General features: G+C 72.8%; 51 protein-coding genes, 1 tRNA gene and 1 riboswitch (1 of these 53 running past the window's edge). Of the genes, 18 read left to right on the top strand and 34 right to left on the bottom strand.

The genetic code is table 11. The annotated features are described in order from the left end of the window. The 4 genes from AB0D45_RS17500 to rimP form a co-directional block, all read right to left on the bottom strand. The coding region (locus AB0D45_RS17500; RefSeq protein WP_362459735.1) for a translation initiation factor IF-2 N-terminal domain-containing protein at positions 1-729 on the bottom strand (729 nt) is incomplete at its 3' end. A 149-nt stretch (positions 730-878) separates the two neighbouring features. Further along, entirely contained in the window at positions 879-1,166 is a 288-nt protein-coding gene (locus AB0D45_RS17505; protein WP_361597846.1) for a YlxR family protein, read from the bottom strand. A 168-nt stretch (positions 1,167-1,334) separates the two neighbouring features. Next, positions 1,335-2,336: a transcription termination factor NusA gene (nusA, locus tag AB0D45_RS17510; RefSeq protein WP_362459738.1), complete on the bottom strand. Its 1,002-nt coding sequence runs from the start codon at positions 2,334-2,336 to the stop codon at positions 1,335-1,337. Between the two features lie 2 nt (positions 2,337-2,338). Then, positions 2,339-2,851, bottom strand: a complete 513-nt coding sequence (rimP, locus tag AB0D45_RS17515; RefSeq protein ID WP_362459741.1) for a ribosome maturation factor RimP — start codon at positions 2,849-2,851, stop codon at positions 2,339-2,341. 114 nt (positions 2,852-2,965) lie between these two features. Between rimP and AB0D45_RS17520 the strand changes: the two genes are divergently transcribed. Genes AB0D45_RS17520 through AB0D45_RS17535 form a run of 4 tightly spaced genes read left to right on the top strand, consistent with a single transcriptional unit; the run spans position 2,966 to position 5,938 of the window. After that, the gene (locus AB0D45_RS17520; protein ID WP_362459744.1) at positions 2,966-3,586 is read left to right on the top strand and encodes a hypothetical protein; all 621 of its coding nucleotides are present in this window, start codon (positions 2,966-2,968) and stop codon (positions 3,584-3,586) included. After that, entirely contained in the window at positions 3,583-4,041 is a 459-nt protein-coding gene (locus AB0D45_RS17525) for a DUF4439 domain-containing protein (protein ID WP_362459747.1), read from the top strand. The genes AB0D45_RS17520 and AB0D45_RS17525 overlap by 4 nt, the downstream gene beginning before the upstream one ends. A gap of 16 nt (positions 4,042-4,057) precedes the next feature. After that, positions 4,058-4,960, top strand: coding sequence for an aminoglycoside phosphotransferase family protein (locus AB0D45_RS17530; protein WP_362459750.1), 903 nt, complete (start codon positions 4,058-4,060; stop codon positions 4,958-4,960). Between the two features lie 54 nt (positions 4,961-5,014). After that, positions 5,015-5,938 (top strand): SPFH domain-containing protein, encoded by a 924-nt coding sequence (locus AB0D45_RS17535; RefSeq protein ID WP_362459753.1) that lies wholly within the window; start codon positions 5,015-5,017, stop codon positions 5,936-5,938. A 179-nt stretch (positions 5,939-6,117) separates the two neighbouring features. Here the strand turns inward: AB0D45_RS17535 and AB0D45_RS17540 are convergent, their stop codons facing one another. From AB0D45_RS17540 to AB0D45_RS17615, 16 genes are all read right to left on the bottom strand, one after another. Continuing rightward, positions 6,118-7,815 carry a proline--tRNA ligase gene (locus AB0D45_RS17540; protein ID WP_362459756.1) on the bottom strand — a complete coding sequence of 566 codons (1,698 nt, stop codon included), beginning with the start codon at positions 7,813-7,815 and terminating at the stop codon, positions 6,118-6,120. Between the two features lie 42 nt (positions 7,816-7,857). Further along, entirely contained in the window at positions 7,858-8,442 is a 585-nt protein-coding gene (locus AB0D45_RS17545) for a GNAT family N-acetyltransferase (RefSeq protein ID WP_361597871.1), read from the bottom strand. A gap of 97 nt (positions 8,443-8,539) precedes the next feature. Beyond that, positions 8,540-9,385, bottom strand: a complete 846-nt coding sequence (locus AB0D45_RS17550) for a GNAT family N-acetyltransferase (RefSeq protein WP_362459760.1) — start codon at positions 9,383-9,385, stop codon at positions 8,540-8,542. Positions 9,386-9,538: 153 nt separating this feature from the next. Next, complete coding sequence (ispG, locus tag AB0D45_RS17555; RefSeq protein WP_361597877.1) at positions 9,539-10,696, bottom strand: flavodoxin-dependent (E)-4-hydroxy-3-methylbut-2-enyl-diphosphate synthase; 1,158 nt, start codon at positions 10,694-10,696, stop codon at positions 9,539-9,541. Positions 10,697-10,870: 174 nt separating this feature from the next. Continuing rightward, a complete protein-coding gene (locus tag AB0D45_RS17560) occupies positions 10,871-12,172 on the bottom strand; it encodes a site-2 protease family protein (RefSeq protein WP_361597880.1) in 1,302 nt (433 codons plus the stop codon). Beyond that, on the bottom strand, positions 12,169-13,422 hold the full coding sequence (gene dxr, locus AB0D45_RS17565; protein ID WP_362459764.1) for a 1-deoxy-D-xylulose-5-phosphate reductoisomerase: 1,254 nt from the start codon (positions 13,420-13,422) through the stop codon (positions 12,169-12,171). Before dxr ends, AB0D45_RS17560 begins: the two co-directional genes overlap by 4 nt. 20 nt (positions 13,423-13,442) lie before the next feature. Beyond that, the gene (locus AB0D45_RS17570) at positions 13,443-14,762 is read right to left on the bottom strand and encodes a hypothetical protein (protein ID WP_362459767.1); all 1,320 of its coding nucleotides are present in this window, start codon (positions 14,760-14,762) and stop codon (positions 13,443-13,445) included. 137 nt (positions 14,763-14,899) lie between these two features. Further along, positions 14,900-16,849: an acyl-CoA dehydrogenase family protein gene (locus tag AB0D45_RS17575; protein ID WP_362459770.1), complete on the bottom strand. Its 1,950-nt coding sequence runs from the start codon at positions 16,847-16,849 to the stop codon at positions 14,900-14,902. 652 nt (positions 16,850-17,501) lie between these two features. Continuing rightward, positions 17,502-17,819 (bottom strand): MazG-like family protein, encoded by a 318-nt coding sequence (locus tag AB0D45_RS17580; protein ID WP_362459773.1) that lies wholly within the window; start codon positions 17,817-17,819, stop codon positions 17,502-17,504. 180 nt (positions 17,820-17,999) lie between these two features. Beyond that, positions 18,000-18,983, bottom strand: coding sequence for a thiopeptide-type bacteriocin biosynthesis protein (locus AB0D45_RS17585; protein WP_362459776.1), 984 nt, complete (start codon positions 18,981-18,983; stop codon positions 18,000-18,002). Positions 18,984-19,068: 85 nt separating this feature from the next. Then, positions 19,069-20,262 (bottom strand): lanthionine synthetase C family protein, encoded by a 1,194-nt coding sequence (locus AB0D45_RS17590; RefSeq protein ID WP_362459779.1) that lies wholly within the window; start codon positions 20,260-20,262, stop codon positions 19,069-19,071. Next, complete coding sequence (locus AB0D45_RS17595) at positions 20,259-23,216, bottom strand: lantibiotic dehydratase (RefSeq protein ID WP_362459782.1); 2,958 nt, start codon at positions 23,214-23,216, stop codon at positions 20,259-20,261. Before AB0D45_RS17595 ends, AB0D45_RS17590 begins: the two co-directional genes overlap by 4 nt. Positions 23,217-23,291: 75 nt before the next feature. Further along, positions 23,292-24,791 carry a glycoside hydrolase family 3 protein gene (locus tag AB0D45_RS17600; RefSeq protein ID WP_361603492.1) on the bottom strand — a complete coding sequence of 500 codons (1,500 nt, stop codon included), beginning with the start codon at positions 24,789-24,791 and terminating at the stop codon, positions 23,292-23,294. A gap of 6 nt (positions 24,792-24,797) precedes the next feature. Then, entirely contained in the window at positions 24,798-25,634 is an 837-nt protein-coding gene (locus AB0D45_RS17605; RefSeq protein ID WP_361603549.1) for a carbohydrate ABC transporter permease, read from the bottom strand. Between the two features lie 35 nt (positions 25,635-25,669). After that, on the bottom strand, positions 25,670-26,689 hold the full coding sequence (locus tag AB0D45_RS17610) for a sugar ABC transporter permease (RefSeq protein ID WP_362459785.1): 1,020 nt from the start codon (positions 26,687-26,689) through the stop codon (positions 25,670-25,672). A gap of 129 nt (positions 26,690-26,818) precedes the next feature. Next, entirely contained in the window at positions 26,819-28,105 is a 1,287-nt protein-coding gene (locus AB0D45_RS17615) for an extracellular solute-binding protein (protein ID WP_361603498.1), read from the bottom strand. 292 nt (positions 28,106-28,397) lie between these two features. On the opposite strand from AB0D45_RS17615, the gene AB0D45_RS17620 reads away from it, so the two are divergent. The 6 genes from AB0D45_RS17620 to AB0D45_RS17645 all read left to right on the top strand — a co-directional run bounded on the left by AB0D45_RS17620 (position 28,398) and on the right by AB0D45_RS17645 (position 36,026). After that, the gene (locus tag AB0D45_RS17620; RefSeq protein WP_007266450.1) at positions 28,398-29,162 is read left to right on the top strand and encodes a GntR family transcriptional regulator; all 765 of its coding nucleotides are present in this window, start codon (positions 28,398-28,400) and stop codon (positions 29,160-29,162) included. 129 nt (positions 29,163-29,291) lie between these two features. Then, positions 29,292-31,523: a carbon starvation CstA family protein gene (locus tag AB0D45_RS17625; protein WP_362459787.1), complete on the top strand. Its 2,232-nt coding sequence runs from the start codon at positions 29,292-29,294 to the stop codon at positions 31,521-31,523. Continuing rightward, positions 31,520-31,717: a YbdD/YjiX family protein gene (locus tag AB0D45_RS17630; RefSeq protein ID WP_362459789.1), complete on the top strand. Its 198-nt coding sequence runs from the start codon at positions 31,520-31,522 to the stop codon at positions 31,715-31,717. Before AB0D45_RS17625 ends, AB0D45_RS17630 begins: the two co-directional genes overlap by 4 nt. A 94-nt stretch (positions 31,718-31,811) precedes the next feature. Continuing rightward, positions 31,812-32,306 (top strand): GNAT family N-acetyltransferase, encoded by a 495-nt coding sequence (locus AB0D45_RS17635; protein WP_361603507.1) that lies wholly within the window; start codon positions 31,812-31,814, stop codon positions 32,304-32,306. A gap of 44 nt (positions 32,307-32,350) precedes the next feature. Continuing rightward, positions 32,351-32,460: riboswitch (cobalamin riboswitch) on the top strand. A 147-nt stretch (positions 32,461-32,607) separates the two neighbouring features. Continuing rightward, positions 32,608-35,010 carry a ribonucleoside-diphosphate reductase subunit alpha gene (locus AB0D45_RS17640; protein WP_362459857.1) on the top strand — a complete coding sequence of 801 codons (2,403 nt, stop codon included), beginning with the start codon at positions 32,608-32,610 and terminating at the stop codon, positions 35,008-35,010. Next, positions 35,010-36,026 carry a ribonucleotide-diphosphate reductase subunit beta gene (locus AB0D45_RS17645; RefSeq protein ID WP_361603510.1) on the top strand — a complete coding sequence of 339 codons (1,017 nt, stop codon included), beginning with the start codon at positions 35,010-35,012 and terminating at the stop codon, positions 36,024-36,026. Before AB0D45_RS17640 ends, AB0D45_RS17645 begins: the two co-directional genes overlap by 1 nt. Positions 36,027-36,098: 72 nt before the next feature. Here AB0D45_RS17645 and AB0D45_RS17650 read toward each other — a convergent pair whose 3' ends face one another. Next, positions 36,099-37,058, bottom strand: a complete 960-nt coding sequence (locus AB0D45_RS17650; protein ID WP_362459792.1) for a hypothetical protein — start codon at positions 37,056-37,058, stop codon at positions 36,099-36,101. A 208-nt stretch (positions 37,059-37,266) separates the two neighbouring features. After that, the gene (locus AB0D45_RS17655; protein WP_361603516.1) at positions 37,267-37,479 is read right to left on the bottom strand and encodes a hypothetical protein; all 213 of its coding nucleotides are present in this window, start codon (positions 37,477-37,479) and stop codon (positions 37,267-37,269) included. 81 nt (positions 37,480-37,560) lie between these two features. On the opposite strand from AB0D45_RS17655, the gene AB0D45_RS17660 reads away from it, so the two are divergent. Then, complete coding sequence (locus AB0D45_RS17660) at positions 37,561-38,532, top strand: helix-turn-helix domain-containing protein (RefSeq protein ID WP_362459795.1); 972 nt, start codon at positions 37,561-37,563, stop codon at positions 38,530-38,532. Between the two features lie 200 nt (positions 38,533-38,732). Here the strand turns inward: AB0D45_RS17660 and def are convergent, their stop codons facing one another. The 8 genes from def to AB0D45_RS17700 all read right to left on the bottom strand — a co-directional run bounded on the left by def (position 38,733) and on the right by AB0D45_RS17700 (position 46,236). Further along, on the bottom strand, positions 38,733-39,368 hold the full coding sequence (def, locus tag AB0D45_RS17665; RefSeq protein ID WP_361603522.1) for a peptide deformylase: 636 nt from the start codon (positions 39,366-39,368) through the stop codon (positions 38,733-38,735). 58 nt (positions 39,369-39,426) lie between these two features. Next, positions 39,427-40,422, bottom strand: coding sequence for a hypothetical protein (locus tag AB0D45_RS17670; RefSeq protein WP_361603525.1), 996 nt, complete (start codon positions 40,420-40,422; stop codon positions 39,427-39,429). Positions 40,423-40,526: 104 nt separating this feature from the next. Next, positions 40,527-41,819 (bottom strand): HD domain-containing protein, encoded by a 1,293-nt coding sequence (locus AB0D45_RS17675; RefSeq protein WP_362459799.1) that lies wholly within the window; start codon positions 41,817-41,819, stop codon positions 40,527-40,529. Then, positions 41,816-43,228, bottom strand: a complete 1,413-nt coding sequence (locus AB0D45_RS17680; RefSeq protein ID WP_362459802.1) for an HD-GYP domain-containing protein — start codon at positions 43,226-43,228, stop codon at positions 41,816-41,818. The genes AB0D45_RS17675 and AB0D45_RS17680 overlap by 4 nt, the downstream gene beginning before the upstream one ends. Before the next feature lie 197 nt (positions 43,229-43,425). Beyond that, positions 43,426-43,728 (bottom strand): mycothiol system anti-sigma-R factor, encoded by a 303-nt coding sequence (rsrA, locus tag AB0D45_RS17685; RefSeq protein WP_361603531.1) that lies wholly within the window; start codon positions 43,726-43,728, stop codon positions 43,426-43,428. Beyond that, positions 43,725-44,369: a sigma-70 family RNA polymerase sigma factor gene (locus tag AB0D45_RS17690; RefSeq protein WP_007266438.1), complete on the bottom strand. Its 645-nt coding sequence runs from the start codon at positions 44,367-44,369 to the stop codon at positions 43,725-43,727. The genes rsrA and AB0D45_RS17690 overlap by 4 nt, the downstream gene beginning before the upstream one ends. A 357-nt stretch (positions 44,370-44,726) precedes the next feature. Beyond that, a complete protein-coding gene (locus AB0D45_RS17695; RefSeq protein WP_362459805.1) occupies positions 44,727-45,365 on the bottom strand; it encodes an alpha/beta family hydrolase in 639 nt (212 codons plus the stop codon). Between the two features lie 55 nt (positions 45,366-45,420). Beyond that, positions 45,421-46,236, bottom strand: a complete 816-nt coding sequence (locus AB0D45_RS17700; RefSeq protein ID WP_362459808.1) for an SOS response-associated peptidase — start codon at positions 46,234-46,236, stop codon at positions 45,421-45,423. 53 nt (positions 46,237-46,289) lie between these two features. Here AB0D45_RS17700 and AB0D45_RS17705 point away from each other — a divergent pair, with 53 nt between their 5' ends. The 4 genes from AB0D45_RS17705 (at position 46,290) to AB0D45_RS17720 (ending at position 49,874) form a co-directional block, all read left to right on the top strand. Continuing rightward, positions 46,290-47,003 carry a M50 family metallopeptidase gene (locus AB0D45_RS17705; protein WP_361603540.1) on the top strand — a complete coding sequence of 238 codons (714 nt, stop codon included), beginning with the start codon at positions 46,290-46,292 and terminating at the stop codon, positions 47,001-47,003. Between the two features lie 53 nt (positions 47,004-47,056). Continuing rightward, entirely contained in the window at positions 47,057-48,415 is a 1,359-nt protein-coding gene (gene aroA / locus AB0D45_RS17710) for a 3-phosphoshikimate 1-carboxyvinyltransferase (protein WP_362459811.1), read from the top strand. A gap of 9 nt (positions 48,416-48,424) precedes the next feature. Further along, the gene (rsgA, locus tag AB0D45_RS17715; RefSeq protein WP_361603546.1) at positions 48,425-49,435 is read left to right on the top strand and encodes a ribosome small subunit-dependent GTPase A; all 1,011 of its coding nucleotides are present in this window, start codon (positions 48,425-48,427) and stop codon (positions 49,433-49,435) included. A gap of 115 nt (positions 49,436-49,550) precedes the next feature. Beyond that, complete coding sequence (locus AB0D45_RS17720; protein ID WP_351879369.1) at positions 49,551-49,874, top strand: multidrug efflux SMR transporter; 324 nt, start codon at positions 49,551-49,553, stop codon at positions 49,872-49,874. Here the strand turns inward: AB0D45_RS17720 and AB0D45_RS17725 are convergent. Then, positions 49,840-50,409 (bottom strand): TetR/AcrR family transcriptional regulator, encoded by a 570-nt coding sequence (locus AB0D45_RS17725; RefSeq protein WP_362459816.1) that lies wholly within the window; start codon positions 50,407-50,409, stop codon positions 49,840-49,842. The genes AB0D45_RS17720 and AB0D45_RS17725 overlap by 35 nt on opposite strands. Positions 50,410-50,545: 136 nt before the next feature. Between AB0D45_RS17725 and hisN the strand changes: the two genes are divergently transcribed. Then, positions 50,546-51,352 carry a histidinol-phosphatase gene (hisN, locus tag AB0D45_RS17730; RefSeq protein WP_362459819.1) on the top strand — a complete coding sequence of 269 codons (807 nt, stop codon included), beginning with the start codon at positions 50,546-50,548 and terminating at the stop codon, positions 51,350-51,352. Between the two features lie 190 nt (positions 51,353-51,542). Continuing rightward, positions 51,543-51,935 carry a CBS domain-containing protein gene (locus AB0D45_RS17735; RefSeq protein WP_361610817.1) on the top strand — a complete coding sequence of 131 codons (393 nt, stop codon included), beginning with the start codon at positions 51,543-51,545 and terminating at the stop codon, positions 51,933-51,935. A gap of 55 nt (positions 51,936-51,990) precedes the next feature. Here AB0D45_RS17735 and AB0D45_RS17740 read toward each other — a convergent pair whose 3' ends face one another. Next, positions 51,991-53,460 (bottom strand): catalase, encoded by a 1,470-nt coding sequence (locus AB0D45_RS17740; protein WP_361610819.1) that lies wholly within the window; start codon positions 53,458-53,460, stop codon positions 51,991-51,993. A 128-nt stretch (positions 53,461-53,588) separates the two neighbouring features. Here AB0D45_RS17740 and AB0D45_RS17745 point away from each other — a divergent pair, with 128 nt between their 5' ends. After that, a complete protein-coding gene (locus AB0D45_RS17745) occupies positions 53,589-54,005 on the top strand; it encodes a Fur family transcriptional regulator (protein WP_361610820.1) in 417 nt (138 codons plus the stop codon). 127 nt (positions 54,006-54,132) lie between these two features. Here AB0D45_RS17745 and AB0D45_RS17750 read toward each other — a convergent pair. Together AB0D45_RS17750 and AB0D45_RS17755 are read right to left on the bottom strand one after the other, a co-directional pair. Beyond that, positions 54,133-54,206: transfer RNA gene (locus tag AB0D45_RS17750), tRNA-Met, on the bottom strand. 72 nt (positions 54,207-54,278) lie between these two features. Beyond that, positions 54,279-56,000: the 3' portion of a tetratricopeptide repeat protein gene (locus AB0D45_RS17755; protein WP_362459824.1), read on the bottom strand. It continues 135 nt past the right edge of the window; the window shows 1,722 of its 1,857 coding nt (coding positions 136-1,857); its start codon lies beyond the right edge, outside the window; its stop codon occupies positions 54,279-54,281.

Here is a 56,000-nt window from a genome sequence, read left to right on the forward strand (position 1 = left end):
CTGGCCGCCGGCGCCGGGGGCACCGGGACGCGGAGCGCCGGCCGGACGGGGCGCCTGCGGGCGCGCCATGCCGGTCGAGCCGCCGGAGGTGAAGGGGTTGTTGCCCGGACGGGGACCGGCCGGACGGGAGCCCTGGGGACGCGGGGCCTGCGAGCCGCCGGGCCGCGGGGCCTGGGCGCCGGGGGTGGCGCCGGCCGGACGCGGGGCGCCGGGACGGGCACCCTGACCCGGGCCGGCCGGGCGCTGCTGCGCCGGACGGGGGCCGGGGGCGGCGGCGGGACGCGCCGGGGCGGCCGGGGCCGCCGGAGGCGCGGAGAACTCGGTCGCCACGGGAGCCGCCGGAGCGGGCTTCGGGGCGGGAGCCTTGGGACCGGGACGCGGGCCGGGAGCGGCCGGAGTCACCGGGGCGGGTGCCGCGGGAGCCTCGGCAGCGGCCGGCTTGGGGGCCGGTGCGCCGGGCTTGGGGGCGGCAGGACGTGCCGCGGCGGCCGGGGAGGGCGCCGCGGGCTTGGCGGGCGCGGCCTTGCGGGGCGCGCCGGGCTTCGCAGCGGACTTGCCGGCGTTGCCGCCGGGCCCCTGCAGTGCGTCAGTCAACTTGCGTACAACCGGCGCCTCGATCGTCGAGGACGCCGAACGGACGAATTCACCGAGTTCTTGGAGCTTGGCCATGACGACCTTGCTCTCTACCCCGAACTCCTTGGCGAGTTCGTATACCCGGACCTTAGCCACATCGCTCCTTTTAGGTCCGGGTTACGCCGGACCGTCGCTACTTCATGGGCGTACTCATCGCGTACTCATCGAGTGCTCATCGCAATCTCGACCTACTTCCAACTCGCGAGGTACCTGACCGCACGGGGTGTCCGTGCCGTACTTCTTTCTTACGGGGTCGCCTCGGCCGGTACGGCCAGGGCAGTGCGCAGTCCCTCCGTGTCGAGCGCTCCGGCGGACCTGAGGGCCCGGGGGAACGCCCGGCGGCGGACCGCCTGGTCGAGGCAGACCACGGCGGGGTGCACGTAGGCACCCCGGCCGGGCAGCGTACCGCGATGATCCGGGACGCATGCGTCCCCGACCGCCACGATGCGCAGCAGATCGCTCTTGGCCGCTCGCTCCCGGCACCCCACACAGGTGCGTTCGGGGCATGCGCGGGCTTGCGTCCGGCCAGACACGCCTAAGTCTACCTCCCCGTACCGACCTCACCCCTTCAGGGGAAAAATCGAACGGATGTCGTTGTGGTCTCGTACGGTGCTCCGGCGTGCCGGAGTACCTGTCTACCGCCCGGAAACCCCCGGCCGGTACCGGTTTATTCCCGGTCGGGCGCCCGGCACACCGGTCCGTCAGGCGCGGGCGTCCGCGTCGTCGGGTGCCTCGGTGTCCGGCCGGATGTCGATGCGCCAGCCGGTGAGCCGGGCGGCGAGGCGGGCGTTCTGGCCCTCCTTGCCGATCGCCAGTGACAGCTGGTAGTCGGGCACGGTCACCCGCGCGGAGCGGGTGTCCCAGTCGACGACCTCGACCTTGCTCACCCGCGCGGGGGACAGGGCGTTCGCCACCATCTCCGCCGGGTCGTCCGACCAGTCGACGATGTCGATCTTCTCTCCGTGCAGCTCGGCCATCACGTTGCGCACGCGGGCGCCCATCGGGCCGATGCAGGCGCCCTTCGGGTTGAGGCCGGAGCGGGTGGACCGGACGGCGATCTTGGTGCGGTGGCCGGCCTCACGGGCGATCGCGGAGATCTCGACGCTGCCGTCGGCGATCTCCGGGACCTCCAGGGCGAACAGCTTCTTCACCAGGTTGGGGTGGGTCCGCGACAGCGTCACGGACGGACCGCGGACACCCTTCGCCACCCGGACGACGTACGTCTTCAGGCGGAGCCCGTGCGTGTACTCCTCGCCGGGGACCTGCTCCTGCACCGGCAGGATGGCCTCCAGCTTGCCGATGTCGACGAGGACGTTCTTGGGGTCCTTGCCCTGCTGGACGACGCCGGTGATGACGTCGCCCTCGCGGCCGGCGAACTCGCCGAAGGTCAGGTCGTCCTCGGCGTCGCGCAGACGCTGGAGGATCACCTGCTTGGCGGTCGTCGCGGCGATCCGTCCGAAGTCCGACGGCGTGTCGTCGAACTCCTTGGGCTCCTGCCCCTCCTCGAGGTCCCTCGGGTCCTCCGTCGCCCACACGACCACGTGACCGTTGGTACGGTCGAGCTCGACGCGGGCGCGCCGGAAGCTGCCCTCCGTGCGGTGGTACGCGATGAGGAGGGCCGACTCGATCGCCTCGACGAGCAGGTCGAAGGAGATCTCCTTCTCCCGGACCAGACCCCGCAGGGCACTCATGTCGATGTCCACGGCTACGCCTCCTCTTCCTTCTTGTCCTTGCGGCTGAACTCGATCTCGACTCGCGCCTTGGCGATGTCGGTGAAAGCAATACGGCGGGCGGTCGCCTTGCGGCCCTTCACACCCGGAACTTCGACGTCCATGCCCTCGTCGTCGACGCCGAGGATGCGGGCGACCAGTTCGCCGGCATCCTTTCCACCTTCGGCGGACAGCTGGAACTTCACGAGGCGGCCGATCGCCCGAACGTAGTGACGGTGCTCGCTGAGCGGGCGGTCCGCGCCGGGGGAGCTGACTTCGAGGTTGTACTCGTCCTCGCCCATCGCGTCGGACTCGTCGAGCCGGTCGGAGATCTCACGGCTCAGCTCGGCGCACTCGTCCAGGTCGACACCCTCATCGGAATCCACGATGATGCGCAGCATCCGCCGCTTGCCCGCCTTGGAAAGCTCGATGTCCTCGAGGTCCAGGCCCTTGGCGGCGACGAGCGGCTCCAGCAGTCCGCGCAGCCTGTCGCTCTGGGTCGTGCTCATCCGGGTGACTCCTCGGCCGCGTGTGCTGTTGTGGTTTTCCGTCGTGTCAGGTCAAAGGGTATCCGGTCGCGGAGGGTGTTGCCGTCCGCGCTCCGGACGGGACCCCCGGGTACCGTGATCACACCCTGCCCCGTCATCACCCCCGAGGACGCCGCCGTGCCCTGGACCACGCCCTTGAGGCCCTCGCCCTCACGAAGGAGCCTGCTCGTCGGAACCGCCGGTGCGGCCGGGGCCGTGCTGCTCACCGGGTGCACCGGTGGCGGCGACGCCCCCGGCGCCGGCAGCGGGATTCCCCTCGAACGGCGGATGCGGGAAGGCGCCGTTCGTGACAGCGAGCGACTGCTGGAACGTTACGACACCACCGCGGCCGCCCATCCGGCCCTCGCCGGGCGCCTCGCGCCGCTGCGCGCCGCCGTCGCCGAGCACACCGCGGCACTGGCCTTCGCGGACCCCGCCGCCCGCGAGCCGTCCTCGAGGACGGCGCCGCCCTCCCCGGCCGCCCCGGGGGCCGCGGCGCCCGCGCCCGGCCCGCCGGCCGCGAGCCGCGAGGCGGTACCGGCGCAGCCCGCCGAGGCACTGAGCGCGCTCGCGGACGCGGAGCGGAGCCTGTCGGAGGCCCGGACCATCGCCCTGGCCGCCGCCCCGGGGGAACTCGCCCGGCTGCTGGCCTCGGTGGCGGCCTGCGGGGCCGTCCACGCCTACCTGCTGACCTCGACCCCGGGAGCCGCCTCGTGAAGCCCTCGCCCTCCCCCGCCGGCGGCGCCCTGCGGGCCGCCCAGGCCGCGCTGGCCGCCGAGCACGCGGCGGCGTACGGGTACGGGGTGATCGGCGCGCGCGTCGCCCCCGCCCGGGCGGCGGAGGCGCGCGAGGCGTACGGCGGCCACCTGGCCCGCCGCGACCGGCTGACCCGGACCGTGCGGGAGCTGGGCGGCGCGCCGCAGGCCGCGGAGGCGGCGTACGCGCTGCCCTTCGAGCTGCGCACCCCCGACGACACCGAGCGGCTGGCCGCCGAGATCGAGGACCGGGTGGCGGGCGCGTACTCCGACCTGGTGCGGTCGGCGGACGGCCAGTTGCGCCGCGAGGCGGCTGACGCGCTGAGCGCCGCGGCCGTGCGCGCGGCACGCTGGCGCGGTACCGGCGTAGCCTTCCCTGGGCTCACGGAACGCTCGGAGCGGGCCCGTACCAGCTGAAAGGGACCACGCACGCATGGCTTTCGAACCGCCGCAGCGGCTCGTACGGGCACTCGGCGAACTGCCGCCGGCCGAGCGGGACACGGAGTGGCTGGGGCGTCTGCCCGAGCTGGCCGAGGAGGCGCTGAAGCGGCGGGACGTCGCGGCCCAGCGGGTCCAGGCCCCGGGCGGGCGCAGCAGTCTGCTGCTGCTCGTCCGCTACCCCGACGGCACCCCGGCCGCCCTGAAGCTGGCGCCGCCGACGGCCCGGCCCGACCGGGAGCTGGCCGCGCTCGCCCACTGGGGCGGTTTCGGAGCCGTACGGGTCCTGGACACGCGCCACCACGAGGAGGACGGCGCGCTGCTGCTGGAACGGCTGCACCCGGACGTGTCGCTGCGTTCGCTGCCGGAGGCCAAGGCCCTGCTGGAGGCCTGCGGCACGCTGCGCCGGCTGTGGGTGCGGCCGGCCGAGGGGCACCCGTTCGAGACGGTGGCCGAGCGCACGGCGGCCCAGTGCGAGGCGCTGCGGTCGGCGCCGCCGGAGGTGCGGGCGCTCGCGGACACGGCGGTGGCGCTGCGGGAGGAGCTGACCGGCCCGCCCGGCGAGGAGCTGCTGCTGCACGGGAACTTCCGGCAGGGCAAGGTGCTGGCGGGCGAGCGGGCGCCGTGGCTGACCGTGGGGCCCGACCCGCTGGTGGGCGAGCGGGCCTACGACCTGGCCCGGCTGGTGCGGGACCGGCTCGAGGACCAGGTGGCCGCCTCGGCGGGGGCGTCCGGGGCGCGGCGGCGGGTGAACAAGCTCGCCGACTCCCTGGAGGTGGACCGGGACCGGCTGCGGGGCTGGACGGTCTTCCGGGCGGTGGAGTCGGGCTGCCGGGCGCTGGCGGCGGGACGCCGGCGGGACGCGGAGCTGCTGCTGGAGTTCGCGGCCTGGTTGTAGGGCGGGCCGGCGGGCATACCGTGAATAGGTAGGTATGTCCGGCAGGGGGCCGTCATGGTCGAGGAACTGCTGACAGCGGGAATCGCCGCCGCCACGGGCGTCGCGGTGTATCTGGGCGCGGCCGCCCGGGTGGTGAAGCAGTACGAGCGGGGCGTGGTCTTCCGCTTCGGTCGGCTGCGGGAAGGCGTGCGGCCGCCCGGGTTCACCGTGATCGTTCCGGTCGTGGACCGGTTGCGGAAGGTGAACCTTCAGATCGTGACGCTGCCGGTGCCGGCGCAGGAGGGCATCACGCGGGACAACGTCACGGTGCGGGTGGACGCGGTGGTCTACTTCAAGGTGGTCGACCCGGCGAGCGCGATCGTCGCGGTCGAGGACTACCGGTTCGCGGTCTCCCAGATGGCGCAGACCTCGCTGCGGTCGATCATCGGCAAGAGCGACCTGGACGACCTGCTGTCGAACCGCGAGAAGCTCAACCAGGGGCTGGAGCTGATGATCGACAGCCCGGCGATGGGCTGGGGCGTGCAGATCGACCGGGTGGAGATCAAGGACGTGTCGCTGCCCGAGACGATGAAGCGCTCGATGGCACGGCAGGCGGAGGCGGACCGGGAGCGGCGCGCGCGGGTGATCAACGCGGACGCGGAGCTCCAGGCCTCGCACAAGCTGGCGGAGGCCGCGGCGGTGATGTCGGACCAGCCGGCGGCGCTCCAGCTGCGGCTGCTGCAGACGGTGATCGCGGTGGCGGCGGAGAAGAACTCGACGCTGGTGCTGCCGTTCCCGGTGGAACTGCTGCGCTTCCTGGAGCGCGCGGCCCCCGTCCCTCCGGCGGCCCAGGACCCGGCCGAAGCCGCCCCGGCCACTCCCCCGGCCCAGAGCCCCGCCGAGGCCACCCCTGTCGCTCCCCCGGCCCAGAGCCCCGCGGAGGCCGCCATCGCCCCGCCCGGGGCCACGTCCCCCGAACCGCCGGCGACGCCTTCCTGAAGCGCAGCGTCGGCCGACGGGGGCTGCCGCTGCGCGGGGCCGCCCCCGCACGGGAACGCTGCGCGCCCGTCGCCTCACGCGTCGGGTGAACCGGAGAACGGGGTCCGGGGGCGGAGCCCCCGGGGAACGGGCGAAGCGCGGGGAGGGGCCCGCCCGCGCAGCGGCAGCCGCCACCACGGCTACGCCAGGCGGGCGAGGGCCTCCTGGAGGGGGAGTTCCTCGCGGGTGCCCGCGGCGCGGTCCTGGAGCTCGACCACGCCCTCGGCGGAGCGCCTCCCCGCCACCAGGATCCACGGCACGCCGATCAGCTCCGCGTCGGTGAGCTTGACCCCCGGCGACAGCCCGGCGCGGTCGTCCAGCAGCACCCGCCGCCCGGCCGCGGCCAGGGCGGCCGCCGCCTCCTCCGCCAGCGCGAGCGGCCCGGCCTTGCCCGCCGCCACCACGTGGACGTCGGCCGGCGCCACCGACGCGGGCCAGCGCAGGCCCCGCTCGTCGGCCGTCTGCTCGGCCAGCGCCGCCACCGCCCGGGAGACGCCGATGCCGTACGAGCCCATGGTGACCCGGACCGGCTTGCCCTCCTTGCCGAGCACGTCGAGCCCGAACGCGTCGGCGTACTTGCGGCCCAGCTGGAAGATGTGCCCGATCTCGATGGCCCGGTCCAGCTTCAGCCCCGCCCCGCAGGACGGGCAGGGGTCGCCCGGCTCGACGACGACCACGTCCAGGTAGCGGTCCACCTCGAAGTCCCGGCCGCACACCACGTTGCGGGCGTGGGTGTCGGGCTTGTTGGCCCCCGTCACCCAGGCGGTTCCGGGTGCGACGCGGGGGTCGGCGAGGTAGCGGACCTTGTCCAGGCCCTGCGGGCCCACGTAGCCGCGTACGAGGTCCGGCCGGTCCGCGAAGTCCTCGGCCGTCACCAGCTCCACCACGGCCGGGGCCAGGTGCTCGCCGAGCTTGCCGAGGTCCACCTCCCGGTCCCCGGGCACGCCGACGGCGGTGATCTCGCCGTCCACCTTGACCAGGAGGTTCTTCAGGGTCGCGGACGCCGGCACGCCGAGGTGCGCGGCCAGGGTCTCGATCGTGGGGGTGTCCGGGGTGGGGATCTCCTCCAGCGGTCCGTGGCCGGCCGCCTCCACCGGGGCCGGCGCGAAGGTCACCGCCTCGGTGTTCGCCGCGTAGTCGCAGGAGGGGCAGTCCACGAAGGTGTCCTCACCGGCCGCGGCCGGGGCGAGGAACTCCTCCGACGCCGAGCCGCCCATGGCGCCGGACACGGCGGACACGATGCGGTGGTCCAGGCCGAGCCGCTGGAAGATCCGTACGTAGGCCTCGCGGTGGAGCCGGTAGGACTCCTCCAGCCCCTCCTGCGACACGTCGAAGGAGTAGGAGTCCTTCATCTGGAACTCGCGGCCGCGCAGCACCCCGGACCGGGGCCGGGCCTCGTCGCGGTACTTCGTCTGGATCTGGTACAGCATGACCGGCAGGTCCTTGTAGGACGTGCACTGGTCCTTCACCACCAGGGTGAAGATCTCCTCGTGGGTGGGGCCGAGCAGGTAGTCGGCGCCCTTGCGGTCCTTCAGCCGGAACAGCAGGTCGCCGTACTCCGACCAGCGGCCGCTGACCTCGTACGGCTCCTTCGGCAGCAGCGCCGGCAGCAGCACCTCCTGGGCGCCGATCGCGTCCATCTCCTCGCGGACGATGCGCGAGACGTTGTCCAGGACCTTCTTGCCGAGCGGCAGCCAGGTCCACACCCCGGCGGAGCTGCGCCGGACGTAGCCGGCCCGGACGAGGAGGCGGTGGCTCAGGGTCTCCGCGTCGGCCGGGTCCTCGCGGAGGGTCTTGGCCATGAGGCGGGACATGCGCTGCACGTGTTGCGTAGACATGACGGGAGGCTACCGGGGGGCGTACGGGCAGCGGAAACCGTTTCAGGGCGTGTGCGGGGGCCTGAGCAGCGGCAGCGGGGCCCCCATGACCGCGTACGGCAGGCTCGCGCTCGGGAAGTGCACCTTGCGGGCCAGGTCCCGGTAGCCGAGGGCGGCGTAGAGCCCGCGGGCCGGGCTGTCGGTGTCGATGGCGGAGAGGATCGAGCGGGGCTCGGCGGCGCCGTCGGTGATCCGGGTGATGAGGGCGCGGCCGACGCCGCGGCCCTGGAAGCCGGGGTGGACGTGCAGCTCGGTGATGACGAAGGAGCCGTCGAGCCAGTGCTCGGTGCCGCCGGCCCGCAGGTAGGGCTCGACGATGGTGGACCACCAGTGGCCGCGGTCGTTGGGCATGCCGTACACGAAGCCGGCCAGGGCCCCGTCGGCGGTGAACGCGCCGAGCGCGCGGGCGCCCGGGCAGGTCATGTGGCGCTGGACGATGTAGCGCCGGATGCCGACCTCCTCCTCGCTGAGGCCGAAGGCGACGGCCTGGACGCGCAGGGCTTCGTCCACCCGGCCGGCGAGGTCGAGGTGCCCGATGCGGAGGCCGGCGGGCCGTGCGGGGTCGTCGCCCGGGGAAGGAGGCAGCATGCGGCGACCTTACTTCGGGGTAGGGGCGCTCCGGTACGGCTTCCGGTACGAAACCGGCCGCCCCCGGCCGTACGCCGCGGCAGGGCCCGTACGCACGTCAGAACAGGACGCTCATGAACGCGCCGACCTCGCGGAAGCCGACCCTGCGGTAGGCGGCGCGGGCGGCGGTGTTGAAGTCGTTGACGTAGAGGCTGACCACGGGGGCCACGTCGCGCAGGGCGTGCTCCACGACGGCGGCCATACCGGTCTCGGAGTGCCCGCGGCCGCGGAACTCCGGCGCCACCCACACGCCCTGGATCTGGCAGGCGGCGGCGGTGGCGGCTCCGATCTCGGCCTTGAAGACGACCTTGCCGTTCTCGACGCGGGCGAAGGAGCGGCCGCTGCCGACGAGCTCGGCGACCCGGGCCTGGTAGAGCAGGCCGCCGTCCCCGGCCATGGGCGAGATGCCGACCTCCTCGGTGAACATGGCCACGCAGGCGGGCATGATCAGGTCCATCTCGTCCTTGCGGATCCGGCGGACCAGCGGGTCGGGGGCGATCTCGGCGGAGGGCTGCTCGGTGACCATGAGCGGCTGGCGGGCGCGGACGTCGCGGGCCGGTCCCCAGCTGGGCTCCAGGAGCTGCCACAGCAGCCGGGTGGCCTCGGCGGGGCCGACGATGGAGGAGCAGCGGCGGCCGGTGCGCCGGGCGCGGTCGGCGAAGGCGCGTACGGCGTCGGGGCCGGCGCAGACGGGGACCAGGTTGGCTCCCGCGTAGCACAGGGAGCGGAGCTCGCCGCCGGCGTACCAGCCCCACATCTCTCCGCCCAGGCGCCAGGGATCGAGTCCGGCGACCTGGACCCGGGAGGTGACGAAGGCGTTCTCGACCGGCTCACGTCCGAGGATGTCGAGCGCGGCGTCGAGATCACTGGGTTCAAGGACCCTGGTCGTGGTCTGCGTCAACACCGGTGCCTCACCATGCAAGTCTGCTGATCTCCGCACTGTACCCGCCGCGACCTGCGCACGCCCGGTCCCCCAGGTCACGAAAGAGGACCGGCCCCGCCCGCGAGCTGCGGGAACGGGGCCGGGAAGGCGTCGGCTGGGGCCGGGAGGCCGGGGTCAGACTCCGATGGCGACGCTGGGCTCGCCTGAGGCGACGCCGTCCTTCTCCATCTGCTCGGCGATCTTCAGCGCCTCGTCGATGAGGGTCTCCACGATCTTGGACTCGGGGACGGTCTTGATGACCTCGCCCTTGACGAAGATCTGGCCCTTGCCGTTGCCGGAGGCGACGCCGAGGTCGGCCTCGCGGGCCTCGCCGGGGCCGTTGACGACGCAGCCCATGACGGCGACGCGCAGCGGGACGGTCATGCCCTCCAGGCCGGCCGTAACCTCCTCGGCCAGCTTGTAGACGTCGACCTGGGCGCGGCCGCAGGAGGGGCAGGAGACGATCTCGAGGCGGCGCGGCTTGAGGTTCAGCGACTCCAGGATCTGGTTGCCGACCTTGACCTCCTCGACCGGCGGCGCGGAGAGGGAGACGCGGATGGTGTCGCCGATGCCCTCGGAGAGCAGCGCGCCGAAGGCGACGGCGGACTTGATGGTGCCCTGGAAGGCGGGGCCGGCCTCGGTCACGCCGAGGTGCAGCGGGTAGTCGCACTGGGCGGCGAGCTGGCGGTAGGCGTTGACCATGACGACCGGGTCGTTGTGCTTGACCGAGATCTTGATGTCGCCGAAGCCGTGCTCCTCGAAGAGGGAGGCCTCCCACAGCGCGGACTCGACGAGCGCCTCGGGGGTGGCCTTGCCGTACTTCTTCAGCAGCCGCGCGTCGAGGGAGCCCGCGTTGACGCCGATGCGGATCGGGGTGCCCGCGTCCTTGGCGGCGTGGGCGATCTCCTTGACCTTGTCGTCGAACTGCTTGATGTTGCCCGGGTTGACGCGGACGGCGGCGCAGCCGGCGTCGATCGCGGCGAAGACGTACTTGGGCTGGAAGTGGATGTCGGCGATGACCGGGATCTGCGACTTCTTCGCGATGACGGCGAGCGCGTCGGCGTCGTCCTGCGTCGGGCAGGCGACGCGGACGATCTGGCAGCCGGAGGCGGTCAGCTCGGCGATCTGCTGGAGGGTGGCGCCGATGTCGGAGGTGCGGGTCGTCGTCATCGACTGCACCGAGATCGGCGCGTCGCCGCCGACGGCCACGGAACCGACCTGGATCTTGCGGCTGACCCTGCGGTCGGCAAGCTTCGTCGGCACGGACGGCATTCCGAGAGAGATGGCAGTCATCTGCTGTGCTACCCCAAGGTGTGGATCGAGGTCCCGAGATCGGCGGGCTCCAGCCTTCGAGATTACGCCAAGCAGCGCGCGCCCCTTGCATCCGAGGGGTCACGCCACCCGAACGCGGAGAGCCGGGCACGTCACCGTGCCCGGCTCCCGCGGCGCTGGGTGTCGCCCGTACGGCTAGGTGATCTTGATCGGGTTGACCACGTCGGCCACGAGCACCAGCAGGGTGAAGCAGACGAAGACGCCGGCGACCACGTACGCGGCGGGCATCAGCTTCGCCACGTCGAAGGGGCCGGGGTCGGCCCGCCGGAAGACCTTCGCCACGGTGCGGCGCAGGGACTCCCACAGGGCGCCGGCGATGTGGCCGCCGTCCAGGGGCAGCAGGGGCAGCATGTTGAACAGGAACAGCGAGAGGTTGAACATGCCCAGCACGTTGAGCAGGATCGACATCTTCTGCTCGCTCGGCAGGTCCAGGGCGGCGATGTCCCCGCTGATCCGGGCCGCTCCGACGATGCCCATCGGGGAGTCGGGCTCGCGCTCGGCGCCGCCGAAGGCCGCGTTCCACAGGGCGGGGATCTTGGCGGGGAGCTTGAGCAGCCCCTCGACGCTGCTGTCGACGATCTCGCCCACGTGGTCGACGGACTCGCCGAAGGACAGGGCGGCGATCTCGTTCTTCGGGCTGAAGCCGAGCCAGCCTGCGGTCACGTACCGGCCCTTGACGTAGCCGCCGTGGCCGTCGGTCTTGGCGACCTGGTTCGCGATCAGGGTGACCGGCACGTCCAGCTGCCGCCCGTCGCGCACGACGGTGACGGTGGCGGGGCCGACGGTGTCGCGGATGCGCTTCTGCAGGGTGGCCCAGTCGGCGACCTTCCTGCCGTTGAAGGCGACGATCCGGTCGTCCGCCCGCAGGCCGGCCTGCTTCGCCGGGGCGACCGGGTCGCCGTCCTTGCAGATCTCGCGCTTCTCGCTCTGCTGGATGACGCAGGGCGAGACGGTCGCGATCTGGGTGGTGGTCCGGTTGACGCCGAAGGTCATCCAGACCCCGAAGAAGATCGCGAGGGCGAGCACCAGGTTCATGAAGGGGCCCGCGAACATCACGATCACGCGCTTCCAGGGCTTGCGCGTGTAGAACAGGCGCGTCTCGTCGCCGGGCTGGAGCTCCTCGTAGGCCGCCGACCGGGCGTCCTCGATCATCGACCGGAAGGGCGAGGTGGAGCGGGCGGTGACCTTGCCGTCCTCGCCGGGCGGGAACATCCCGATCATGCGGATGTAGCCGCCCATCGGGATGGCCTTGATCCCGTACTCGGTCTCGCCCCTCTTGCGGGACCAGACGGTCCTGCCGAAGCCGACCATGTACTGGGGCACGCGGATGCCGAAGAGCTTGGCCGTGGAGAGGTGGCCGAGCTCGTGCCAGGCGATGGAGAAGAGCAGTCCGACGACGAAGACGAGTACGCCGATCAGGGTCAGCAGCAGGGTCATGCGCGCGCCTCCACGGCGGCCCGCGCCGCCATCTCCCGTGCCCGGGCCCTGGCCCAGGTCTCCGCTTCCAGGACGTCCGCCACCGTCAGGGAGGTTCCCGACGCGGGGGTTCCGTGCTCGTCGACCACTGCGGAGACGGTATCCATGATTGCCGTGAACGGCATCCGGCCGGCCAGGAAGGCCTCCACGCACTCCTCGTTGGCCGCATTGAACACGGCGGGGGCGGTTCCGCCCAGGGTGCCGACGTGCCGGGCGAGGCCGACCGCGGGGAAGGCCTCGGTGTCCAGCGGGAAGAACTCCCAGGTGGAGGCCTTGGTCCAGTCGAAGGCGCGGGAGGCGTCCGGGACCCGCTGGGGCCAGCCGAGACCGATCGCGATGGGGCCGCGCATGTCCGGCGGGGTGGCCTGGGCGAGGGTGGAACCGTCCGTGAACTCGACCATCGAGTGCACGTAGGACTGGGGGTGGACCACGACCTCGATGCGGTCGAAGGGGATGTCGTAGAGCAGGTGCGCCTCGATGACCTCCAGTCCCTTGTTGACCAGGGTCGCCGAGTTGACGGTGATGACCGGGCCCATGGCCCAGGTGGGGTGCGCCAGGGCGTCCTCGACGGTGACGGAGGCCAGCTCGGCGCGGGTGCGGCCGCGGAAGGGGCCGCCGGACGCGGTGACCACGAGCTTGCGCACGTCGGCGCGGGTGCCGGCGGCGAGGGCCTGGAAGAGGGCCGCGTGCTCGGAGTCCACGGGGATGATCTGGCCGGGCTTCGCGAGGGCCTTGACCAGGGGGCCGCCGACGATCAGCGACTCCTTGTTGGCCAGGGCCAGGGTGCGGCCGGCCCGCAGCGCCGCGAGGGTGGGGGCGAGGCCGATGGAGCCGGTGATGCCGTTCAGGACGGTGTGGCAGTCCGAGGCGGCGAGTTCGGCCGCCGCGTCGGGCCCGGCCAGGATCTCGGGCAGCGGCTCGCCGGCGCCGTACTGCTCGCCCAGCGCCTCCTTCAGGGCCGGTACGGCGTCCTCGCGGGCGACGGCCACGGCCCTGACCCCGAGCCGCCGGGCCTGTTCGGCCAGCAGGGCGACCCGGCCGCCCGCGGCGGACAGCGCGGTGACCCGGAACCGGTCCGGGTTGCGCAGGGCGAGGTCGATGGCCTGGGTGCCGATGGACCCGGTCGACCCGAGGATGACGATGTCCCGGCGGCCGGCCGCGGCGTCGAAGAGGAGGTGCGGGTCGGCGAGGGGGGCTGGACTGTCGCTCATGCCCCCATTGTTGCCGCAACTCAGGGACGCTTGGACACGGAGTCCCCGTCCGTGACGCGGGCCAGCAGTTCGGGCAGGGTTCCGGCGAAGTCGGGGAGCGCCCGGGCGGCGCGCCACCAGGCCCCGGGGTCGTCCCCGAGGGCCGCGTCGAAGAGCCGGTCGGCCTCGGCGCGGGCGGCGAGTACGGCGGCGGGGCGGTCGTGGCGGTCGGGGTGGCCTATGTCCCCGAGCCACTGGTCCTCGTCGAGCGCCCAGCAGGCGGGGACCTTGTGCCGGACCACGTCGGCGCCGGTCAGCAGGGACCGGTCCAGGCAGTCGCGGACCCAGCGGACGTCCTCGGCGGCCGTCTCCATGGGTACGGCGAGGCTCACCAGCGCCAGCTCGCGCTCCCAGGCGCCGGCCGGCTCGCCCGGGGACGGGTCCGGGGCGAGGTGGCGTACGGCGCGGGCCAGCGCCGGGTCGTGGCGCACGTCGCCGGGCGCGGGCGGGGTGCCCGCGGCCAGGGCCGCCGCCAGGTCGGGCAGGGTGCCGCGGAAGGCGGGGGCGCGCCGCCCCAGTTCGGCCCACAGCCGGGGGTCGTCGCCGAGCGCGGGACGCAGGGCGCGGTGCACGGCCGACTGCATCTCGGCCTGTTCGGGCAGGGTCCAGCGCAGGCCGTGCGTGACGGGCAGGTGCCCGAGCAGCAGGGTCCGGGCCGCGGGGGCCACGTAGGTGACGAGCTCGTCGCAGGTGAGCAGGCCCATCCGGACGGCGCGCACGGCGGGGCGGTACCAGTGGCGCCCGTACGTGTCCCCCGTGCGCGCGTCGAGCAGCGCGCGGCACGCCTGCCGGGGCAGCCCGCCGGCCAGCAGCAGCGCCTCGACCGCGCCGGCCGGCAGCGGGGCGCGGGCGTGGGCGCGCAGCAGCGGCTCGGGGTCCCGGAGGTCGAGCAGGTGCGGCATGCGGAGCAGGGTGAGCGGGACCCGGGGGCGGCGGCCGTGCCGGCGCAGCAGCCGGACCAGCTCCTCGGGGGTCAGGGGGCCGGGGCCGGTCTCGGCGAGCAGCGCGGGCGAGGGCCCCGGCCGGGCGGCGTACCGCGCGGGGCCGGGCAGGCCGGGCAGCGGACGGCCGACGACGTGCGGGTTGCGGGCGATGTAGTGCCGGTCGGTGTCGGTGCCGTGGCGCAGCAGCAGGGTGACGGCCGCGGCGGGCAGCCACTGGTCCCGGCAGAGGTACATGCGGGTGGGCCCGTCGAGCCGGTCGATCAGGTCGGCCACCACGTGGTGCGGTGCGTGGCGCAGCAGGTGCGCCACGCACCAGGCCAGCCGTCGGCAGGCCCGGTCCTCCTCGGCCGTCGCCATCGTCCTCGTCCGCCTCGCGTTTCGTGCCGGTCCCGGTGCTCGCTCGTACGCCGCACGCCCGCACGCCGTACGGACGTACGGACGTACGCGTACTCCATCCTCGTACATCCGTCCGATCCGCTGCCGATGATGGCAGGTCAGCGCAGGGGGCGGTGCACGTTTTCCCGGGTGGAGGGGCCGGGGGCGGTGTCCGCGATCCACGGGCCGTCGCCCGAGGGGTCGAGCACGCCCTCCTCCAGCCAGGTGTAGGTGCCGCCGAGGACCCCTTCGACGACCTTGCGGTCGAGGTCGTCGGTGTTGGACCACAGGCGTCCGAAGAGCTCCTCGACGCGCAGCCGGGACTGCCGGCAGAAGGCGTCGGCGAGCTGGTAGGCCTCGCGGCCGTGGTCGCCGCTCTCGCGCAGGTGCTCGGCGCGCACGCAGGCCGCGCTCATCGCGAAGAGCTCGGCGCCGATGTCCACGATCCGCCCGAGGAAGCCCTGCTTGGTCTCCATCCGGCCCTGCCAGCGGGACATCGCGTAGAAGGTCGAGCGGGCGAGCTTGCGGGCGCCGCGCTCGACGTAGCGCAGGTGGGTGGCGAGGTCGGGGTGGCCGGCCGGGTGGAACTCCCGGTAGGCGCCGGGCACCTGGCCGGGACCGGCGGCGAGCCTGGGCAGCCAGCGGGCGTAGAAGCCGGCCGCGCGGGCGCCCGCCTTCGCCTTGTCGCCGAGGTCCTTCTCGGGGTCGATGAGGTCGCCGGCGACCGAGAGGTGGGCGTCGACGGCCTCGCGTGCGATCAGCAGGTGCATGATCTCGGTCGAACCCTCGAAGATCCGGTTGATGCGCAGGTCGCGCAGCAGCTGCTCGGCGGGCACGGCCCGTTCGCCGCGCGCGGCCAGGGACTCGGCGGTCTCGAAGCCGCGGCCGCCGCGGATCTGGACCAGCTCGTCGGCCATCAGCCAGGCCATCTCGGAGCCGTAGAGCTTGGCGAGGGCGGCTTCGATGCGGATGTCGTTGCGGTCCTCGTCGGCCATCTGGGAGGCGAGGTCCACCACCGCCTCCAGGGCGAACGTGGTGGCCGCGATGAAGGAGATCTTGGCCCCGACGGCCTCGTGCCGGGCGACGGGACGGCCCCACTGCTCGCGTGCGCCGGACCATTCCCGGGCGATCTTCAGGCACCACTTGCCGGCGCCGACGCACATGGCGGGCAGGGACAGCCTGCCGGTGTTGAGGGTGGTCAGCGCGATCTTCAGCCCGGCCCCCTCGGCGCCGATCCGCTGGGCCGCGGGCACCCGGACCCGGTGGAAGCGGGTGACGCCGTTCTCCAGGCCGCGCAGGCCCATGAAGGCGTTGCGGTGCTCGACGGTGATCCCCGGCGAGTCCGCCTCGACGACGAAGGCGGTGATCCCGCCGCGGTGGTTCTCGCTCCGGGGGACCCTGGCCATGACCACGAGCAGGTCGGCCACCACCCCGTTGGTGGTCCACAGCTTCACCCCGTCGAGGACGTACGTGTCCTCGTCCTCCGGGTCGGGCACGGCGGTGGTCGCCAGGCGCGCCGGGTCGGAGCCCACGTCGGGCTCGGTGAGCAGGAAGGCGCTGATCGCGGTGGTGGCGCAGCGGGGCAGGTAGGTGTCCTTCTGCTCCTTCGTGCCGAACATCTTCAGCGGCTGCGGCACACCGATCGACTGGTGGGCGGAGAGCAGCGCCCCGATGGCGGGGCTGACGGAACCGACGAGGGCGAGCGCCTTGTTGTAGTACACCTGGGTGAGGCCGAGGCCCCCGTACTCGGTGCCGATCTTCATGCCGAGGGCGCCGAGCTGCTTGAGCCCGCGCACCGTCTCGTCGGGGATCCGCGCCTCGCGCTCGATGCGCGGACCGTCGATCTCGTTCTCGCAGAACTCCCGCAGCCGGGCCAGGAAGGCCTCGCCCCGCCGGACGTCCTCGGCGGCGGGGGCGGGATGGGGATGGATCAGGTCGAGCCGGAAGCGTCCGAGGAAGAGCTCCTTGGCGAAGCTGGGCTTGCGCCAGTCCTGCTCGCGGGCCGCTTCCGCGACCTGGCGCGCCTCGCGCTCGGTCACCTTGGGCTGTACGGGCCGTGTTGCCGACATCCGGGTACTCACCTCGCCGCATCGGGGGGACCTACCGATCGGTGCTACCTGTCAGTCGTACCCCTTCCCGGCGCCCGGGAAAATACGGGCGCCTGCAAAAGGGGGACGGCACAAAAGGGGGACGGCCGGAGCCCCCGCACAGTGCGTTCCTCAGACCACCTCTGACCTGCGACGTTGCTCTGACCTGCGCGGATGATTCGCGCATCCGGCCGAATCTTCCGTCACCCGGCCGCATCTTCCGGCTTCCTCGGACGCCCGTGTTCCCGTGGGAACACGGCCGGGAACACGGCCGGGAACAGCTCAGGAGACCCGACACAGTGGTAGGCCCGACGGGTGAACCGCCGGGCCTACCTCGCACCCCGTCAGCTTGCGGAGCATGGAACGGGGGCGACCCGCCGCACCCCCTGCGGGCTGCGGCGAGTTCTGCAACAACGCTTCGGATCTTGTCTGAAACGATGCGCGTAGCACAAGGTCCACATTCCTTTGATTTGATCACTTGATTTGCTCGTGATCTTTGTGGGCATGAACGAACGCGCCCCGCAGCTTCGTCGGAATCTACGAAGCCGCGTCGCCCAGCGCCCTTTGGACCACGTGCCCCACGTGGTGTTCCAGCACCTTCGAGGCACGGACGGGTGAGGTTTGCGGGCCCGGGTCAGCTCAGGTTCAGCCGTTCCAGGAGCCCCTGGACCCGCGCGTCGAGGACCTTCTCGGCCTCCGGGGTGATCGTGGCCAGGGCCACCATGGCGGTCACGATGACGTCACTCAGCTCCTTCTCGACGTCCTGCCAGGTGTTGCTGTGGCCCTTGCGAGGGTTGGCACCAAGGGCGCCGGTGATGGCCTGGGCGGCCTCCCCGAACTCCTCGCCGATCTTGAGGACCCGCAGCAGCTTCACGTCGCCGGCCGCGGCCTGGTCCTCGCTGTCCAGCCACTCCCGCAGCTTGTGGACGCCGTCCCAGGTCATCTTCTCCATGCCTCTCCTTCGTCTTCGTCGTTCTTCGGTGGTGCCGGCGGGCAGGGCAGAACAGCGCCGACGTCAGTTCAGGGGCCTCGGCGGTGCTGGTGACGAGCGGCTCGCTCGCGGTGACGGCCAGGCAGACCGTCAGCGCGGAGTGGCCCGTCAGCCAGTCCTAACGTCAACTGCCGCGTTCTGTTACACCTGCTGCGGGCGGTGGCGGGTTTCCATCACGGTGTGCGTCGCGGCGTGGGCAATGACTGCCTGGGTGCGGGCGGTGAGTCCCAACCGGTTCCAGTGGAAGATCACGTGGTGCCCGAGAACCTGCCGCAGGCCACGTTCGAGGATCCCGGCGGCTGCCGCCTCGCCGAGGGCGCGTCCTGTGGTCTCAAAGGCGTCCAGCCACGGGGCGACGTCTTCCAGTGTGCCGCCGGAGGCCAGGAGGGGGGAGGGATCGGAGTTCATCAGCGTGCGGAGACCGTCGCCGAGTCCGGCAAGCTGCGTGGTCGTCACGTCTGCTGGAAGCGGCCGCAGGCGAGAAACCTTGGCCCAGACGTCGCCCTGCTCGAACCACTCCAGTCCCGCACTGCGGAACAGGGCGCAGAGCAGGAGGACGGACAGTTCGCGGCGGCCCATGGGCGGCTTGGCGTTCTGGATGTGGTCGAGGACGTGTGCGCTGTCGGCGTGGAACAGGGCGTGCGCGATGTCCATGGCGGCCGGGCCGCCGAAGGCCGGAACCTCGGGCTCGTAGATGGTGGGCCACCACCGGCTGATCGTCCGATGTTCCACGAGGACGTCGAGGGCACTGGCGAGAACGTGGCGCAGCCGGTCGGGCCCGTGGGCTCCGGGCAGGGCGCGCAGCCGCCATTGGGGGGCCTTGCGGATGAACCACCAGGGGCCGACGAGCGCGGCCTCTTCGGCGTCTGCAAGCCTTCGGGCAAGGGGCCCGGCCGCATCCTCGCAGCGGCTCCAGTCGGGGAACTCGATACGGACCTGGTACCAGTCGAGCCGGGCGGCCTGCTCGGCGAGGGCATCGCGTCCGGCGGCCCGGTAGAGGGCTACGGCCTCGGCCAGTTCCTCGGGGGCGGTGCCCGTGCGGGCGGCGATGTCCGGGAGCGGCTGTCCGGCAAGGACAGCGAGGACCGCGTCCTCGGTCTGCTGGGAGATGTACGGGGCGTTCATCGGGGGCTGGCGTCCTCTCCGTGGAAGGCGACGGGAAGCATGGGGCTGGCGGATGTGGGCTGGAGCGCCTGCGCCGGCTGGCAGGTCAGTCGATGAGGAGGCACGCGTCCCAAGGGGAGGCGGGTCCCCGGCCGTGGAGTGCGGTGGCCTGGGCGAGGGCTTGGCCGGCGGCGCCTTCGAGAAACGCGGTGTCCTCGAAGGCGTGCTCGCCGGTGAATGCCTCGGCGAGGCGGGCGGCTGCGGTGCCCAGGACGGGCGTCCGAGCGTCTTGGGCGGCCCTCCACACGGTCTGGAACAGACCGGCCGTGCCGTGGCACAGGCCCGCGTCGGTGAGCTGGGCGAGCTGGCGTTCGTCGGCGAGACAGGCGGCCAGGGCGTCTTCGGCGGCCTGCTGGCGGCCGGTGTCGACGGTGGCGATGGCGGCGAGCTGGAGGGCTCGGGTGATCCCCGGGGTGCCGTAGCACCACGATGGCCGCCCGGGGCCGGTCACGTGCGGCCGACCGTCGGCGGCCTCCTCGCGGGTGATCGCTTCCGGCCACCACGGGCCACGATCACCGTGCTGTTGCCACTGATCGAGCCAGGCAGTAACGGTGTCGACGGCTTCGCGCTGCCCGTCTACGACGGCGCCCCGGCGCAGGGCATGGGCGAGGAGGGCGAGGGGGCCGGTGATGCCGTGGGCCATGCCGAAGTTCGCGTGCCCGCCGGGGGTGTAGAGGCGGCGGGGATCGTGGGCACACCACCAGCCCGGCAGTCTCTCGCCGTTCAAGTCCAGCGGGTGGGTCAGGGCGACGAGGTAGGAGAGGACTGCCGCGAGGGCGTCATCGCCGGGGGTGTGGAGGAGCAAGTGCACGCCGATGCCGGTGAGTCCGTGCAGGAGGTCGTACTCGGCGAACGCCGCCGGTTCGCCGCGCCGGATGCGGGCGTGGGCTGCTGCCACGCGCCGGTGTGCGAGGGCGGCGGTGGCCGCGTCGAGCTGGTCGCGGGCCGCTCGGTAGCGGTCCTGTCCGTCGGCCCCCGCCGCGTGCAGGACGAACGCCAAAGCAGGGGCCCCGTAGGTGAGGCAGGCGGAGTCGGCGGCGGTCACCCCTGCACGGGTCGCGGCCGATAGCCACGCCTGGACCGGCTCCCAGCTGCCGGAGCCGGTGAGCGCCCGCTCGATGTGCCACAGGGCCACCCCGGCCGGCCCCTTGGCCAGCGACTGCGCGAGCCCTGGGCCCTGTCCTTCGTCGGGTGCGTGCAGGTGGCGGTATCGGACCTGGAGAACGGTTGCCGCGTTCATGGGCGGGCCTTCCGACGGTGGGTGTGCCCGAGGGCGACGGCGCGGGCAAGGCGGTGGGTGGTCCGCTCGGTTTCGGGGTCGGCGCCGACGGCGCGGAGATTGTGGAGCTGGAGCAGCGCCCGCAGCACGGTCATCGGGGCGCGCTCGGCGGCCAGGGCCTGCCGGTAGGCGGTGAGCGCTTCGGCGCGGGCCGTCCACGCGGCCGTGACAGCGTGCCCGTCCGGCTGGCGGCGCCAGGCGGCATCGGACGCTGTGAGGTCCAGGGTCTGCCGGGACAGCCCGGCGTCGACCGGCCCGCTCTCGCGCGGCAGGTGCGCGGCCATCCAGGACCATCCGTCACTGGGGGTGGGCGCGAAGGCGGTGGCCAGGTCGGTGAGGGAGGCGGCGGTGAGCGCTTCGGCCGGGGTTCCCGTGCACACCGCGTACGTGATCTGGGCGAGCGCGGCGGCGGTGTCGGCCGCGAAGACCCGCTCGGCGCTGTCACGGGCCGGGCCGTGGCCGAAGCGGGCGGTCTGCGGCTGGTGGGTGGTCAGGTCCAGGTGCGTGGCGAGCTGGCGGTGGCGCAGCTCGTCGGCCCAGTCGCCGAGTCGTTCGGCGGCCTGTCCGTATTCGGCCCGGTCGGCGAGCCGCAGGACGAGCGTCAGGTGTGGGTCGTGGGCGTGGTGGCGGGTGAACCACCACAGCGGGGCCGGTTCCCACCCGGCCAGCAGGCGGGGCAGGTGCTCGGTGAGGATCTCTCCCTGCCGGCCGGGGTGCCCGTACAGGCGGGCGCACACCGTGCGGGAGGCGCCGGGTAACTCCGCCACCGGCGCCGGGACGGCGGGCAGGACCGGACCGGCAGTAGTGGGGGCGGTGGTGTGCAGGACGGTGAGGAACTCGTGGGCTCGGCCCATGAACCCGCTTGCGGAAGGTGATGTGGATCCTGTGGCTGGCAAAGGTGCTTCACGCACTTCCACCTCTCGGGTCGTGGCGAGACGGGCCCGCAGCAGCTCCCGGTGCAGCGGCACGTCCAGGTCCAAAGGCAGCCGCATCTCCATCTCCACGAGCACGACCCGGGCCGGGAGGTTCTGCCGGGTGCGCCAGCGGTCGAATGCCTCGTCCCACACGGGCCGCTCGGCGGACGGGCCGGGCAGCTGGTCGGCGGCTAGGAGCCAGCGGGCCGGGGCCAGGGCGGTACGGCCGTGCCGGAGCCGGGGGAGGTAGGGAAGCCGGGAGGCTGCGCCCCAGTCGGGAAGCCGCCAGAAGGTGCGGCGGGCTCCGGCGACTTCGGCGAGGAAACGGGCTAGCGGCGGCGTCAGTACGCGGGGCTCCAGCGCGTGCAGGACGCGGGGCTCGACCAGCTGGCCGGTGGAGGCCAGGATCAGGTAGAAGCGGTGGGCGTCGCAGGTGACTGCGAGGTCGTCCAACGCGATGCTGCCCGGTCCCTGATCGGGCCAGCCAAGCGCGATGGTGTGTTCCAGCAGGTGGGGAACACGGGTGACGTTGGCGCTGCGCCGCCTGCGGGCCGGGAAGACCAGCTGCGCCGGCAGCGGGCCAGGCGGCCCCGCGAGGGCGGTGGCGAGCCGGTCGGCCTCAGGGTCGGGCAGGAGGTCGGCGAACCGTCCGGCCATGGAGGATGCGGGCCGGGCCGCCGAGGTCAGCCACACCTCGAACCGGCCCCGCCGTACCTCGTCCGCGTTGTCGGCGTGGAGCTGGAACGCCATCTCTACGCACGGCGGCGGAACCAGCTCGGCCACGTCCACCACGGCCAGTTTGGCGAGGAGCCCCTCGGTGAGGACCACCTCCCGGGCCCCATCGAGGGCGGCCTGCTGAGCCAGGGTGAGGAGCGCTTCGTCACGGGCGGAGAGCATCCGGGCGGGGGCCGGGCGATCGGCGCCAAGGTAGCCGGAAGGCCAGCCAAGTCCGGCGTCGCCGACCAGCTCGGCCACCGGTACGGCCGCGCCGTCCCCGTACGCCTGCCGGAAGCGCTGGTGGTAGTCCCTCCACGCCGGAAGGCCGGACGGGTACGGCGAGAGCCGTACCAGCACGGACGCGGCGCTCTCGACTTCGGACAGGACCGCCTCGGGGACGGTGATGTGAGCGTCGAGGATGGTGTCCGGCCAGGACGGCGAGGGACCCTCGGTAGCCTGCCCCGTGGGGGCGGGCACCGGTCCGGTGCTGGCCGCAAGAGCGGTCACCGCCCGCACGGCGCCGAGCGGGTCGGTGGCGGTGGCCACCTCGTCCAGAGCCGACAGCAGCAGCCCGTGTTCCAGGAGCTGGGCCAGGAGCCCGCGCACGGTGGCGCTATCGGCATGGGGGAAGTCGACGGAGACGGCCTTGGCCACGTCGGCGAACACGGCAGGGACCGAGGCGGCGGCGAGGGCGGAGCGCACCGGGCCGGTGGCCGCCACCGACACCTCAAGCGGGGCCAGCCCCTCGGCGGGCGTACGGCCGGGCGCGACGATCCGTCCGCCCCGGATGACGAGGGCCGGGTTCGCTGCGACCGGCAGCCGCTCCAGGATCTCGGGGTTGGCGCTGAGCTGGTCGGCGACCGCCCCCAGCCAGGCGGCGTCCGGGCGCAGTACGGCGCGGTGCCCGCTGCCCCAGCGGGCGCTGGGCTGCGCGCCGGTGCGCGCGGGAGCCACGCCGGCGAAGTGCCCGAACGGGGTCGCCCGGCCCTGCCAGCGCAGCAGGTAGGCGGCGGTGGAGTGCACCAGCCGCCGTACCTCTTTCACCCCCGGCGAGTCAGCGGCCAGCACGGCGGCGGTCTGCGCGGCCAGGCCAGAGCTCGCGGTTTCGAGCGCCTGGCGGGCCTGCGGGTGTTCCCAGACAGCCGCCAACCAGGTCAGGCCGCGATCGGCGGCCCCGGGCCCGGACAGGTCTACGTCCGCTTCCGGGACGCCGGTCCCGGGATGCGTGGTGGCCCGCACCAACAGGGCCCCCGTGTGCCGGTACAGCCGCGCTCCGCCTGCCATGACCTTTGCCCCCTCACTGTCGTCGTGGTGCCGCCGGGGCCCCCCCCCCGGGGGGCCCGGCCTTCTCCCGTCCGCCTACCGCCCGGCGATGACCTCGGCGGCGGCCCGGCCGCACACGCGGGAGGCCCCGTGCGTGGCGATGTACAGCGCCCCGCGCGGCTCGGCGCGCGGCAGGCCCATCTCCACGACCACCGTGTCCGGCCTGGCCGCGACCAGCGCGTCGAGGATCCGCGTCATCCAGGGGTGGCGGTGCGCGTCGCGGACCACCGCGACGACCGTCCGGTCCCCCGCGGCCGCCAGCACGTCGGCGGCGGCGCAGCCCTCGGGGTAGACGCCCGCGACGGTCCCCGGCACCAGCTCGGCCAGCTCCGCGGCCACCCCCCACGGCGTCTCGTCGCCCACCGCGATGTTCGCGACGGGCGCGAGCGTGGCGACGTACGGCATGGACACCGCGGCCCGCCGGCCCGTGACGGCCAGTGCGCGGCGGGCCGCCGTGAGGCCGATGCCGGACGCGCCGCTCCCCTCCCGCGGCGCGTCCGGCCGGGACCGGCTGGTCCACTCGGCGAGGGCGCGCACCCGGGCGGCGGCGTCGGCGAGCCGCTCCTCCGGGAGCACGCCCTCGCGTACGGCGGCGACCAGTGCGTCGCGCAGGCGCAGCACGGTCGCCTCGTCGGCGAGGCCGCCGCCGACGCAGATGGCGTCGGCGCCGGCGGCGATGGCGAGCACCGAGCCGCGCTCGATGCCGTACGTCCCGGCGATGGCGTTCATCTCCATGCCGTCGGTGACGATGAGGCCCTCGTAGCCGAGCTCCTTGCGCAGCAGGCCGGTGAGGATCTGCGGGCTGAGGGTGGCGGGGCGGGACGGGTCGAGGGCGGGCACCAGGATGTGGGCGCTCATCACGGCCTTGGTGCCGGCCTCGACGGCCGCCTTGAACGGGATCAGCTCGCGGGCCTGGAGGGTGTCCAGGTCCGCGTCGATGCGGGGCAGCGCGTGGTGCGAGTCGACGTTGGTGTCGCCGTGGCCCGGGAAGTGCTTGGTGCACGCGGCGACGCCGGCGGCCTGGAGCCCCTCGACGTACGCGGCGGTGTGCCGGGCGGCGAGCGCGGTGTCGGCGCCGAAGGAGCGGACGCCGATGACCGGGTTGTCGGGGTTGGAGTTGACGTCCGCGGACGGGGCCCAGTTGAGGTTGACCCCGCACTCGGCGAGGCGGCGGCCCAGCTCGCGGGCGACGTCGCGGGTCAGGGCGGTGTCGTCGACGGAGCCGAGCGCCAGGTTCCCGGGGAAGGAGGAGCCGCCGCGGACCTCCAGGCGGGTGACGTCGCCGCCCTCCTCGTCGATGGCGACGAGCACGTCGTCCCGTACGTCCCTCAGCTGCGCGGTGAGCGCGGCGAGCTGTTCGGGCGAGTCGATGTTGCGGCCGAACAGGCCGACCGAGGCGAGGCCTTCGCCGACCCGGCGCAGCAGCCAGGCGGGGGCGGTGGTGCCCTCGAAGCCGGGCTGGAGGACGGCGAGGGCGTCGCGGGTCAGGGCGTCGTCGGAACCGGACGCCGTGGCGCGGTGCGCAAGGACTGTCATGGGCCGTTATCCCTTCACGGCGCCGGCGGTCATGCCGCCGACGGCCTTGCGCTGGAGGAAGATGAAGATCACCAGGACCGGGAGGGCGAAGAGCGAGGAGGCGGCCATGGTGGCGCCCCAGTCGTTGCCGAACGCGGTCTTGAACTGGGTCAGCCACAGCGGGAGGGTCTGCGCGGCCTTGTCCTTGTTGAGGATCAGGACCATCGCGAACTCGTTCCAGGCCGTGATGAACCCGAAGAGCGAGGTGGACATCAGCCCGGGGGCCAGCAGCGGGAAGATCACCTTGCGGAAGGCCTGGCCGCGGGTGCAGCCGTCGATCTGCGCGGCCTCCTCCAGGGTCACCGGGACGGCGGCGATGAAGCCGCGCAGGGTCCAGATGGTGAAGGGGAGGACCATCGCGAAGTAGATGGCGGTCAGCAGCGGGAGGCTGTTCAGCGTCTCGGCGTCGCGGGCGATCATGTACATCGCGATGACCATGACCTCCCAGGGGGCCATCTGGGCCATCATCACGCCGAGGACCAGGCCCTTGCGGCCCTTGAACTTCATCCGGGCGATGGCGAAGCTCGCGGCCAGGGCGACGAGCAGGGCCAGCAGGACGGCTCCGACGGTGACGACGATGCTGTTGGTGACGTACGTCCAGAAGAGGTCGACGCCGGTGGCCTTGGTGAAGTTGTCCAGGGTGGGGGTGAAGACGAAGACCGGGTCCTTGGTGAGGATCTCGCTGTTCGGCTTGAGGGCCGAGGAGAACATCCAGTAGACCGGGAAGACGAAGACGAGGGCGAGGAGCAGCGCGCCCAGGTTCTTGACGACGGCCGCGGGGCGCACCGGCCGGCGGGTGCGCAGCTGCTGCGCGGACTTGTTCGGGGCGGTGGTCGTGCTCACTGCTCCTCCTCCTGCTTCAGGATCAGGCGGAAGTAGAAGGACATGACGACCACGAGGATCAGGATCGTCAGGACGGAGATCGCGGCGGCGAGGCCGTAGTGGGCCTGGCTCTGGCCCTCGACGTAGGCGAAGACGGGGAGGATCTCGGAGGCGCGGTCGGGGCCGCCCTTGTTCATCGCGTAGACCTGGGTGAAGGCCTTGAAGACCCAGATCACCTCGAGGAAGGTGGTGACCAGGAAGAACGGCTTGAGGTTGGGGAAGACGACCTTCCAGAAGGTCTGCCAGCCGTTGGCGCCGTCCATGCGGGCGGCCTCGTACAGCTCGGCGCCGACCGTGGTGAGACCGGCGTACATGTTGAGGGCGACGAAGGGGATCGAGCCCCAGACCACGAGGACGGTGACGATCGTCAGGGTGGACAGGCCGCTCTCGAACCAGTTGTGCTGCTCGTAGCCGGAGAAGCCGGCCGTGCGCATGACCCAGTTCATGATGCCGAACTGCTCGTCGAACAGCCAGTAGAAGACCTGCACGGAGGCGACGATGGGCATGGCCCAGGCCATCACCAGCGCCATCGACAGGACCAGGCGCATCCACTTGCCCAGCCGGTTCAGCAGGATGCCGACGAGGCTGCCGATCACCATGATCAGGACGACGTTGGCGAAGGTGAAGGCGAAGCTGCGGACGACGACGGTCCAGAAGGCGGAGTCGGTGAGCAGCTGGGTGTAGTTGGCGAAGCCCGCGAACGGGTACTTCCGCTGGATGAACTCGATCTTGTTGATGTCCTGGAAGGACAGGATCACGTTCTTGATCAGCGGGTACAGCAGGAGGACCGCGAGGCCGGCCACCGCCGGCAGCACCAGCAGGTAGGGCAGCCACCCCGAGGGGAGCGGCTTCCTGCCCCCGCGAGGAGGCGTGTCACCGGGGCCGGTCTTGGCGGCGGGCACCTCCGGCCGCCCGGCGGACGTGGGTGGTGCGTCCTGTGGAGCGCTGGTCGTCGCTCCCTGGGAGTGCACGGTCATGGCTTGGCTTCCTCGCGGTTGACTGTGGAGTCAAATGCGCGACCGGGGGCGCGGCGGGCGGCTGGGCGCCTGCCGCACCCCCCGGTGCGTTCACACTGCTGGGCTGTGCGGGTACTGCGGGCGGGGCTGTTACTTGTTGATGCGGTTCGCGATTTCCTTGTCCGCGTCCGCGCCGGCCTTGGCGGCGTCCTCACCCTTCAGGACCTTGGTCATGAACTCCTTGATGGGGTTCGGCTCGGTCTCGACGTTCGCCCAGCCCGCGGTCACCGGGGTGATCTTGCCGTTGAGGCCGGCCTTGGCCATGGCCTCGGCGAAGGAGCCCGCGGCCGGGGTGAAGTTGGCGCCGACCTGGTTGGGCAGCAGCGCGCCCTTGACCTCGGCGGCGTACTTGGTCATCTGGTCCTTGCCGGTGGCGAGGGCCAGCCACTCCTTGGCGAGCTCCTTGTTCTTGGAGCGCTCGGCCACGGCGAGGTTCGAGCCGCCGAGGAAGACGGTGCCGGACTTGTCGGCCGTCTTGCCCGGGATCGGGAAGTAGCCGAAGTCGGCTTCCTTGCCGGCGTCCTTCAGGGCCTTCTCGGCACCGCCGGCCTCCCAGCCGAGACCGATCCAGGAGGCGACGCCGCCCTTGGGGACGATGTCGGTGGACTGCTGCGGGGTGGCCTCGTCCTTGTCCTTGGGGGCGGTGGAGAAGGACTGGAGCTTCTTGTAGAAGTCCATCGCGGAGGCGGCCTGCGGGGTGGACAGCTGGCCCTTCCACTTGCCGCCGTCCTTGACGGCGAGGTCGCCGCCCTCGTCCCAGATGAAGCCGGCGAGGATGTACCAGCTCTGGCCGGGGAGGTAGATCGGCTGCGTGGACGGGTCGGCGGCCTTCAGCTTCTCCAGGCCGGCCACCCACTCGTCGCGGGTCTTCGGCGGGGTGACGCCGGCCTTCTCGAAGGCCTTCTTGTCGTAGACGACGACGCGGTTGGCGGCGTACCAGGGGGCGGAGTAGAGCTTGCCCTCGACCTCGGCCGAGGCGAGCATGCTCTTCTGCCAGGCGTCGGCGCCGAGCTTGGCCTTGTCCTTGGTCAGGTCGGCGAGGCCGCCGGTGACCGCATAACCGGCGGTCTGGGTGTTGCCGAGCTCGAGGACGTCCGGCGGGGTGTTCTCGGAGAGGGCCGTGGTGACCTTCTCCTGGATGCCCGTCCACTTCTGCTCCTCGACCTTGACCGTGACACCGGGGTGCTTGGCCGAGAACTCCTGGTTGACCTGCTCGATCCACGCCTTGGGTGCGGAGCCGTCCATCACCCAGACGGTGATCTCCTTGGCGCCACCCGACGCGTCGGCCTTCGGCTTGTCGTCGCCGCCATTGCCGCACGCCGCGACTCCGACCATCATGCCCACGACACCGACCGCCGCAATGAGCTTGCGCTTCACGCCACCCTCCTCAGGGATGCTGCTGCACTTCCCTCGCCCGCCGCGGTGACGTACGTACCGAGTACTGACCGTCGGGCCGGGATCCGATCCATATTGGTGTAGACCAGTAACCGGGAGCTTGGCCTAGACCTTTAGGGGTGTCAAGGGTCTAATGAGCAGGCGCTCGGTCCGTTATCGGACCGACACCTGGGGGAGGGAGGAGGCCTGCCCTCCCGCCCGTGTCACCATGTGACCGCACATATCGGAGGAGCCGGTGACGGCAGCGAAACTGGAGTCGGGAAGGCGGGCGGCGATGGCCACCGAAGGGGCGACCACGGAGCCGGAAGGCGGGCCGGCCACTCGAACGGCACGTGTCCCCAAGTACTACCGACTCAAGCGGCACTTGCTCGACATGACCGAGACGCTCCCGCCGGGCACCCCCGTACCGCCCGAGCGCACGCTGGCGGCCGAGTTCGACACCTCCCGGACCACCGTCCGCCAAGCCCTCCAGGAGCTGGTGGTCGAGGGCCGGCTGGAACGCATCCAGGGCAAGGGCACCTTCGTCGCCAAGCCCAAGGTCTCCCAGCCGCTCCAACTCTCCTCCTACACCGAGGACATGCGGGCCCAGGGGCTGGAACCCACCTCCCAGCTCCTGGACATCGGCTACGTCACCGCCGACGACACCCTCGCCGGCCTGCTCAAGATCGCGACCGGCGGGCGGGTCCTGCGCATCGAGCGGCTGCGCCTCGCCAGCGGCGAGCCGATGGCCATCGAGACCACGCACCTGTCCGCCAAGCGCTTCCCCGCGCTGCGGCGTTCCCTCGTCAAGTACACCTCGCTGTACACCGCCCTCGCGGAGGTGTACGACGTGCGCCTCGCCGAGGCCGAGGAGACCATCGAGACCTCCCTCGCCACCCCGCGCGAGGCCGGGCTGCTCGGCACCGACGTCGGCCTGCCGATGCTGATGCTCTCCCGGCACTCGCTGGACGCCGACGGAGAACCGGTCGAATGGGTGCGATCGGTATATCGCGGCGACCGTTACAAGTTCGTAGCCCGTCTCCAGCGACCTGCTACGTGATCACCTGTTGACTGCCCCCGACCCTCGGTAGACGCTCGTACCGCTATACGGACGGGGGCTTACTTCCACCGGTCAAGCCCCCGTAGATTCCGTGCGCTTACGCAGGTGATCAACGAGGGGACGAGGATCATGCCGGAACCGGGAGCAACAGGGACAGAAGTGGCGAGTCAAGGCTCCGGGCCGGGCTCGCCGCCTCCGTCGGGCAGACTCACGCCGCAGTCGGTCGCCCTCTGGGTGGGCGTGGCCCTCGTCGGGGCCCTCGGCTGGGGCGTGCTGGCGCTGTCACGCGGTGAGGAGATCTCGGCCGCCTGGCTGCTCGCCGCCGCGCTGGGCTCGTACGCCATCGGCTACCGCTTCTACGCGCGGTTCATCGCCCACCGCGTCCTGAAGGTCGACAAGACGCGGGCCACCCCCGCCGAACGCCTCGACAACGGTGTCGACTTCCACCCCACCGACCGGCGCGTGCTCTTCGGGCACCACTTCGCCGCCGTCGCCGGCGCCGGCCCGCTGGTCGGCCCGGTGCTCGCGGCGCAGATGGGCTACCTGCCGGGCACCATCTGGATCGTCGCGGGCGTCATCTTCGCCGGCGCCGTCCAGGACATGGTGACCCTGTTCTTCTCCACCCGGCGCGACGGCCGTTCGCTCGGCCAGATGGCCCGCGACGAGATCGGCCCCGTCGGCGGGGCCGCCGCCCTCGTCGCCGTGTTCGTCATCATGGTCATCCTGCTGGCGGTGCTGGCGCTGGTCATCGTCAACGCCCTGGCGCACTCCCCCTGGGGTGTCTTCTCCATCGGCATGACCATCCCGATCGCCCTGTTCATGGGCGTCTACCTGCGCGTCCTGCGCCCGGGGCGGGTCACCGAGGTCTCCGTCATCGGCGTCGCGCTGCTCCTGCTCGCCATCGTCGCGGGCGGCTGGGTCGCCGACTCCTCCTGGGCGAGCACCTTCACCCTGGAGAAGGAGACGCTGGTCATCTGGATGATCGTGTACGGCTTCGTCGCCTCGGTGCTGCCCGTGTGGCTGCTGCTGGCCCCCCGCGACTACCTGTCGACCTTCATGAAGGTCGGCACCATCGCGCTGATGGCGATCGGCGTGGTCCTCGCGATGCCGACGCTGAAGATGCCCGCGGTCACCGACTTCGCCTCGCGCGGGGACGGCCCGGTCTTCGCCGGCTCCATGTTCCCCTTCGTCTTCATCACCATCGCCTGCGGGGCGCTGTCCGGCTTCCACGCCCTCGTCTCCTCGGGCACCACCCCGAAGATGATCCAGAAGGAGACCCAGGTCCGGGTCATCGGCTACGGGGCCATGCTCACCGAGTCCTTCGTGGCCGTCATGGCGGTGATCGCGGCGAGCATCATCGAGCCGGGCCTGTTCTTCGCGGTGAACTCCCCCGGCGGCGTCATCGGCACGACCGTCCAGACCGCCTCGGAGGCCGTGACGAACTTCGGCTTCGCCATCTCCCCCGACGCCCTCGCGCAGGCCGCGAAGGACGTCGAGGAGACCAGCCTGCTGTCCCGTACGGGCGGTGCGCCGACCTTCGCACTCGGGATGTCGGAGATCTTCTCGTCCGTCATCGGCGGCTCCGGGATGAAGGCGTTCTGGTACCACTTCGCCATCATGTTCGAGGCCCTGTTCATCCTGACCACCGTCGACGCGGGCACCCGCGTCGGCCGGTTCATGCTCCAGGACACCCTCGGCAACGTGCACAGGTCCTTCAAGGACGTCAGCTGGAAGCCGGGCGTCTGGCTGGCCAGCGCGGTCGTCGTCGGCGGCTGGGGCTACTTCCTGTGGGTCGGCGTCAAGGACCCGCTGGGCGGCATCAACCAGCTCTTCCCGCTGTTCGGCATCGCGAACCAGCTGCTGGCGGCGGTCGCGCTGGCCGTCTGCACCACGCTGCTGGTCAAGTCCGGGCGGCTCAAGTGGGCCTGGGTCACGGCCGTTCCGCTGGCCTGGGACGTGGCCGTCACCCTCACCGCCAGCTACCAGAAGGTCTTCTCCGAGGACGTGAAGGTCGGCTTCTTCGCGCAGCGCGACAAGTACCAGGCCGGCATCGACGCCGGGAAGGTGCTGCCGCCCGCCAAGAACATGGACGAGATGCACACCGTGGTCACCAACGCCACGGTCGACGGCGTCCTGTCGGTGCTGTTCGCGGTCCTGATCGTCATCGTGCTGCTGGACGCGGCCCGGACCTGCTTCAGGGCCGTCACCCACCCCGAGTCGGTGCGCCTGTCCGAGGTGCCGTGGACCGAGTCGAAGATCATCGCCCCGGCCGGGCTCATCGCGACGGCCGAGGAGAAGGCCGAGCTCGCGGCCGCCGGCCTCGACGGGGGCGGCGGCCGGGCCAAGGAGCCGGTCGCGTGAGCGGGGTGCGCGGGGCGCTGGCGAAGGCCCGGTTCTTCGTACGGGAGTTCTCCGGCGAGGCCGCGTACGACCGGTACGTCGCGCACGCCCGCTCCCACGACCCGGACGCCGAGGTCATGACCCGCCGCGCCTTCGAGCGGGCCCGCACGGACGCCCGCGAGGCGGACCCCCGCGAGGGCTTCCGCTGCTGCTGAGGAACCCGAAGGGCCCCGCCGGACCTCCGGCGGGGCCCTTCGGCGTGGAAAAGGCCTTCGCCACACCGGTGCGGTCTCGCGCACACTCGGTGGCATGGACTTCGAGATCAGAACGGCCAGGACGGACGAGTACGAGCGGCTCGGCGAGGTCATCGGCGCGGCCTACACCGGGGACGGGCTGCTCGACCAGAACGAGGACGACACCTACCTGAACGTGCTGCGCGACGTCGCCGGTCGGGCCGGCGAGGGGGAGGTGCTCGTCGCCGTGCAGGACGGGCGGGTGCTCGGCGGGGTGACGTTCGCCGCACCCGGGAGCCCTCTCGCGGACGTGGCCGGCCCGCGCGAGGCCGAGTTCCGGATGCTCGCGGTGGCTCCCGAGGCGCGCGGCAAGGGCGTCGGGGAGGCCCTCGTACGGGCCTGCGCCGAGCGGGCCGGGGCGCTGGGGGTCACGGCCCTGGTGCTGTCCACGCAGCCGGCCATGCTGGGCGCCCGGCGGATCTACGAGCGGCTGGGCTTCGTACGGACTCCGGAGCTCGACTGGTCGCCGATCCCGGCCCTGAAACTGCTGACCTACCGTCTGGAGCTGTAGCCGCTCGGACACAACATGTGGGGGGTCGCGCATCGAGCGCCCCCCACATGTATGCTCATGCTCGCTGTCGCCGCAGGGGAATCCGGTGCGAATCCGGAACTGTCCCGCAACGGTATGAGAAGTCCGAGGACCTGCCGACAGTGCGCCCGGCTCGACCGAACCGGGTGCCGACACGTCCGGGTCTCGCGGTTGGGCCGGTGGACGCCGTGCGGTGTGACGCGTTCCGGCGCGCCCGCACGCGCCTCCCCGCGCCCCGAGCCGCCGACGACCGGGCCGAGTGAGGGAGAGCTCCCCCGTGACCATCGCGCCCGCCGCACCGCGCGCCGAGTCCGACCAGCCCACTGAGCGCAACGGATCCGGCGAAGGCCCGGGGGCCGCGCTGCTGCGTACTCTCACGGAGCTGACCGCCGACCTCCCCGACACCGACCCCGGCCGGGTCGCCGCCGCCGCCCTGCGCGGCCGCAGCGCCGCCGCCGACGAGGCCGAGCTGCGCGCCCTGGCCACCGAGGCCGCGGCCGGCCTGATCTCCGAGGACCCCGCCTACTCCCGCCTCGCCGCCCGCCTGCTGACGCTGGCCGTGGCCGACGAGGCCGCCGGCCAGGGCGCCACCTCCTTCGCCGAGTCCGTCGCCGTCGGCCACCGCGAGGGCCTGATCGCCGACCGCACCGCCGAGTTCGTCGCCGCCCATGCCGCCCGCCTCGACGCCCTGGTCGACGACGCCCTCGCCGAGGGCGCGGACGACCGCTTCGGCTTCTTCGGCCTGCGCACCCTGCACAGCCGCTACCTGCTGCGCCACCCGATCACCCGCCAGGTGATCGAGACCCCGCAGCACTTCATGCTGCGCGTCGCCTGCGGCCTCGCCGCCGACGGGAGCGCCGCGGCCGTCGAGGAAGTGGCCTCGCTGTACCGGCTGATGAGCCGCCTCGACTACCTGCCGTCCTCCCCCACGCTCTTCAACTCCGGCACCCGCCACCCGCAGATGTCCTCCTGCTACCTGCTGGACTCCCCGCTGGACGAGCTGGACTCGATCTACGACCGCTACCACCAGGTCGCCCGCCTCTCCAAGCACGCCGGCGGCATCGGCCTCTCGTACTCGCGCATCCGCGCCCGCGGTTCCCTGATCCGCGGCACCAACGGCCACTCCAACGGCATCGTCCCGTTCCTGAAGACCCTCGACGCCTCCGTCGCCGCCGTGAACCAGGGCGGCCGCCGCAAGGGCGCCGCCGCCGTCTACCTGGAGACCTGGCACGCGGACATCGAGGAGTTCCTGGAGCTGCGCGACAACACCGGTGAGGACCAGCGCCGTACGCACAACCTCAACCTCGCGCACTGGATCCCTGACGAGTTCATGCGCCGCGTGAACGCCGACGCCGACTGGTCGCTGTTCTCCCCGGCCGACGTCCCCGAGCTGGTGGACCTGTACGGCGATGAGTTCGACGCCGCCTACCTCAAGGCCGAGGCGGCGGGCCTCGCCAAGAAGACCATGCCGGCCCGCGACCTGTACGGCCGCATGATGCGCACCCTCGCGCAGACCGGCCAGGGGTGGATGACCTTCAAGGACGCCTCCAACCGGACCGCGAACCAGACCGCGCTGCCCGGCACGGTCGTCCACTCCTCCAACCTGTGCACCGAGATCATCGAGGTCACCAACGACGGCGAGACGGCCGTCTGCAACCTCGGCTCGGTCAACCTCGGCGCGTTCGTCGCCGACGGGGAGATGGACTGGGAGCGCCTGGACGAGACCGTCCGCACGGCCGTGACCTTCCTCGACCGCGTGGTCGACATCAACTTCTACCCGACCGAGCAGGCCGGCCGCTCCAACGCCAGGTGGCGTCCGGTGGGCCTGGGCGCGATGGGCCTCCAGGACGTCTTCTTCAAGCTGCGGCTGCCCTTCGACTCGGCCGGGGCGAAGGCCCTGTCCACGAAGATCGCCGAGCGGATCATGCTGGCCGCGTACGAGGCCTCCTGCGACCTCGCCGAGCGCAGCGGCCCGCTCCCCGCCTGGTCCGAGACCCGCACCGCGCAGGGCGTCCTGCACCCCGACCACTACGGCGTCGAACCCGCCTGGCCCGAGCGCTGGGACGCCCTGCGCGCCCGGATCGCGAAGACCGGCATGCGCAACTCCCTGCTCCTCGCGATCGCCCCGACGGCGACGATCGCCTCGATCGCGGGCGTGTACGAGTGCATCGAGCCGCAGGTCTCCAACCTCTTCAAGCGCGAGACCCTCAGCGGGGAGTTCCTCCAGGTCAACGGCTACCTGGTGGAGGACCTCAAGAAGCTCGGCGTGTGGGACGCGCAGACCCGCGAGGCGCTGCGCGACTCCTCCGGCTCCGTCCAGGGCTTCGGCTGGATCCCGGCGGAGGTCCGCGAGCTGTACCGCACGGCGTGGGAGATCCCGCAGCGCGGTCTGATCGACATGGCGGCGGCCCGTACGCCGTACCTGGACCAGTCCCAGTCGCTGAACCTGTTCCTGGAGACGCCGACCATCGGGAAGCTGTCCTCGATGTACGCGTACGCCTGGAAGCAGGGCCTGAAGACCACGTACTACCTGCGCTCGCGCCCGGCGACGAAGATCGCCCGCGCCGCGTCCGGGGCCGCCGCCGTCCCGGCGGCCGCGACCCCCGCCCAGCTGCCCCAGGCCCTCGACGCCGAGGCGCTGGCCTGCTCCCTTGAGAACCCCGAGTCCTGCGAGGCCTGCCAGTAATGAGCTCCAACGACCAGAAGAACCTTCTCGACCCGGGCTTCGAGCTGACCCTGCGCCCGATGCGCTACCCGGACTTCTACGAGCGCTACCGGGACGCGATCAAGAACACCTGGACGGTGGAGGAGGTCGACCTCCACTCCGACGTCGCCGACCTCGCGAAGCTGACGCCGGCCGAGCAGCACATGATCGGCCGTCTGGTCGCGTTCTTCGCGACGGGCGACTCGATCGTCTCGAACAACCTGGTGCTGACGCTGTACAAGCACATCAACTCCCCGGAGGCGCGCCTGTACCTGTCGCGCCAGCTGTTCGAGGAGGCCGTGCACGTCCAGTTCTACCTGACGCTGCTCGACACCTACCTGCCCGACCCGGACGACCGCGCGGCGGCCTTCGACGCGGTCGAGGAGATCCCCTCCATCCGCGAGAAGGCGCAGTTCTGCTTCAAGTGGATGGACTCGGTCGAGAAGATCGAGCGGCTGGAGACGGCCGCCGACCGCCGCCGCTTCCTGCTGAACCTGATCTGCTTCGCCGCGTGCATCGAGGGCCTGTTCTTCTACGGCGCGTTCGCGTACGTGTACTGGTTCCGCTCGCGCGGCCTGCTGCACGGTCTGGCGACGGGCACGAACTGGGTGTTCCGCGACGAGACGATGCACATGAACTTCGCGTTCGAGGTCGTGGACACCGTCCGCAAGGAGGAGCCGGAGCTCTTCGACGACGCCCTCCAGCAGCAGGTCACCGACATGCTGAAGGAGGCCGTCGAGGCGGAGCTGCAGTTCGGCCGCGACCTGTGCGGTGACGGCCTCCCGGGGATGAACACCGAATCGATGCGCGAGTACCTGGAGTGCGTCGCCGACCAGCGCCTGGTCCGCCTGGGCTTCCCGCCGGTGTACGGCTCGCAGAACCCGTTCTCGTTCATGGAGCTCCAGGGCGTCCAGGAGCTGACGAACTTCTTCGAGCGCCGCCCGTCGGCCTACCAGGTCGCCGTCGAGGGCACGGTCGACCTGGACGAGGACTTCTAGGCCTCGGCCGCCGTCCGGTGTGCGGACGTCCCCGCCCGTGGGTCACGGGCGGGGACGTCGTGCCGTGCGGTGCTACTTCTTGCAGGTGACGCTGGCGCTCGCCTGCCCCGTCTTCCCCTGCGAGGGGCCGCTGTCGACGACGAACTTCTGGCTGACCGTGGCCGTCGCGGACCCGGCCGGAACGGCCGCCTGGTCGGTGACCGTCTTGGTCCCGTCCCCTGCGAACTCGACGGTCCCGGACACCTTTCCGGAGGTCCGCTCCCAGTGGTACCGGACCGTGCCGGTGCCGGAACCGACCAGGGTGGCGGTGAACCGGATGCCCTGGGCGCAGTCGGCCTCGCCGCTCGCCGGATCGGCCTTGACCTGGAGCTGGCTGACGACGACGTTGCGGGAGGCGTTGCCCTTGCGCCTGTCCTCCTCGCCCTCCTTCTTGCCCACCTTGCCGCCCTTGGCCTTGCCCTCCTTGAAGCCTTCCTCGTAACCCACCTTGTAGCCGTCCGCGAAGCCCTTGTCCTGCACGGCCTTGCACTCGTCGGCGGTCAGTCCGGGCCGCTTCTTGACGGCGTCGTCGTAGCTCTTGCGGTAGGTGTCCGCGAAGCCGTCCTCCCGGCCGTCCTTGAGCCCCTCCGTACGGCCCAGCCGGTACCCGGTGGTCTCGGCCTTCGCCCCGTCGCAGGCGGACGGCGCATCGATGATCGTGCAGGTGGTCGCGCGCCCGCCCGGTTCCAGCCCCTCCTTGGCGAAGAAGCCCACTCCGGCGCCGGGGGCGCCCTGGTCGGGGCGCAGGCCCACCGAGTAGGTGCCGTCGGCGGGGACCGTGCCGCCGCCGATGGGCTGGCCGTTGCGGTAGAAGTTGACGGCCTTGCCGGGTTCGAAGCCGGATCCCGAGATCAGGTAGTTCGACCCGTTGGGCCTGATGCTGCACTCCACGGCGGGAGCCGCCGCGGCGCTCGTCCAGGCGGTCAGGGGCCCTATCGCCAGGGCCGTCACCACGGGCACGATGCCGAGGGCCGTACGGCGTCTGCGGAGCATCGTCTCGCCTCCTTGCGCTGAGGAGTCTGCGGCGATGTCCACGCGGGATCGAGGTCGGCGGCATCTCCGCTCGGTCGGACGGCTCGGCCGGGGCAGCCGGAGGGAGCGGGAAGCGGGAATTCCCGGGCCTGCGGCCGGTGTCGGTGGTGCCGCCCTCTCTCCATGCTGGCCCGGCCCGGGGGCGGTGTCGACCGCAGGCGGACCCCGCTCAGTGCGCGACGCGGCCCCGCCGCCAGGCGGTGGAGCGGGTGCCGGCCCGGTGGGGAGCGGCTGCGGGGCGGGGCGTCGCCGCCGAGCGCTCGCGGGCCGCCGCGGCGAGCTGACGCGCAGTGCGGCGGTCGTGCAGGGCTCCGTACAGGGCGGGGGCGAGGAGGAGGGCGGCCACGGCGAGGACGGTGAGGTAGTCGAGGAACGTGTTCATGACTCCAAGATCGCCCCGGCCGCCGGAACCGGACAGTGGCAGGACTGTCATGAAGGAGCGAATTACTGCCACACTGGTGCCATGCTGAAGAACGTGGCCGTGGCGCTCGTCGACGGAGTGACGCCCTTCGAGTTCGGGATCTTCTGCGAGGTCTTCGGGATCGACCGTGGCGACCAGGGGCTGCCCGTGTACGACTTCGCCGTCTGCGCCGCCGAGGAGGGCCCGCTGACCATGGCGGACGTCGGCTTCACCATCACACCGCCGTTCGGGCTGGAACGGCTGGAGGAGGCCGACCTGATCTGCCTGCCCGCCGACCGCCGGGCGCCGGTACGGGACGACTACCCCGAGCCCTTCCTCGACGTCCTGCGCCGGGCCGTGGACCGGGGCGCGCGGGTGCTCAGCGTGTGCAGCGGCGCCTTCGTGCTCGGCGCCGCCGGGCTGCTGGACGGGCGGCGCTGCACCACCCACTGGCTGCACGCTCCGGCGCTGATCCGCCGTTACCCCGCGGCCCTGGTCGACCCGGACGTGCTCTACGTCGACGAGGGGCCGGTGATCACCGCCGCCGGGACCGCCTCGGGCATCGACGCCTGCCTGCACGTGGTCCGCCAGGCGCACGGCGCCGAGGTGGCCAACACCATCGCCCGGCGGATGGTCGTACCGCCCCACCGCGACGGCGGCCAGGCCCAGTACATCCAGCGGCCGCTCCCCCGCACCGCCTGCGACACGGTCGGCGAGGTGATCGGCTGGACGGCCCGGCACCTGGACGAGGAGATCACCGTCGAGCAGCTGGCGGAGCGGGCCCACATGTCGCCCCGGACCTTCGCCCGCCGCTTCCTCCAGGAGACGGGGACCACCCCCTACCAGTGGGTGCTGCGCCAGCGGGTGCTGCTGGCCCAGGAGTTGCTGGAGTCCACCGACGACACGGTCGACGCCATCGCGGGCCGCAGCGGCTTCGGCAACGCGGCGGCCCTGCGCCACCACTTCCTGCGGACCCTGGGCACCACCCCGAACGCCTTCCGCCGCGCCTTCCGCGGCCCCCGCGCGGTGGCCTGACCCACGGGGCCCCAACGGCCGGTGGGAGTTCGCGACTTGACATTCGGGAGCCGCCGGTCTGGCCGCGGTCCGGCCGCGGTGATGTCATCCGGGTGCACCGCGCAGGGCGTGGCGCGCCCTGCGGGACCCCCCACACGAAGGCCCCGCTCCGGTTGCCGGAGCGGGGCCTTCGTACGGGTGGAGGTGCGGCGCGCGGGCCGTCAGTCGTTCGGGACGACCTCGTAGCGCGGGGTGTTCTCCGCCATCTGCCGCAGGGCGTCCTTGCGGTCGCGCTTCGAGAGGCGGTCGATGTACAGGTACCCGTACAGGTGGTCCGTCTCGTGCTGGAGGCAGCGCGCGAAGTAGCCCGTGCCGCGGACCTTGATCGGGTTGCCCTGCGCGTCCTGGCCGGTGACCTCGGCGTAGTCCGGGCGGGCCAGGGAGGCGTAGGCGGTCGGCACCGACAGGCAGCCCTCGTTCGAGTCGTCCAGCACGCGGGATCCGGCCGGCAGCTCGACGAGCTTCGGGTTGACCACGACGCCGGTGTGGCGCACGCCGTCGTCGTCGGGGCAGTCGTAGACGAAGACCTTGGCGTCCACGCCGATCTGGTTGGCGGCCAGGCCCACGCCCTCGGCGGTCTTCTGGCTGGCGAACATGTCGTCGATCAGCTGCGCCAGCTCGTCGCCGAACTCGGTGACGTCCTTGCACTCGCGGTGCAGCACCGGGTTGCCGACCACCGTGATCGGGCGGGAGGTACCGCGCTCGCGGTGGGCGAGTTCGCGCGCCTCACAGTCCTCGGTGTCCACGACGTACCCCTCGTCGTCGATCGGGGTCACCTGGTTCTCCTGCTGCGCCATGTCCGCCGTACGCCTTCCCTCAAGTCCGTGGTGTGCCCGTACAGCCTACGGCCCGGGCTCAGCAGACTTCCTCGAGATCCCGCCACTCCCGGCTGTCGGGGCTGTCGGCGACCCAGCCGTCGAGGAGCCCGCGCACCAGGCCGGCCGGCGCGGCGATGCCGCATTCGCGCTCGGGGACCCACAGCGAGCCGGATCCGGCGGTGCGGTGGCCCAGCGGGCCGGGGTGGCCCGGTTCGCTGTGGTCGTGCGGGTCGACGTGGTCGCCGTTGTCCTCGCCGCTGGGCATCGGGCTCTCCGAGCAGGTCCGGCACAGCAGCCGGACCGAGGAGGACCAGTCCTCGGCGGCGAAGCCGGCGTCCGAGGCCAGCTGCTCGAGGGCGTCGCGGTCGGCCTCGGTGGCCGCCTCCAGCAGCACCACCCAGGTCGGCACCGGCGAGGGCGCCCACAGCTCGATCTCGTCGAAGACCGGGTACGCGGGCCCGGCGGCGGTGATCCGCTCGCCGTTCGGCACCCCGTCGTGCAGCACGACCTCGCCCCAGCGCCGCCCCGAGGAGGGCAGCGGGATGGACAGGACCTCCATGCGGGCCGGATCGAGCCTGCGGCCCCACACGACCTCGGCCTCCCCCTCGGGGGACAGCCGTACGGCGGCGCTGCCGAGTTCCATGCCGACGGGCTCGCCGGTCCCCGCCGTGCTGTGCGGGTCACCGGGCACCTTCAGCCCGTACGCCTGCCAGGCCCGCCGGGCCAGCGGCCAGTCCTGCAGCGCGGTCGCGGCGATCCCGACGTTCCACCAGTCCGGCGCGCCCGCCTCCCGGTCGAGCAGGGCCACGGCGCGCAGCCCGGCGGCCCTGGCCTGCTCCCAGTCGTGCCGGAACTTGTGCAGCAGGGCCAGGTTGAACCAGGACTCGGACAGCCAGGGCTCCAGGTCCGCCGCCCTGGTCAGCAGCGCACCCGCGTCCTCGTACCGACCGTCACCGATCAGCGTGAACGCCCGGTCGGTGGCCTGCCGCCACGAGGCGGACGGCCGATGCCGTACCTTCCCGAAGATCCTCACGATTCCCGCCTGCCGGTCCCACGGTGCAGCCTTGCGGGCACCCTCACGGACACTCTTACTGCATCCAACCATGCCCGCTCGGACGGCCGCTCATTACCCATGGGTTACCCCGGCGGAACGGGTACGACTCCGCCCCGCCCGCCCCTGGCCAGAACCCTCGCCAGGGACTCCACGACCTCCGGCTGGTAGTCGCGGCCGGTGCCCAGGCGCAGCTGCTCCAGGGCGGCCAGTGAGCCGCCCGGGTGACGGCTGCCGCCCGCCAGGTCGTCGTACGCGTTGACCGCCCGGACGATCCGGGCGGCGACGGGCTGCTCGCGGTACGGGTCCGCCTGGCGTTCCACGATCACCGCGACCTCCGCCGGCACCCCGGTCTGGCGGGCCACCTCCCCGCCCAGCTCGGCGATCCGGCGGGCCTCGGCGGCGGGCAGCTCCGCGGTGGCTCCGGCGGGGACCGGGTCGACGAGCGAGAGCTGGCCGATGTCGTGCATCAGCGCGGCGTACTCCAGCACCGTGAGCTCCCGCTCCGACAGTCCGAGCTCCCGGCCGACCGCGCAGCTCAGGGCGGCGACCCGGCGGGCGTGCCCGGGCGCGGTGTACCCGGCGATCTCGGTGGCGCGGGCGAGGGAGGTGATGGTCTGGCGGTAGGTCGTGCGGACGGCGGTGATGCGGTGGAAGGACATCTGGGTCAGCAGCAGCGGCACGCACAGGACCGGCAGGGCCCACAGGCCCGCCACGGCCACGCCGAGGGCCATCACCACCCCGGTGGCGCAGATCGCCGAGCCGACACCGAGCAGGGCGCGCAGCTCGTCGCGCAGCAGGGGCCCGTACGGCCACCCGGTGCGGGCCCCCGCCGAGGCGGCTGCGAGCACGGCGTCGCACAGGGCGGTGAGGCCGAGCAGGAGCAGCAGGAACAGCACGAGGTACGGGCCCTGCCCGATCCGGTCGCCGAGCCGCCCGGAGTGGTGGAGCGGCTGGAAGCAGACGGCGGCGAAGGCCACGGTGAGGACGCGGCGGGCCACGTGGTCCAGGGCCGGGCCGTGGCCGCGGGCGATGTGCGGGACGATCCCGGCGAGGGCGGCCGCGACGACGACGGCGACGGTCTGGAGCACCCCGTGGTGGGTGGGGTGGCCGGCGTTCTGCCCGAGCAGGGCGTAGGCCAGGGCCCCGGCGGAGCCGAGCGGTGCGGGCTGGCGGTCCTGGGTGGGGAGGTGCCCGGCCCCGTCGGTGGAGCGGCCCGGTCGGGGTTCGCGGCGGGCGAGTTCGCCGAGCGTGATCAGGGTGCCGAAGGCGAGGGCCGTGCCGGGCTCGACGACGCCGGTCCACAGGGTGTGGGCCAGCCCGGCGGCCGTGAGCACGCCCGCGGCCGCGCGTACGGCCCATACGGCGACGGCCCTCACCGGCCGCCCCCGGCCGGGTCGCGGGCCGCGCCGCCCTGGGCCGGCATCGCGGCCGGTCCCGGCTGCGGTGCGGCCGGGGCGGCCGGGGCGGCGGGGGCGGCGGGGATGACCTGGAGGTCCGCGTCGGAGGTCACCACCGGGTGCCAGCCGTGCCGGCCGATGGCGTCGACGAGGGCCCGCACCATCGCCGGGTCGTACTGCACCCCCGCACAGCGCTCCAGCTCCGCCAGGGCGGTCTCCACGGGCCGGGCCCGGCTGTAGGAGCGGGTCGAGGTCATCGCGTCGAAGGAGTCGGCCACCGCCACCACACGGGCCAGCACCGGGATCTGCTCGCCCCGGAGCCCGTACGGGTACCCGCGGCCGTCGACCCGCTCGTGGTGGTGCAGGATCGCGGACCGGGCCTCCCCGAGGAATCCGATGCCCCGCACCATCTCGTGCCCGTACTCGGGGTGCAGTTCGATGATCCGCCGCTCCTCGGGCGTGAGCGGTCCGTCCTTGCGCAGCAGCCGCGTCGGCACGCCCAGCTTGCCGACGTCGTGCAGGATCCCGGCGATCCGGACCACTTCGAGGCGGTCGTCGCCCATGCCCAGCTCGCGGGCGATCATCGCGGAGGCCTGGCCCACCCGCTCGCTGTGTCCGCGCGTGTAGCGGTCCTTGATGTCGACGGCCTGGACGAGGGCCCGGATCGTGGCCCGGTGCGCGGCGCGCTCGCGGTGGTACTGGGCGAACACCCAGCAGGAGACGTACATCGGCAGCAGGACGAGCAGCGCGGCCGGCACCCCGTAGGGGCTGCGCCACATCACGGCCATCATCAGGCCGGCGAGCCCGTGCACGCAGTGCGGGACCAGGGAGCGGGCGGCGGTGCCCCGCCAGGCGGTGGCGGCGGGCCGGCCCTCGGCGGCGGCCAGGACCGCGGCGTCGAGGGCGGTGAGCACCAGGCAGAAGGCGACGGCGGCGACGGCCGCGGGGAGCATCGCGTACGGGAAGCCGGCCACCCGGGCGGCGGGGTCCGTGCCCCGGCCGCCGCCGAGCAGCCCGTACGCCTGCCCGGCCGCCCATGCCGCCGTCGCCTGCTGGGCGGCGTGCCAGACCCGGCGCACCCCGGCGGGCCGCTGCACGACGCTCTGGGCGAACCCGCCGGGCAGGGCCACGAGCGCGGCGGCCGACGGCGGCAGCAGGAACACGGCGGCCATCACCACCGGGAAGAAGCAGCCGGCCCCCTCGGGGGTTCGGCGGCCCGGGAACGGCCGGGTCCGCACCAGCTCGCAGCCGAGGTAGAGGAGGGCCAGCAGGGCCACGGCCGGCCAGGGCGTCGAGGCCCCGGCGAGGAGGGCGGGGGCGGCGCAGGCCGCGGCGGCGAGGACGGCGACGACGACGCAGGCGCGCGCCATCGGCGGAAGTACCCGCATGGCGCTCTCCTCCCGCAGGGGTCCTACAGACCGGGTACCGGATCGAAGCGGTACCGAGAGGGGAGAATAGGTCGGCCCCCGAACGGAGCGGGGCACATTTTCGCATTGCGCCGTACGGACGCCCCCGGATTAGCACCTTCGGGTGAACGAAGTCGGTTTCCGGGGGCGGCAGTTCAGCGGTGGGTGAAGCCGGCTCTTCAGCCGGCCGGCGGCCCGGCGGTGATGTCGCCCTCGGGCACGGCCTGACCCGAACGGATCAGTTCGATCCGTCCCATGACCTTGGAGCGGAGATCGGTCGGCACGTCGTCCGACCCGCAGCAGCGCTTGACCAGCTTCTTCACGGCCTGTTCCAGGCCGTACTTCTCCAGACAGGGATTGCACTCGCCGAAGTGCGTCTCGAACTTCGTGCAGTCACTGTCGGGCATCTCGTGGTCCAGGAACTCATAGAGATGGTCCAGGACCTCGGCGCACTCCGTCTCGTGCGGCTCTCCGCAGCTCATGAGCCCGAGCCTTTCAGGTCGTTCGACTCTCCCGCGCCGGCGGGGACCAGCCCGCGCTCACGGGCATAGTCCTCCAGCATTCCGCGGAGTTGACGGCGCCCACGATGCAGCCGCGACATGACCGTACCGATGGGTGTACCCATGATGTCCGCGATCTCCTTGTACGCAAAGCCCTCTACGTCGGCGAGATAGACCGCGATGCGGAACTCCTCCGGAATGGCCTGCAGCGCTTCCTTCACATCGGAATCCGGCAGGTGGTCGAGCGCCTGCGATTCGGCGGAACGCAAACCGGTCGACATGTGCGACTCGGCGCGCGCCAGCTGCCAGTCCTCGATCTCCTCCGCGGCGCTGCGCTGCGGCTCACGCTGCTTCTTGCGGTAGGAGTTGATGAACGTGTTGGTCAGAATGCGGTAGAGCCACGCCTTGAGATTGGTGCCCTCGCGGAACTGGTGGAAGGACGCGTACGCCTTCGCGTACGTCTCCTGGACCAGGTCCTCGGCGTCGGCCGGGTTGCGCGTCATGCGCAGCGCGGCGGAGTACATCTGGTCGAGGTAGCCGAGGGCGTCCCGCTCGAAGCGCGCGTTGCGCTCCGCGGTCGTCTCCTGTGCCTGGCCTTCGTCGGTCCCAGCGACAGGACCCACCTCCTCCGACAGCGTGGCGGCTCCGAAAGCGGATCCGCTCGAATCGGAGAATAGTCGACCATCCCGGCCCTCCGCCGCCCGAAGCGAGCCGCGCTTGGGGGCGGGCAGTACCGTCCAGTCCAGGTCAGCGGCCTGCGGACGGTTCTGGCTGATGACCTGGGTCATGCGCTCCCTCTCCTCCGACGTCTTTCCCCTGCGTTCCGACACTCCCCACAACAGGCGGCCCCGGCAGCGCATTCCCGGGCGCACCAAGGGGTTCGGGGATCCGCCGGGGGCCGCGCGGGGCGGGTGAGCCGGGTCACTCCGGAATCTGTCAGGTCCCGGTCCGGGCGGGGCGGCGGCGGGCCGGAACCGGGCTCAGCCGATGAGCCGGGCGAGCCACGGGGCCACCGCGCCGGTGATCACCGCGAGGGCCTCCTCCTGGGTGGGTCCGGCCTTCTTCGGCACCGCGAAGCCGTGGTCGCCGAAGGGCACCTCCGCAAGTTCGTACGCCCCTTCGGGGAACTCCCCGGGCCGCCCGAACGGGTCCCGGCCGCCCTGGACCACCAGCGTGGGCAGCCCGGCGCCCAGCAGCTCCGCGGCGCGCGACCTCTCGGGGCGGCCGGGCGGGTGCAGGGGGAAGGCCAGCGCGAGCACCCCGGCCGCGCCCAGCGCGGCGGCCGTCCGGCAGGCCACCCGGGCCCCGGCGCTGCGCCCGCCGGCCACCACGGGCTGCCCGGGCCGTTCCAGCGCGGGCCACAGGGCGCGCCAGCCCTCGTCCAGCACCTTGGGCGCGGCGGCGACCTTCTTGCCGGCGACCCGCCAGGGCTGCTCGACGAGGGCCACGGTGACGTCCCGGGCGGGCAGGGCGGCGGCCAGGGCCTGGAGGTCGCGGGCCTCGATGCCGCCGCCGGCTCCGTGGCCCAGGGCCAGCACGAGCCGGGCGGAGCGGGCGGCGTGCCAGGTGATCCGGGCCTCGCCGGCCGGGGTGTCGACGCTCTCGGTGCGCGGGGTCATGGGCCCATCCTGCCGGGCGGGCGGCCCGCCCCGGCCGGTGGGACACGGCCTGCCCTCAGAAGAGCGTGCCCTCCTCCGGCGCGGCCAGCTCTCCCAGCAGCTCCGGCCCGTTGTTGCGCACGTTGCTCACGGCCGTGGAGACGGGGTAGGCCCGCATCAGCCCGCCGGGCGGGGGTGCCAGCAGGTCCCGCAGGCCCTGCTCGTCGGTGCGGGCGGGGTCGAGCCAGGCGTCCCAGCGGTCGGGGGTCAGCATCAGCGGCATGCGCGGGTGGATCTCGGAGAGCGAGCGCGGTCCCTCCGCGGGCGCGACCCCGAGCGGGGTGGTCTCGGCCTCGGCGGTGATCACCGAGCAGGTGGCCCACCAGGCCCGCGGGTGGTCGGCGGGCAGGGTCGCGTCGCGCCAGAACTCGTAGATCCCGGCCATCGCGAAGACGGAGCCGTCGGCGGGGAGCACGAAGTAGGGCTGCTTGCGGGCCCGCTTCTTCCTGCCCTCGACCTCCAGCTGCCGCTCGTCGTGCGCGGTGACCCACTCGTAGTACCCGTCGGCCGGGACGATGCAGCGGCGCTGTGCGAAGGGGCGGCGGAAGGAGGGCTTCTCGTGCAGGGTCTCGGACCGGGCGTTGATCATCCGGGCCGCGCCCTCGGGGTCCTTCGCCCAGGAGGGGACCAGGCCCCACTTCAGCGTCCGCAGCTGGCGAACCGGACGCGGGTCGCGCGCGTCTTTGAGGGGACGGTCGAGGACGACGTGGACCTCCTTCGTCGGCGCCACGTTCCAGTCGGGGGCGAGGGTCTCGCTCGGCTCCCACCGCTCGATCCCGAATATCCCCGCCAGCTCCTGGGGCGTCCGACTCGCCGCAAACCTTCCGCACATGGCTGACACACTGCCATGGCACCGACCCCCGACCGCAAGGAGCCAGCCACTCCATGGACAGCAGCACGACAGCCGGCCTGTGGGACCGGCTCACCGGAATACAGGCGCCGGCCCCCTGGTGGCTGGTGGTGGTGACGGGCCTGGCCGCGCTCGCGGCCGTCGCGCCCCGGGCGCTGTGGCTGCCGGCCCGCAACGCGATCACCATCGCGCACGAGGGCGGCCACGGGCTGGTGGCCCTGCTGACGGGGCGCAGGCTCTCCGGGATCCGGCTGCACTCCGACACCAGCGGGGTCACCGTCAGCTGGGGCAAGCCGACCGGGCTCGGGATGGTCCTGACCCTGGCCGCCGGCTACACGGCGCCCGCGCTGCTGGGCCTGGGCGGGGCGGCCCTGCTGTCGGCGCACCGCGTCACGCTGCTGCTGTGGGCGGCGACCGCGCTGCTGGTGGCGCTGCTGGTGATGATCCGCAACGCGTACGGGCTGCTGACGGTGGTGCTGACCGGCGGGGCGTTCCTGCTGGTGTCCTGGCTGGCCCCGGCAGCCGTGCAGGCGGCGTTCGCGTACGCGGTGGTCTGGTTCCTGCTGCTGGGCGCGGTGCGTCCGGTGTTCGAGCTCCAGGCCAAGCGCCGGCACGGCGGCGCGCCGGAGTCGGACGCCGACCAGCTGGGCCGGCTCACGCACGTCCACCCCGTCGCCTGGCTGCTCATGTTCCACACGGTCACCCTGTGCTGCCTCATCGGCGGCGGGCGCTGGCTGCTCGCCCTCTGAGACGGCGCCCCGATCCAGATCGGGGGCGGTGGGGAGCCACTAAAGTAAGGGCCATGACCGAGACCCCCGCGCTCCATGACCTCTGGCCCGCTCCGCTCGCGGACGGGGCCGTCCACGCCACCGTCACCGTGCCGGGGTCGAAATCGGTCACCAACCGGGCCCTCGTGCTCGCCGCCCTCGCGGCCGAGCCGGGCTGGGTGCGCCGGCCGCTGCGCTCGCGCGACTCCCAGCTGATGTCGGACGCGCTGCGCGCGCTGGGCGTCGGCATCGAGGAGACCGTCTCCTCCAGCTCCGCCGACGGCGACAGCGGCGAGGCCTGGCGGATCATCCCGGCCGCCCTGCACGGCCCGGCCACCGTCGACGTGGGCAACGCGGGCACGGTCATGCGCTTCCTGCCGCCCCTGGCCACCCTCGCCGACGGCGACATCCGCTTCGACGGCGACCCGCGCTCCTACGAGCGTCCGCTCGGCCAGGTCATCACCGCCCTGCGCACCCTCGGCGCCCGGATCGACGACGACGGCCGCGGCGCGCTGCCGATGACCGTCCAGGGCGGCGGGGCCTTGGAGGGCGGCACGGTCGAGATCGACGCCTCCAACTCCTCGCAGTTCGTCTCGGCGCTACTGCTCTCCGCCCCGCGCTTCAACCAGGGCGTGGAAGTCCGGCACGTGGGCGGCAACCTGCCGTCGATGCCGCACATCCGGATGACCGTCGAGATGCTGCGCGCGGCGGGCGCCCAGGTCGACACCCCCGAGGCCGGCGGCGAGAAGGACGTGTGGCGGGTGACGCCGGGCGCGCTGCTCGGCCGCGACATGGTCGTCGAGCCCGACCTGTCCAACGCCCAGCCCTTCCTGGCCGCGGCCCTGATCACCGGCGGCACGGTCACCGTCCCGGACTGGCCGCGCCGCACCACGCAGCCCGGTGACGCGCTGCGCCGGATCTTCACCGAGATGGGCGGCTCCTGCGAGCTGACCGACGCGGGCCTGGTCTTCACCGGCACCGGGAAGATCCACGGCATCGACGTGGACCTGAGCGAGGTCGGCGAGCTGACCCCGGGCATCGCCGCGGTCGCGGCGCTGGCCGACTCGGAATCGGTCCTGCGCGGGGTGGCGCACCTGCGGCTGCACGAGACGGACCGCCTGGCGGCGCTGACGGCGGAGATCAACGGCCTCGGCGGCGACGTCACCGAGACCGCCGACGGGCTGCGCATCCGTCCGCGCCCGCTGCGCGGCGGTGTCTTCCACACCTACGACGACCACCGCATGGCCACCGCGGGCGCGGTGATCGGCCTGGCCGTGGCGGGCGTGCGGGTCGAGAACGTGGAGACGACCGCGAAGACCCTGCCGGACTTCCCGAAGATGTGGGCCGACATGCTCGGTCAAGCTCCGCGAGGCACGACGGGAGCGGGAGCGTAGGGGACCGCCATGCGCAGGTACGGCAAGCACACCGACGAGGACGACATCCGCCAGCGCCCGAACCCCAAGGGCAACCGGGCCAGGACGAGCATCCGGCCCAAACACGAGGACGCCGCCGACGGCTTCGTCCTCACCGTGGACCGCGGCCGGCTGACCTGCCTGGTCGAGGACCGCAAGATCACCGCCATGAAGGCCCGCGAGCTGGGCCGCAAGGCAGCGGTCGTCGGCGACCGGGTGTCGCTCGTCGGGGACCTGTCCGGCAAGAAGGACACCCTCGCGCGGATCGTGCGGATCCAGGAGCGCAGGTCCGTCCTGCGGCGCACCGCGGACGACGACGACCCGTACGAGCGGGTGGTCGTCGCCAACGCCGACCAGCTGGCCATCGTCACGGCGCTGGCCGACCCGGAGCCGCGGCCCCGGATGATCGACCGCTGCCTGGTGGCCGCGTACGACGCCGGACTGGAGCCGCTGCTGGTGCTCACCAAGTCCGACCTGACCTCCGCCGACAAGATCCTGGAGATCTACGCGACGCTCGGCGTGAACTACGTGGTCACCAACCGCGAGGAGCTGGCGGTGGGCGACGCCGCCGAGCGGGTGCGCGAGCGCCTGGAGGGCCGGATCACCGCCTTCGTCGGCCACTCCGGCGTCGGCAAGACCACCCTGGTGAACTCGCTGGTCGGCGCGGGCCGCCAGCGCGCCACCGGCCACGTCAACGCCGTCACCGGCCGGGGCCGGCACACCACCACCTCGGCGCTGGCCCTGCCGCTGCCCTCCGGGGACGGCTGGGTCATCGACACGCCGGGCGTGCGCTCCTTCGGCCTGCACCACGTGGACCCGTCCCGGGTGGTCCTGGCCTTCCCGGACCTGGTGCCGGGGACCGAGGGGTGCCCGCGCGCGTGCAGCCACGACGAGCCCGACTGCGCGCTCGACCAGTGGGTGGAGGACGGCCACGCGGACCCCGCCCGGCTGTACTCGCTGCGGCGTCTGCTGGAGACCCGCGAGCGGCGCGAGGGCGACTGAGGCGCCCCGGCGGGCAGCGGGCCGGCCATCGGCGGGGTTTGCCCCGGGCCGCGTCTGGTAAATGCATAATCGCACCAAGTGACGCCGAGTCACGTGACGCGGGGAGGCATACGCCATGGCGTGGCTGCTGGTCGTGGTCGCCGGGTTCCTGGAAACGGGTTTCGCGGTGTGCCTCAAGCTGTCGCACGGGTTCACCCGGCTGTGGCCGACGATCGCCTTCGCGTGCTTCGCGCTCGGCAGCTTCGGACTGCTGACCCTGGCGCTCAAGAAGCTGGACGTGGGGCCGGCGTACGCGGTGTGGACGGGCATCGGGGCGGCCGGGACGGCGATCTACGGCATGGTCTTCCTCGGCGACCTGGTCTCCACCCTCAAGCTCGTCTCGATCACGCTGGTGATCCTCGGCGTCATCGGCCTCCAGCTCTCCGGCTCGGCGCACTGAGCAGCCCCAGCAGCTCCGCCCCCGCCGCCGGCTCCTGGCCCGGCTCCCCCGGCGCGACCACGTAGGACAGCGCGATCCGTACGGCGAGCTCGCAGCGGCGCGCCGGCTCCTGCGGCAGCGCGGCGGCGGCCCGGTCGCGGGCCGCCCGGGTCAGCTCCCCCGGTCCGAGCGCCTGCCGGCTCCCCGCGGCGGGCGGCGCCGGCAGGGCCGGCCCCCAGGAACCGGTCAGCAGGGCCCGTACGAGAGCCCGCGCGCGGGCCGCCCGTACGGTCCACTCGGCGACGGCGGCGAGCCGCTCGGCGGAGCTGTGCGCGGCCGGGGCGGCCAGCGCGCCGTCCACCCCGTCCAGGTACCAGTCGGCGGCGCGCCGCACCAGGGCCCGGCCCAGGCCCGCCTTGCCGCCGAACTCGTTGTAGAGGGTCTGGCGCGACACTCCGGCGGCGGCCGCGACCTCGACCATCCGCACCGCCGGCCAGGGCCGCGCGGCCAGCGCGGCCTCGGCCGCCCGCAGCAGGGACTCACGGGCCGTCGCCATCGCCACCTCCCCGCGGGGATCGCCGTCCGGGCCTCTCCGCCAGAGTTGACGGGCCGCCAGATCCTGTCAAGGGCGCGTCCCGGCCGCACTGTGGACCCCGTTCGCCGGGGGGCGGCGGTCTCGGTACTGTTCGGCCATGTCCACGTATGCCGATGACCTGCGCCTTGCCCTCGAACTCGCCGACGCGGCGGACGCCGCGACGATGCAGCGGTTCCGCGCCCTGGACCTCCAGGTCGAGACGAAGCCGGACATGACCCCCGTGAGCGAGGCCGACAAGGCCGCCGAGGAGGTCGTGCGGGCCGGCATCCTGGCCGCGCGGCCCGGCGACGCGATCCTGGGCGAGGAGTACGGGCTCAAGGGCGAGGGCCCGCGCCGCTGGGTCGTGGACCCGATCGACGGGACGAAGAACTACGTGCGCGGCGTGCCCGTCTGGGCGACGCTGATCTCCCTCATGGCCGAGGGCGGGGACGGGGTGTTCCGCCCGGTCGTCGGCGTCGTCTCGGCCCCGGCGCTGGGCCGGCGCTGGTGGGCCTCGCAGGGCGGGGGCGCCTTCGCGGGCGGCGCGCTGGGCGAGCCGTCCGGGCCGATCGGCGTGTCGAAGGTGGCCTCCCTGGGCGACGCCTCGTTCGCGTACTCCTCGCTGAGCGGCTGGGAGGAGCAGGGCCGGCTCCCCGGCTTCCTGGACCTGACGCGCGCCTGCTGGCGCACCCGGGCCTACGGCGACTTCTGGCCGTACATGATGGTCGCCGAGGGTTCGCTGGACCTGTGCGCCGAGCCGGAGCTGAACCTGTGGGACATGGCCGCCATCGCGGTCGTGGTCCAGGAGGCGGGCGGCCGGTTCACCAGCCTGGACGGGGTCGAGGGCGTGGACGGCGGCAACGCGGCGGCGTCGAACGGGCTGCTGCACGAGGAGATGCTCGGCTTCCTCAACCGCGCGGCCTGAGCGACCGCACGCCCCGAGCGCCCGCGCGCGGCGCCCGTACGCGCCGAGCGTGCCCCCTTGATGACTTTCCGTGTGCGTGGGAATCTGAGGATCCCCCCGCTTGTGCGCTTGTGAACGGCTTCTCTAAGTGGAGGCCCGCCACGCACCGCACCGACCCGGCGGGGGCTCACCCCAGGAGGTGGCTCCCTTCATGCTCGTCCGCGACGCCATGAGCACCGTGATCCTCACCCTCGGCCCCGCCCACTCCCTGCGTCAGGCGGCCTGCCTGATGTCCGGCCGGCGCGTCGGCGCGGCCGTCGTCCTCGATCCCGACCACAGCGGCATCGGCATCCTGACCGAGCGCGACATCCTGAACTCGATCGGCGCGGGCCACGACCCCGACCGGGAGTCGGTGGGCGCCCACACCACGAACAACGTCGTCTTCTGCACCCCCGACGCCACCGTGCAGGAGGCCGCGGAGGCGATGGCACACGGCGGGTTCCGGCATCTGATCGTGCTGGAGGACGGCGGCCCGGTGGGCATCGTCTCCGTACGCGACGTCATCCGCTGCTGGGTTCCGGCCCGCCGGGCCGTGCCCGCGTAGGCCGGAGGGCCGGACCCCGACGGGGTCCGGCCCTTCAGCCCCCGGCAAGGGAGCGTCAGCCGCGCAGGGCCTGGACCGCGACCTCGAGCCGCTTGCCGAAGTCTCCGTCCGCCTGACGGAAGTTGTCGATCGCACGCTCGACGATGTCGTCACGCGAGACCTTGGCTATGAAGCCGGACAGGTTCTCGATCAGACGGGTCTTCTCCTCCTCGGAGAACAGGCGGTAGAGGTTGCCGGCCTGGACGAAGTCGTCGTCCTCGGCGTGCGACGGCGTGGCGTGGTTGCCCGTGCCGCCGGTCACCGGGGTGGACTGCCACAGCGCGCGGTCCGTCTGGAAGGGGCCGCCGAAGCTGTTCGGCTCGTAGTTCTTCGCGCCCTTGTGGCGGCCGTCGTAGAGGAAGCCGTCACGGGAGTTGGTGCGCGCCTCGGTGGCGTGCGGGCGGTTCACCGGCAGGTGGTCGGCGTTGATGCCGACGCGGTAGCGGTGCGCGTCGCCGTACGCGAAGAGACGGCCCTGGAGCATCTTGTCCGGGGACGGACCGATGCCGGGGACGAAGTGCGCCGGGGAGAAGATGGACTGCTCGACCTCGGCGAAGACGTTCTCCGGGTTGCGGTTGAGCTCCAGCTTGCCGATCTCGATCGGCGGGTAGTCCTCGTGCGGCCACACCTTGGTGAGGTCGAACGGGTTGAAGCGGTAGTCCGCCGCCTCGGCCGCCGGCATGATCTGGACCTGCACGGTCCAGGTCGGGAAGTCGCCCCGCTCGATGGACTCGCGCAGGTCGCGCTGGTGGGAGTCCGGGTCCTCGCCGGCGAGCCGGTTGGCCTCGGCCTGGGTGAGGTTCTTGATGCCCTGGTCGGTCTTGAAGTGGTACTTGACCCAGAAGACCTCGCCGGCCTCGTTGTTCCACTGGAACGTGTGCGAGCCGTAGCCGTTCATGTGGCGGTAGGACGCCGGGATGCCGCGGTCACCGAACAGCCAGGTCACCTGGTGGGTGGACTCGGGCGACAGGCCCCAGAAGTCCCAGACGTTGTCCGGCTCCTGCGAGCCCGTGTACGGGTCGCGCTTCTGGGTGTGGATGAAGTCGGGGAACTTGATGGCGTCCCGGATGAAGAAGACCGGGGTGTTGTTGCCGACGAGGTCGTAGTTGCCCTCTTCGGTGTAGAACTTCAGCGCCCAGCCGCGCGGGTCGCGGCGCGCGTCGGCGCCGCCGAGGCTGTCGGCGACGGTGGAGAAGCGCAGGAAGGTCTCGGTCTGCTTGCCGACCTCGGAGAGGAACTTGGCGCGGGTGTACCGGGTGACGTCGGCCGTCACCGTGAAGGTGCCGTAGGCACCGGCACCGCGGGCGTGCACCACGCGCTCCGGGATGCGCTCGCGGTTGAAGTGCGCGAGCTTCTCCAGCAGGAGCTGGTCCTGGACCAGAACCGGGCCGCCGGGACCGGCGGTCTCGCTGTTCTGGTTGTCGGCGACCGGCGCCCCGGCCTCCGTGGTGAGCGGTCCCTGCGTCACGTGCGCCTCCTGCGTCATTCCTGCGTGTCCTGTCCTCGCCGTGTGTTGTACCCGATCCTACAATGGACTTTGTCTAAGTCAAGCGCACATCCAAGTCCACACCGGTTCGGGATCTGCACCGAGTCCCCGCTGTTAGGCTGGCGTGTATGAGTGACCTGCTGGAACGACTTCGCGGACGCGGCTGGCGCATGACGGCCCAGCGCCGCGTCGTGGCCGAGGTGCTCGACGGTGACCACGTTCACCTGACGGCAGACGAGGTGCACGCACGCGCTGTGACCAAACTGCCGGAGATTTCTCGAGCCACGGTCTACAACACCTTGGGCGAGCTGGTCTCGCTCGGCGAGGTCCTGGAAGTCTCGACGGACCGGCGTGCCAAGCGGTACGACCCGAACGCCCACCGCCCCCACCACCACCTGGTCTGCGCCCAGTGCGGTGCCATCCGGGACGTGCACCCGGCGGGCGACCCGCTGGCGGACCTGCCCGACGGCGAGCGCTTCGGCTTCACGGTCTCGGCGGTCGAGGTGACCTACCGCGGGGTCTGCCCCAACTGCGCGGGCGCCTAGAAACGACGCGGGACACGACGCGAGAAGGGCGGGAGGCTCCGGGCCTCCCGCCCTTCCCGCATGCCGTCTTCGCGATCAGAAACGACTCGAGGCCCGGATCCAGGGGATCCGGGCCTCGGGCCTTCAGTAGCGGGGACAGGATTTGAACCTGCGACCTCTGGGTTATGAGCCCAGCGAGCTACCGAGCTGCTCCACCCCGCGTCGGTAAACCCGACTCTACGGGAGGCCACCCGGCAGATGCAAATCAGTTGGCCGGCGCCCCGCACGGGGCGTTCAGGCGGACAGCTCCTCCGCCAGCGCGTCGCGCAGCCGGGCGGCGCGCTCGGACACCTCGGCCGGCCCCAGCTCCATGGCCCGCACGCACCACTTCTGCCCCTCCGCCAGATCGCCGTGCCGGGCCGCGAGCAGCCCCAGCCGCAGCGCGGCCCGGCCGTGCCCGGCCACCGCCGCGCGGGTCCACCACAGGGCCGCCTCGGGCTCGTTGCCCTCGCGGGCCAGCAGCAGCCCCAGGTTGAAGGCGCCGTTGCGCGAGCCCGCCTCGGCCGCCTCCCGGTACCACCGGGCGGCCACCGCGAGGTCGCCCCGGGCGGCGGCGAGCATGCCGACCCGCACCTGGGCCCGCCGGTGGCCCTGCTCGGCGGCACGCTCGTACCACTCCTCGCTCTCGGTGCGGGCCGCGCCGCCGACGGGCTCGCCGAGGGCCACCGGCTCCGGCGGCGGGGCCAGCGACTCCAGCAGGGACGCCAGGCGGAACGCCGCCTCCGCGCTGCCGCCGCCCGCCGCGCACCGCAGGTGCCGCTCGGCGGCCCGCTCCTCGCCGTCGCGCACCAGGGCGATCCCGACCTGGAGCGCGGCGTCGGTGTGCCCGGCCGCCGCGGCCCGCTCGTACCACTTCAGCGCGGAGCGGTCCTCGTCGCGGCTGGCGAAGAGGATCCCGAGGTTGAAGGCGGCGTCGACGCTGCCCGCCTCCGCCGCCTTGGAGAACCAGGGCTCGGCGCCCGCCGCGTCCCCGGCCTGGAGCAGCATGATCGCGAGCGCGTTGGCGGCCTCGCGGTGGCCGGCGTAGGCCGCCCGCCGGTACCACTGCTCGGCCTGCGCGGTCCGCTCCTGGGCGGCACAGAGGAGGGCGAGGTTGTAGGCGCCGTTGTGATCGCCCGCGTCCATCGCGACCCGGTACCACTTCTCGGCCGTCTGGGTCTCGCCGCGGGCCGCGTGCAGCGCGCCCAGGGCGTTCGCCGCGTTGCCGTCGCCGTCCTGTGCCGCCCGGTGCCACCAGGCGGCCGCGCTGTCCTCGTCGCCGGCGTCGCGCAGCAGGAAGCCCAGGGCGCACGCCGCCCGGGCCTCGCCCTGCTTGGCGGAGCTCAGGTACCAGCGGCCGGCCTCCTTCAGCTCGCCGCGCGCCTCCAGCAGGGCGCCCAGGTGCAGCCCGGCGCGCCGGTGTCCGCGCGCGGCGGCCTGGCGGTACCACTGCTCGGCCTCGGCGGGGTCGCCCTTGCGCAGATGGCGGGCGAGCCGGTACGCGGCCTCGCGGTGCCCCTGCTCGGCGGCGGCCCGGTACCAGCGCTCGATGCCCTTGTCCCCCCGGTGTTCCAGCAGGTCGGCCAGGCCGTACGCGCCCAGGGCGTGCCCGGACTCCGCCGCCTGGCGCAGCCAGTACTCGGCGGCGGGCTCGTCACCGCGCTCGCGGTAGTGGCGTCCCAGGGCGTGCGCGGCGGGGGCGGAGCCGGCGACGGCGGCGACCCGCCACCAGCCCGCGGCCTCCTCGGGGTAGCCCCGCTGGAGGAGCAGGACCCCGAGGTTGTTGGCGGCGGCGCGGTCGCCGGCGGCGGTGGCGCCGCGCAGGTAGGGCTCCGCCCCGGCGAGGTCGCCGCGGCGCAGCAGCAGCGCGCCGAGCACGCTCATGGCGCCCGGGTCGCCCTTGTCGGCGGCCACCCGGTGACGGGCCTCCAGCTCGGCGTCGGTGGCGCCCTCCGCGTCTCCGAACGCTTCTGCCGC

It is taken from the genome of Streptomyces sp. NPDC048352, from assembly GCF_040651895.1.
GTDB lineage: Bacteria > Actinomycetota > Actinomycetes > Streptomycetales > Streptomycetaceae > Streptomyces.

Coding starts and splice junctions, on each gene's coding strand:
- rimP (WP_362459741.1), bottom strand. CDS start 2,851: ATGAGCACGACCCAGAGCGACAGGCTGCGCGGACTGCTGGAGCCGCTC.
- AB0D45_RS17530 (WP_362459750.1), top strand. CDS start 4,058: ATGGCTTTCGAACCGCCGCAGCGGCTCGTACGGGCACTCGGCGAACTG.
- AB0D45_RS17535 (WP_362459753.1), top strand. CDS start 5,015: ATGGTCGAGGAACTGCTGACAGCGGGAATCGCCGCCGCCACGGGCGTC.
- AB0D45_RS17540 (WP_362459756.1), bottom strand. CDS start 7,815: ATGTCTACGCAACACGTGCAGCGCATGTCCCGCCTCATGGCCAAGACC.
- AB0D45_RS17545 (WP_361597871.1), bottom strand. CDS start 8,442: ATGCTGCCTCCTTCCCCGGGCGACGACCCCGCACGGCCCGCCGGCCTC.
- ispG (WP_361597877.1), bottom strand. CDS start 10,696: ATGACTGCCATCTCTCTCGGAATGCCGTCCGTGCCGACGAAGCTTGCC.
- AB0D45_RS17560 (WP_361597880.1), bottom strand. CDS start 12,172: ATGACCCTGCTGCTGACCCTGATCGGCGTACTCGTCTTCGTCGTCGGA.
- dxr (WP_362459764.1), bottom strand. CDS start 13,422: ATGAGCGACAGTCCAGCCCCCCTCGCCGACCCGCACCTCCTCTTCGAC.
- AB0D45_RS17570 (WP_362459767.1), bottom strand. CDS start 14,762: ATGGCGACGGCCGAGGAGGACCGGGCCTGCCGACGGCTGGCCTGGTGC.
- AB0D45_RS17575 (WP_362459770.1), bottom strand. CDS start 16,849: ATGTCGGCAACACGGCCCGTACAGCCCAAGGTGACCGAGCGCGAGGCG.
- AB0D45_RS17580 (WP_362459773.1), bottom strand. CDS start 17,819: ATGGAGAAGATGACCTGGGACGGCGTCCACAAGCTGCGGGAGTGGCTG.
- AB0D45_RS17585 (WP_362459776.1), bottom strand. CDS start 18,983: ATGAACGCCCCGTACATCTCCCAGCAGACCGAGGACGCGGTCCTCGCT.
- AB0D45_RS17590 (WP_362459779.1), bottom strand. CDS start 20,262: ATGAACGCGGCAACCGTTCTCCAGGTCCGATACCGCCACCTGCACGCA.
- AB0D45_RS17595 (WP_362459782.1), bottom strand. CDS start 23,216: ATGGCAGGCGGAGCGCGGCTGTACCGGCACACGGGGGCCCTGTTGGTG.
- AB0D45_RS17600 (WP_361603492.1), bottom strand. CDS start 24,791: ATGACAGTCCTTGCGCACCGCGCCACGGCGTCCGGTTCCGACGACGCC.
- AB0D45_RS17610 (WP_362459785.1), bottom strand. CDS start 26,689: ATGACCGTGCACTCCCAGGGAGCGACGACCAGCGCTCCACAGGACGCA.
- AB0D45_RS17620 (WP_007266450.1), top strand. CDS start 28,398: ATGGCCACCGAAGGGGCGACCACGGAGCCGGAAGGCGGGCCGGCCACT.
- AB0D45_RS17625 (WP_362459787.1), top strand. CDS start 29,292: ATGCCGGAACCGGGAGCAACAGGGACAGAAGTGGCGAGTCAAGGCTCC.
- AB0D45_RS17635 (WP_361603507.1), top strand. CDS start 31,812: ATGGACTTCGAGATCAGAACGGCCAGGACGGACGAGTACGAGCGGCTC.
- AB0D45_RS17645 (WP_361603510.1), top strand. CDS start 35,010: ATGAGCTCCAACGACCAGAAGAACCTTCTCGACCCGGGCTTCGAGCTG.
- AB0D45_RS17650 (WP_362459792.1), bottom strand. CDS start 37,058: ATGCTCCGCAGACGCCGTACGGCCCTCGGCATCGTGCCCGTGGTGACG.
- AB0D45_RS17655 (WP_361603516.1), bottom strand. CDS start 37,479: ATGAACACGTTCCTCGACTACCTCACCGTCCTCGCCGTGGCCGCCCTC.
- AB0D45_RS17660 (WP_362459795.1), top strand. CDS start 37,561: ATGCTGAAGAACGTGGCCGTGGCGCTCGTCGACGGAGTGACGCCCTTC.
- def (WP_361603522.1), bottom strand. CDS start 39,368: ATGGCGCAGCAGGAGAACCAGGTGACCCCGATCGACGACGAGGGGTAC.
- AB0D45_RS17680 (WP_362459802.1), bottom strand. CDS start 43,228: ATGCGGGTACTTCCGCCGATGGCGCGCGCCTGCGTCGTCGTCGCCGTC.
- rsrA (WP_361603531.1), bottom strand. CDS start 43,728: ATGAGCTGCGGAGAGCCGCACGAGACGGAGTGCGCCGAGGTCCTGGAC.
- AB0D45_RS17695 (WP_362459805.1), bottom strand. CDS start 45,365: ATGACCCCGCGCACCGAGAGCGTCGACACCCCGGCCGGCGAGGCCCGG.
- AB0D45_RS17700 (WP_362459808.1), bottom strand. CDS start 46,236: ATGTGCGGAAGGTTTGCGGCGAGTCGGACGCCCCAGGAGCTGGCGGGG.
- AB0D45_RS17705 (WP_361603540.1), top strand. CDS start 46,290: ATGGACAGCAGCACGACAGCCGGCCTGTGGGACCGGCTCACCGGAATA.
- aroA (WP_362459811.1), top strand. CDS start 47,057: ATGACCGAGACCCCCGCGCTCCATGACCTCTGGCCCGCTCCGCTCGCG.
- rsgA (WP_361603546.1), top strand. CDS start 48,425: ATGCGCAGGTACGGCAAGCACACCGACGAGGACGACATCCGCCAGCGC.
- AB0D45_RS17720 (WP_351879369.1), top strand. CDS start 49,551: ATGGCGTGGCTGCTGGTCGTGGTCGCCGGGTTCCTGGAAACGGGTTTC.
- AB0D45_RS17725 (WP_362459816.1), bottom strand. CDS start 50,409: ATGGCGACGGCCCGTGAGTCCCTGCTGCGGGCGGCCGAGGCCGCGCTG.
- hisN (WP_362459819.1), top strand. CDS start 50,546: ATGTCCACGTATGCCGATGACCTGCGCCTTGCCCTCGAACTCGCCGAC.
- AB0D45_RS17735 (WP_361610817.1), top strand. CDS start 51,543: ATGCTCGTCCGCGACGCCATGAGCACCGTGATCCTCACCCTCGGCCCC.
- AB0D45_RS17740 (WP_361610819.1), bottom strand. CDS start 53,460: ATGACGCAGGAGGCGCACGTGACGCAGGGACCGCTCACCACGGAGGCC.
- AB0D45_RS17745 (WP_361610820.1), top strand. CDS start 53,589: ATGAGTGACCTGCTGGAACGACTTCGCGGACGCGGCTGGCGCATGACG.